At 46.1% G+C, this 57,671-nt stretch carries 43 protein-coding genes, 2 pseudogenes and 1 riboswitch (2 of these 46 running past the window's edge); of the genes and pseudogenes, 8 read left to right on the top strand and 37 right to left on the bottom strand.

All coding sequences use genetic code 11. The features are described from left to right. The 19 genes and pseudogenes from NSS94_RS05145 to NSS94_RS05055 all read right to left on the bottom strand — a co-directional run. Positions 1-678 carry the 5' end (the start) of an S-layer homology domain-containing protein gene (locus tag NSS94_RS05145; RefSeq protein ID WP_341038822.1) on the bottom strand. 3,375 nt of this gene lie to the left of the window's left edge, so 678 of the gene's 4,053 nt are visible here — the first part of the coding sequence; its start codon is at positions 676-678; its stop codon lies off the left edge, out of view. Beyond that, positions 675-3,611 carry an S-layer homology domain-containing protein gene (locus NSS94_RS05140; RefSeq protein WP_209950000.1) on the bottom strand — a complete coding sequence of 979 codons (2,937 nt, stop codon included), beginning with the start codon at positions 3,609-3,611 and terminating at the stop codon, positions 675-677. The genes NSS94_RS05145 and NSS94_RS05140 overlap by 4 nt, the downstream gene beginning before the upstream one ends. Positions 3,612-3,806: 195 nt before the next feature. Beyond that, entirely contained in the window at positions 3,807-5,333 is a 1,527-nt protein-coding gene (locus tag NSS94_RS05135) for a glycoside hydrolase family 30 protein (RefSeq protein ID WP_165150015.1), read from the bottom strand. 177 nt (positions 5,334-5,510) lie between these two features. Next, the gene (locus NSS94_RS05130; protein ID WP_341038821.1) at positions 5,511-8,240 is read right to left on the bottom strand and encodes a glycoside hydrolase family 3 C-terminal domain-containing protein; all 2,730 of its coding nucleotides are present in this window, start codon (positions 8,238-8,240) and stop codon (positions 5,511-5,513) included. Between the two features lie 490 nt (positions 8,241-8,730). Beyond that, positions 8,731-9,714: a Gfo/Idh/MocA family protein gene (locus NSS94_RS05125; RefSeq protein WP_029517581.1), complete on the bottom strand. Its 984-nt coding sequence runs from the start codon at positions 9,712-9,714 to the stop codon at positions 8,731-8,733. A 200-nt stretch (positions 9,715-9,914) separates the two neighbouring features. Continuing rightward, positions 9,915-10,409: pseudogene (locus NSS94_RS05120) on the bottom strand (GNAT family N-acetyltransferase). 230 nt (positions 10,410-10,639) lie between these two features. Continuing rightward, positions 10,640-15,607 carry a DUF4132 domain-containing protein gene (locus NSS94_RS05115; protein WP_341038819.1) on the bottom strand — a complete coding sequence of 1,656 codons (4,968 nt, stop codon included), beginning with the start codon at positions 15,605-15,607 and terminating at the stop codon, positions 10,640-10,642. A 15-nt stretch (positions 15,608-15,622) separates the two neighbouring features. After that, the gene (locus tag NSS94_RS05110) at positions 15,623-16,042 is read right to left on the bottom strand and encodes a hypothetical protein (RefSeq protein WP_165150009.1); all 420 of its coding nucleotides are present in this window, start codon (positions 16,040-16,042) and stop codon (positions 15,623-15,625) included. 345 nt (positions 16,043-16,387) lie between these two features. Next, complete coding sequence (locus NSS94_RS05105) at positions 16,388-17,245, bottom strand: MetQ/NlpA family ABC transporter substrate-binding protein (RefSeq protein ID WP_029517585.1); 858 nt, start codon at positions 17,243-17,245, stop codon at positions 16,388-16,390. Positions 17,246-17,447: 202 nt separating this feature from the next. After that, the gene (locus NSS94_RS05100; protein ID WP_039272472.1) at positions 17,448-18,119 is read right to left on the bottom strand and encodes a methionine ABC transporter permease; all 672 of its coding nucleotides are present in this window, start codon (positions 18,117-18,119) and stop codon (positions 17,448-17,450) included. After that, positions 18,112-18,837 (bottom strand): methionine ABC transporter ATP-binding protein, encoded by a 726-nt coding sequence (locus tag NSS94_RS05095; RefSeq protein ID WP_165150007.1) that lies wholly within the window; start codon positions 18,835-18,837, stop codon positions 18,112-18,114. The genes NSS94_RS05100 and NSS94_RS05095 overlap by 8 nt, the downstream gene beginning before the upstream one ends. Before the next feature lie 139 nt (positions 18,838-18,976). Further along, positions 18,977-19,768 carry an energy-coupling factor transporter transmembrane component T family protein gene (locus NSS94_RS05090; protein ID WP_039272469.1) on the bottom strand — a complete coding sequence of 264 codons (792 nt, stop codon included), beginning with the start codon at positions 19,766-19,768 and terminating at the stop codon, positions 18,977-18,979. Continuing rightward, positions 19,743-21,194 carry an ABC transporter ATP-binding protein gene (locus NSS94_RS05085; protein WP_165150005.1) on the bottom strand — a complete coding sequence of 484 codons (1,452 nt, stop codon included), beginning with the start codon at positions 21,192-21,194 and terminating at the stop codon, positions 19,743-19,745. Before NSS94_RS05085 ends, NSS94_RS05090 begins: the two co-directional genes overlap by 26 nt. Then, positions 21,194-21,790, bottom strand: a complete 597-nt coding sequence (locus NSS94_RS05080) for an ECF transporter S component (RefSeq protein ID WP_029517589.1) — start codon at positions 21,788-21,790, stop codon at positions 21,194-21,196. The genes NSS94_RS05085 and NSS94_RS05080 overlap by 1 nt, the downstream gene beginning before the upstream one ends. A 250-nt stretch (positions 21,791-22,040) precedes the next feature. Continuing rightward, positions 22,041-22,150: riboswitch (TPP riboswitch) on the bottom strand. Between the two features lie 43 nt (positions 22,151-22,193). Further along, on the bottom strand, positions 22,194-22,991 hold the full coding sequence (locus NSS94_RS05075; RefSeq protein ID WP_029517590.1) for a TatD family hydrolase: 798 nt from the start codon (positions 22,989-22,991) through the stop codon (positions 22,194-22,196). A gap of 20 nt (positions 22,992-23,011) precedes the next feature. Then, positions 23,012-25,621 carry a polynucleotide kinase-phosphatase gene (locus NSS94_RS05070; protein WP_341038817.1) on the bottom strand — a complete coding sequence of 870 codons (2,610 nt, stop codon included), beginning with the start codon at positions 25,619-25,621 and terminating at the stop codon, positions 23,012-23,014. Beyond that, positions 25,618-27,069, bottom strand: coding sequence for a 3' terminal RNA ribose 2'-O-methyltransferase Hen1 (locus tag NSS94_RS05065; RefSeq protein ID WP_341038816.1), 1,452 nt, complete (start codon positions 27,067-27,069; stop codon positions 25,618-25,620). The genes NSS94_RS05070 and NSS94_RS05065 overlap by 4 nt, the downstream gene beginning before the upstream one ends. A gap of 21 nt (positions 27,070-27,090) precedes the next feature. Beyond that, positions 27,091-27,909, bottom strand: coding sequence for a nucleotidyltransferase domain-containing protein (locus NSS94_RS05060; RefSeq protein WP_029517593.1), 819 nt, complete (start codon positions 27,907-27,909; stop codon positions 27,091-27,093). Between the two features lie 19 nt (positions 27,910-27,928). Next, positions 27,929-29,497 carry a hypothetical protein gene (locus tag NSS94_RS05055; RefSeq protein ID WP_029517594.1) on the bottom strand — a complete coding sequence of 523 codons (1,569 nt, stop codon included), beginning with the start codon at positions 29,495-29,497 and terminating at the stop codon, positions 27,929-27,931. Positions 29,498-29,696: 199 nt separating this feature from the next. On the opposite strand from NSS94_RS05055, the gene NSS94_RS05050 reads away from it, so the two are divergent. Both NSS94_RS05050 and NSS94_RS05045 read left to right on the top strand, forming a co-directional pair. Then, positions 29,697-31,022 carry a helix-turn-helix transcriptional regulator gene (locus NSS94_RS05050; protein WP_029517595.1) on the top strand — a complete coding sequence of 442 codons (1,326 nt, stop codon included), beginning with the start codon at positions 29,697-29,699 and terminating at the stop codon, positions 31,020-31,022. Then, the gene (locus NSS94_RS05045; protein ID WP_029517596.1) at positions 30,997-31,797 is read left to right on the top strand and encodes a WYL domain-containing protein; all 801 of its coding nucleotides are present in this window, start codon (positions 30,997-30,999) and stop codon (positions 31,795-31,797) included. The genes NSS94_RS05050 and NSS94_RS05045 overlap by 26 nt, the downstream gene beginning before the upstream one ends. Positions 31,798-31,883: 86 nt before the next feature. Here the strand turns inward: NSS94_RS05045 and NSS94_RS05040 are convergent, their stop codons facing one another. From NSS94_RS05040 to NSS94_RS04990, 11 genes are all read right to left on the bottom strand, one after another. Beyond that, the gene (locus NSS94_RS05040) at positions 31,884-32,861 is read right to left on the bottom strand and encodes an aldo/keto reductase (protein ID WP_341038815.1); all 978 of its coding nucleotides are present in this window, start codon (positions 32,859-32,861) and stop codon (positions 31,884-31,886) included. Positions 32,862-33,200: 339 nt separating this feature from the next. Beyond that, entirely contained in the window at positions 33,201-33,959 is a 759-nt protein-coding gene (locus NSS94_RS05035) for a TraX family protein (RefSeq protein ID WP_029517598.1), read from the bottom strand. A 46-nt stretch (positions 33,960-34,005) separates the two neighbouring features. After that, a complete protein-coding gene (locus NSS94_RS05030) occupies positions 34,006-34,785 on the bottom strand; it encodes a LytR/AlgR family response regulator transcription factor (RefSeq protein ID WP_029517599.1) in 780 nt (259 codons plus the stop codon). Beyond that, positions 34,782-36,128: a sensor histidine kinase gene (locus NSS94_RS05025; RefSeq protein WP_245231541.1), complete on the bottom strand. Its 1,347-nt coding sequence runs from the start codon at positions 36,126-36,128 to the stop codon at positions 34,782-34,784. The genes NSS94_RS05030 and NSS94_RS05025 overlap by 4 nt, the downstream gene beginning before the upstream one ends. A gap of 120 nt (positions 36,129-36,248) precedes the next feature. Then, positions 36,249-36,845, bottom strand: coding sequence for an accessory gene regulator AgrB (locus tag NSS94_RS05020; protein ID WP_230585093.1), 597 nt, complete (start codon positions 36,843-36,845; stop codon positions 36,249-36,251). Between the two features lie 9 nt (positions 36,846-36,854). Continuing rightward, positions 36,855-38,648, bottom strand: coding sequence for an ABC transporter ATP-binding protein (locus tag NSS94_RS05015; protein WP_081317629.1), 1,794 nt, complete (start codon positions 38,646-38,648; stop codon positions 36,855-36,857). 14 nt (positions 38,649-38,662) lie between these two features. Continuing rightward, complete coding sequence (locus NSS94_RS05010) at positions 38,663-39,220, bottom strand: DUF5823 family protein (RefSeq protein WP_016819877.1); 558 nt, start codon at positions 39,218-39,220, stop codon at positions 38,663-38,665. A 15-nt stretch (positions 39,221-39,235) separates the two neighbouring features. Beyond that, positions 39,236-40,507, bottom strand: a complete 1,272-nt coding sequence (locus NSS94_RS05005) for a lanthionine synthetase C family protein (protein WP_107735013.1) — start codon at positions 40,505-40,507, stop codon at positions 39,236-39,238. Between the two features lie 10 nt (positions 40,508-40,517). Beyond that, positions 40,518-43,601 (bottom strand): lantibiotic dehydratase, encoded by a 3,084-nt coding sequence (locus tag NSS94_RS05000; protein WP_341038814.1) that lies wholly within the window; start codon positions 43,599-43,601, stop codon positions 40,518-40,520. A gap of 4 nt (positions 43,602-43,605) precedes the next feature. Continuing rightward, positions 43,606-44,547, bottom strand: a complete 942-nt coding sequence (locus NSS94_RS04995; protein ID WP_209018268.1) for a S8 family serine peptidase — start codon at positions 44,545-44,547, stop codon at positions 43,606-43,608. A gap of 66 nt (positions 44,548-44,613) precedes the next feature. Then, a complete protein-coding gene (locus tag NSS94_RS04990) occupies positions 44,614-44,775 on the bottom strand; it encodes an epilancin family lantibiotic (RefSeq protein ID WP_080561132.1) in 162 nt (53 codons plus the stop codon). Positions 44,776-45,023: 248 nt separating this feature from the next. Here NSS94_RS04990 and NSS94_RS04985 point away from each other — a divergent pair, with 248 nt between their 5' ends. Continuing rightward, entirely contained in the window at positions 45,024-45,230 is a 207-nt protein-coding gene (locus tag NSS94_RS04985; protein WP_141695547.1) for a hypothetical protein, read from the top strand. A 944-nt stretch (positions 45,231-46,174) separates the two neighbouring features. Here NSS94_RS04985 and cysK read toward each other — a convergent pair. After that, on the bottom strand, positions 46,175-47,098 hold the full coding sequence (gene cysK / locus NSS94_RS04980) for a cysteine synthase A (RefSeq protein WP_029517608.1): 924 nt from the start codon (positions 47,096-47,098) through the stop codon (positions 46,175-46,177). A gap of 216 nt (positions 47,099-47,314) precedes the next feature. On the opposite strand from cysK, the gene NSS94_RS04975 reads away from it, so the two are divergent. The 3 genes and pseudogenes from NSS94_RS04975 to NSS94_RS04970 all read left to right on the top strand — a co-directional run bounded on the left by NSS94_RS04975 (position 47,315) and on the right by NSS94_RS04970 (position 48,977). Then, positions 47,315-48,523, top strand: a complete 1,209-nt coding sequence (locus tag NSS94_RS04975; RefSeq protein WP_029517609.1) for an MFS transporter — start codon at positions 47,315-47,317, stop codon at positions 48,521-48,523. 111 nt (positions 48,524-48,634) lie between these two features. Then, positions 48,635-48,805 (top strand): annotated as a pseudogene (locus NSS94_RS26195) (hypothetical protein); the annotation flags it as partial. Positions 48,806-48,827: 22 nt separating this feature from the next. Then, on the top strand, positions 48,828-48,977 hold the full coding sequence (locus NSS94_RS04970) for a hypothetical protein (RefSeq protein ID WP_341038812.1): 150 nt from the start codon (positions 48,828-48,830) through the stop codon (positions 48,975-48,977). Positions 48,978-49,267: 290 nt separating this feature from the next. Here NSS94_RS04970 and NSS94_RS04965 read toward each other — a convergent pair whose 3' ends face one another. The 3 genes from NSS94_RS04965 to NSS94_RS04955 form a co-directional block, all read right to left on the bottom strand. Continuing rightward, positions 49,268-50,266, bottom strand: a complete 999-nt coding sequence (locus NSS94_RS04965) for a glycosyltransferase (RefSeq protein WP_341038810.1) — start codon at positions 50,264-50,266, stop codon at positions 49,268-49,270. Between the two features lie 54 nt (positions 50,267-50,320). Then, on the bottom strand, positions 50,321-51,358 hold the full coding sequence (locus NSS94_RS04960) for an aminoglycoside phosphotransferase family protein (RefSeq protein WP_341038808.1): 1,038 nt from the start codon (positions 51,356-51,358) through the stop codon (positions 50,321-50,323). Between the two features lie 145 nt (positions 51,359-51,503). Then, positions 51,504-52,196 carry a pectate lyase gene (locus NSS94_RS04955; RefSeq protein WP_029517613.1) on the bottom strand — a complete coding sequence of 231 codons (693 nt, stop codon included), beginning with the start codon at positions 52,194-52,196 and terminating at the stop codon, positions 51,504-51,506. Positions 52,197-52,750: 554 nt separating this feature from the next. On the opposite strand from NSS94_RS04955, the gene NSS94_RS04950 reads away from it, so the two are divergent. Continuing rightward, complete coding sequence (locus NSS94_RS04950; RefSeq protein ID WP_029517614.1) at positions 52,751-53,323, top strand: shikimate kinase; 573 nt, start codon at positions 52,751-52,753, stop codon at positions 53,321-53,323. A gap of 104 nt (positions 53,324-53,427) precedes the next feature. On the opposite strand, the gene aroD is transcribed toward NSS94_RS04950, so the two are convergent. From aroD to NSS94_RS04935, 3 genes are all read right to left on the bottom strand, one after another. Then, the gene (aroD, locus tag NSS94_RS04945) at positions 53,428-54,192 is read right to left on the bottom strand and encodes a type I 3-dehydroquinate dehydratase (protein WP_341038806.1); all 765 of its coding nucleotides are present in this window, start codon (positions 54,190-54,192) and stop codon (positions 53,428-53,430) included. A 102-nt stretch (positions 54,193-54,294) separates the two neighbouring features. Beyond that, positions 54,295-55,551, bottom strand: a complete 1,257-nt coding sequence (locus NSS94_RS04940) for an MFS transporter (protein WP_341038804.1) — start codon at positions 55,549-55,551, stop codon at positions 54,295-54,297. Positions 55,552-55,680: 129 nt separating this feature from the next. Beyond that, a complete protein-coding gene (locus tag NSS94_RS04935) occupies positions 55,681-56,592 on the bottom strand; it encodes a LysR family transcriptional regulator (protein WP_341038802.1) in 912 nt (303 codons plus the stop codon). Positions 56,593-56,808: 216 nt separating this feature from the next. Here NSS94_RS04935 and NSS94_RS04930 point away from each other — a divergent pair, with 216 nt between their 5' ends. Further along, a protein-coding gene (locus NSS94_RS04930) for an MFS transporter (RefSeq protein WP_029517617.1) crosses the window boundary here: on the top strand, positions 56,809-57,671 show its 5' portion. Its footprint extends 328 nt past the window's final position; 863 of the gene's 1,191 nt are visible here — the first part of the coding sequence; the start codon lies at positions 56,809-56,811; its stop codon lies beyond the right edge, outside the window.

The raw sequence follows: 57,671 nt of genomic DNA, 5'->3' as shown, positions 1-57,671 counted from the left end.
TAGGCTGGCCGCATCTACGCGGCTTACCGAGTCTTTGGCGTGTAGATTTCCGCCAAATTCACTCATCAGCCCGTTATTCAGCGCCGCCCGAATCATCGGGGCCGCCCACGGGCTGGCGTCCTTCCACGCCGTCGGCAGCGTCTGTGCCGACGGCGAGTCGGTTGTGCTAGCGGGCGTGCCCGCAGACGTCCCCGTCCCAGCGGACCTGACCAACAGCGCGACCAGTTCCTGGGCGCTGATCAGGTCATTCGGACGGAAGCGTCCGTTGGCGTCGCCCTGCATCAGCCCGGCCTTACGGGCTGCCTCTATAGCCGGGCGCCCCCAACTATCGGCGGGCACGTCCGTGAAGGAGGCAGCGCCGTCCAGGTTGCCCGTCGGAAGCTGCAACGCTTTGACCAGCAGTGCGGCTAGCTCCTGACGTGTGAGCTTCTGCCCAGGTCGGAGCGTTCCGGCGGGGTCGCCTTGGATAATCCCGAGTTCACGGGCTTTTTGCAGTTGTTCCAATTGCTGTGTTGTAAGCTGCTGTACGTCCGTCCAGGTGGCAGTATTGTTCCCTGTCGGCCCATTGGCTACGGAAGCCGCATCTATCACGGTAGCTTGCTCTGCTCCGGCAGGAAGCGAGGGGCTCAGCAGCAGCAATGCAGCTGCCAGCTGAGCGGTTAACTTCTTATTTTTCATGGTGTCATTCTCTCCCTACCGATAAAGTCACCTAAATTAACAGGGGAGTTCGTCCCCTCAACATTCCATTCGCCAGCTTGATATGGATCTGTATTACCAATGACCGTACCACTGTTCCGTCCCAAGGCCTGCCCTTGACCAATAACTGCCATATCAATGAGCACGTTGTTGTAGTACAGCTTAAGCGTAACGGGTTCCGAATTGTTATGTTGTAACTGCAGGAAGGTATAATACCAATCTTCCGATCCGAACGAACTCAAATCATTCGCAATTACAAAGGTTTGCCCAGGCATAATGACATCTCCGTCATTGGCATTTATGATAATCGGGTCTGGTTGGTCGGATCGCTCAATCCAGATTTTATTTTTCTCCAACGGTCTGTTGGTCGGATTGTACAATTCAATCGCCTGGTCCAGATAATCCGGTTCGCCTTGCCACACGACTTCGGAAATGAACAAATCTCTTTTCTCAACAATCACTGGAATCGTAAAAGATGTCGTTTCACCACGATTATCATTTGCTGTCATCGTAAGGAACGTCACACCATTACGCAACGGTTGTATGAAAAGTGTATTCCCTTCTACCTGCCCCCCTGCCACCAATGGATCAGAAGACACCACAGTATAGGTCAACATGTCGCCATCCTCATCAGAGAACATATCATTCAGCTGCAATATTTGCTGACCATCTCCCGGGTCCAAATATTGAGGTTCAGGCACACGGGTCACTACCGGACGATGATTTACGGGTTGAGGAGCTTCAACTTGGAGCATAAATGAAGTGAAAGAAACGCCCCCACGGCCATCATTCGCCGAAATCTCAATCATCGTAATACCAGCGTTATGCAGTGCTACAAATGAATCTTCTCCATTCTCCACCACACTGCCTACTTGGGGATTGGAGGAAGTGAGGGTATACGTCAAGGTGTCGCCATCCTGGTCCATAAATAACGAACCTGGATACAGCATCAGCTTGTCCTGTAACACATTAGTAACTACGATAGGTAAATGAGGCAAAGCCACAGGTATGTGATTCTCAGGCTGCGGATCAGGCAAAGGCGCATTCACCATAGCAGCAAACTGAAGCGAGGCTGTGCCTCCCTTGCCGTCATGGGCTGTTATCGTCATTAGACTAGTGCCGGCTTGAAGCGGCGTAAGTATAAGCTGATCGCCTGTAACTTCTCCTGTGGCCACTTCTGGCGAAGCCGATTCCACCGTGTAGGTCAGTGCATCGCCATCCTCGTCATTAAACAAGTCAGACAGACTAATCTGCTTGCCACCTTCATTTAAGAGCAAAGGAATGTCATTTAGGCTGTTGCTCGCGACAGGACTATGATTAATGTCCTCCTCATAAGTAGAGCTGGTCACTGTATAGTTGAAAAACACGCTCGCTTTGCCGCCTTTTCCATCCTCTGCCGTAACAAATACCTGTGTGCTTCCTACTGATTTAGGTTTTAAAGTAAGCTGTTTATTTGCCACTTCTGCTTCTGCTACATATACATCCGAAGTGACCGCATGATACGACAACTCATCCTGATCGGCATCGTAAAACACATTTTTCAAATCCACTAGCGTATCTCCGGAACCCATAATGGCATATTGATCGGAAGGAACTATAGCTGAGACAGGTACATGATTAGGTGTTGGTATTGGTGTTGGCGTTGGATTCGTTGTAGAACTGCCACCGCCACCACCGGATGAACTTTTTTTAGTGCTTGTTGAGGATGTATCCGAAGATGCATCCAACGTGGTATCACGTATAATTTGAGTCTCTGTTCCCCGCTCCGCAAGACGGGTCTGTACAGTCTGTATCCCATTGGCGAGACGTACCTGTGTATCGGCAAAATTCAGTTTAAGCTGCTGCCATACACCACTTCCCTGGATCTGAATAGGCTCATGCGTATCTACGATCATTTCGTTTACGTCTGCATGAATCTCTACATTTTTGGCGCCCTGCATCAAGGTTACCTGAGGTAACGTAGCTCCTTGAATTCGCACAAAATCCGCTGCAATAGCTAACTTGCCTTTAAATTCTGACCCTTTGCTATATAAAGTCACCGGATGTTGGGCCGTACCACTTTGCACAATTTGAAGCGCCGACAGATCAGCTACGTTTCGGTTCGATGCCTGATAGGTCAGGGTAGCCCCTTGAAGCGCCGGCACATTGTCCGCTCCGAACAGTTGCTTCAATTGCTGGCCGATCAAATAGGGCTTTCCATCCATATAAGCGATATCCCCGTCGATACGAGAAAGGATTCCCGTCCGTTCACCCGATTGGAACACATTCACCAGAAAGGCTGCGATATCTTGACGTTTTACCTGTACTTTAGAGTCAAACCGATTATCCGGCGTATCCATTAACCCCAGTTTGAGAGCTGCTTCTACGTTGTTTTTGGCCCATGAACTCACCTGATCCCCATCAGAAATGTCTTGAACATCTCCGCCTTGAACATGGGTTCCTCCAATCGCTCTCACCAGAATTGCTGCCAATTCCTCACGGCTCACCGCAGCATTCGGGCGGAAAGCACCTGATTCATCTCCGGTCATTAGACCTGCCGCACGCACAGCTTCTATATAAGAAGCGGCCCAACTCCCCTGCGTATCCTTAAAAGTTACTGCTTGCTCCGTAGCGTCAAGCTTAAGTGCATTAGCCAGCAAAGCTGCCATTTCCTTGCGCGTTAACGGTTGATCTGGGCGGAAGGAACCATCTGGATAACCCGTGATTAGTCCTTGCTTCACAGCCTCCTGCACCGCCTGTAATGCCTGGGATGACATAGTGGATTGATCTGTAAAAGAGACTGTACTGGTTTTAGTCACAATCGCAGACGTCTCCCCTTTCGTTTCCGCATGAACAAGCTGGGGCCCCCATGCCATACCTGCCAGCAACGTCACCATCAGCACTTTTTGCCATTCTTTATTTGTTTCTTGATTCATCAGACTCTCCCCCGTAAACGGTTCATTCTTGTTATTAGTGAAAAGATCTTATCATCCGCCTCTGAACCAATTCTGAACAATATTAAAATTTTATTTTTTTCGCAGTCTGGATTTTGTAGCAAATGAAAAAAGAGCGCTCAGCCAGATGGGCTAAGCGCTCTAAAACTTCTATAAAACGTTGATGTACAGACCGTGTCAGAAAGCCGTAGGATTCCATTGAAAGGTAGCCGCGGACTTGGATGGAAGGGTAGATTTGAAAACCTTATTTCCCTGCCGAACCTTAAATGTCTTTGTGCTCTCTCCTGTATTGGCGGCAATCAGGACAAGCGTACCGTCCGGATTGCAGTAGGCGACCGTTTCGATACTTCCACTATAATGTGTAGAATCAATACGTACTGCACCTGGACGGACAAATTTGCTGGCGTGCCCAATCGCATAGTACTCCACATTTTTTGTAACTGCACCGCTTAACGGGTCGATGGTCACTACACCTCTACAGTTGGTGCACCCCCCATTGGTCGGACCCCCGGACGGGTCAAGTGCGATATTCCAAAAGAGGACATTTTGCGACCAATTTCGGGGTGCACCAATGATCAGCTTGGACATATCCCAGCTCAAATCATCTCCAAAGCCCGGACTCCACGCTCCCCCACTACATTCTGTCATATATACAGGCTTATCAGGAAAAGCATGATGCACATCTTTCATCGCCGTAGGTTCTCCTTTGTAGCAATGAAAGGCTGTTCCATGCGTATAGTTTCGAGCTTGTTCATCTCCTAACACGGTCTTGGCATATTCACTCCCTGTATCCCAGTTATGGTCAAAGGCAATAATCTGAGTAGATAAATGGTTTCGATTTAGGGTTGGGCCCAGATATTGTTTAATAAAATTCGCCTGTTCTGCTGCCCCCATACTCATGCTGGGATACTTGGACGTCGTGAATTCTGGCTCATTTTGAATGGAAATCGCCTGAATCGGAATCCCTTCGTTCGCATAAGCCTGTAGGTAACGAACAAAATAGTCAGCATAAGCCTGGTAGACGCGCGGATCGGTATAGTCCAAATACCAGCCGTTATAAATCTGCTCCCCATATTTCATCCAGGGTGGAGCTGTCCACGGGGTCCCCATAATCTTTAAATCCTGGTTTCTTCTCAAGATTTGCTTCAGCACGTCGATTACATCCCGATCCTTAGCGATGGAGAAATGATTCAGCTCATAGTCCTTGCCTGTTTCCACATCGTCATAGGTATAGCTGCCAGGCTGTCCCTGTTCATCTACGGAATAATCTGAGGCTCCAATGGTATGGCGAATATAACTCAGTTGAATGCCACCGGCTGTAAACAAATCATTTAGCAGCTGATCGCGCTGATTGGCAGACATGCCATGATTCATCAGGTAAGCGGACGAACCGGACACCGCTGCGCCAAACCCTTCCATCGTCTGGTAACGAATATCTGGCTTAATCTCAATCGTCAGTGTATCCGCATTCGCAGCCTTTTCTTTACTGCTATCCTTATCATTCTTATCCCAACGGATCGGGGCTTGTTGGGTTAGACGATTCGCCGGATCGGGTGTTGTTAGCCACATGTTGACGTTATTTTCTGCTTTCGGCCCCGAAACATTCCGTATAGCCATACTGGCCAGGACCGCACAGATCAAAATGGCTACTACAGCTATAAGCAGCCAGATGTCAGTACGTCGTTGCTTTTGGAGTTTCTTCATCTAATATCCTCCTCTCCCCATCACTAGCCTGTCCCCACTCTCTCTACTATTTCAGCTTTCACTTGGGTTTCCCTTTGCATACCTGTTAGACGTTTACATACCGATAGCAAAAAGAGAGCCGGTGCTTGTGCCCGTGCTCTCTTGAATATAACCATTTTAAAACAAATGTAACGGGATTTACTTTTTTGCCTTTGCTGTAGAGGTAGCCGGAATCGCAACACTTCCTGTCAGTCGTAAATCCTGTGAGGAGCTACCCACATACATGGGCACTTCACCCGCCGGCATAACCCATGCTTTGGACTTTTCATCCCAATAAGAGAAAGCTTTCGGGTCGAGCTCAATGCGAACCTTCTTCTCTTGACCCGGCTTTAATTCTACCTTGGACCAGCCTGCCAGTTGACGGGATGGAGTCTCTACGTTTGTCGGAAGCTTACCGCTGTACACTTGTACAACCTCAGCTCCGGCTGTTTTGCCAGTGTTCTTCAATTTGAACGAAACTTCGACGGAACTCATACGATCGGATTTTTTTCCACTCGCATGCTGTTTGGTTTTCAGATCGCTATATCCGAATGTTGTATAGGATAAACCGTGTCCAAAGGAGAACGCCGGTTGAATACCCGATTTCTCATACCCACGATAGCCTACAAAAATACCATCTGAATAGTCACCTATACCGTTCACACCCGGAAACTTCTCTGGTGAGGATACAGGTGTAGACTGCTCGTTAACTGGGAAGGTTACCGGCAACTTACCCGAAGGATTTACATCTCCAAATAAGACGCGCGCTATAGCATTCCCTTGCTCTTGTCCAGCAAACCATGCTTGTACGATGGAAGGGACTTTGTCCTGCCATGTATCCATTTGCACGGCTCTGCCGCTCATTTGTACGACAATGGTTTTCGGATTTACAGCCGCAACCGCACGGATCAGCCGATCCTGATTATTCGGGAGCTCCATATCGGAACGCTCAACATATCCCTCACTCTCATACGTGCGCGTAACAACAATCGCAACATCCGATTTTTTCGCCAATTTCACAGCGTTGTCAATCAGCTTATCTGACGTATCTGCCGGAGGTTCCCAGCCCAGACGAACCATACCACCGGAATCCCGACCATTGGTCGGATAATCAGCGCGGTATTCAATACGTATCTTGTGCTTTTCACCCGCTTTAAGGGAGATGTTTTTCTTCGTAGTGCCCAGCTTTTCACCTTGATTGTCCACGAAAAGCTTATCGTCGAGATACAGCTTGCTTGATCCCAAACTGGTTAATGACAATGCATAGTCACCATCCTTGGGAGCTGCAATTGCCCCTGTCCAGCGTGCAGATATCAAGCCGTTCAGTGTCGTTGGTGTATTTGGAACTTTAGGAGACTTCGCATTGAAGCCCTGATAATTATAAAATCCAAGGTTCATATTGACTTGGTCATCATTGCGTACAAGAATCGGATTGCCTTCCATCTTGTTATTCTTCCAGTATTCGCCTCGAAGTCCCTGTTCGCCATCTCCATAAGTCGCATATCCAACACTGATATCCTCTTTCTCATCAGATGTAGTCAACAGTGAAGACGGAACAGCAGATGGCCCTGGCATAATGTCTCCTGCAGAGATCGGGTCTGTGCCCGGTGCATATTGGACGGTAACTCCTTTGCCGACACGATTGCGGATGCCCTCTAACGGACTCACGGTATACGTCGGATTCACCAGCGAACTGCCTCCGCCTGCCACAGTGCCGTTATCTGCATCGGGGCCAATCACAGCAATAGACTTGAGTTTATCTTTAGACAATGGCAATGCATTGTTTTTATTTTGAAGCAGTACCATACTTTCCTCAGCCAATTGACGGGCTGTCTTGCCATGGTCATGGGCATCAATTTGGTTATTTTGAGCCGGGTGATCAAATAAACCTTTGCTGAACATTTGCATCAGAATGCGCCCAGCCTTATCATCAATCGTTTTTTCACTTACCTTACCATTCTTGACAGCAGCCAGCAGCTGATCTCCCCATTTTCCATAAGGAGTCCCCGGTGTTTCCAGATCCAAGCCACTATTTGCCGATTCGACTGTACTCAGGTTCGCGCCGTAATCACTCATCACGAAGCCCTTGAATTGCATTTCCTTTTTCAAGAGATCTGTCATGATGGTCTTGTTCTCACATGCCGATTCGCCATTGACCTTGTTAAAGGAGCACATAGCTCCGCCCAAGTCTGCCTTGGCAATAGCCTCCTGAAACGGACGTATGTAAATTTCATGCAGCGCACGGTCACTGACTTTGACATTTGTTGTGAAACGCTCTGTCTCCTGATTATTCATAAGGTAATGTTTGGCAGTCGCCAGAACAGGATGACTTTGTATACCTTTGACATAAGCGGTCGCCATTTGAGATTGCAGCAGCGGGTCCTCGCCCATAGATTCAAAGTTTCGCGATCCCCATGGAATTCGGGCAATATCCATCCCGGGTCCAAGCACCACATTATGAGTTGTATTAAAAGCCTCGTCTCCGAGCAAATCCCCATACTGTTTGGCAGCTTGGGTATCCCACGTTGCAGCCAGCGCAATTGGAGCAGGCAACGCAGTCGATTGCTTGTCCTGCACATCCGGATTAGCGATACGTACACCTGCAGGTCCATCTGCCATCGTCAGCGCCGGAATGCCCAACCGCTCCATCGAATTATTATAGAATCCATAGTAATTGTTGACCTTGCCAGTCACCAAATCTATTTTTTCTTCCAGCGTCATTTCCTGTAGCAGCAGCGCTGTCCGTTTCTCAGCCGACAGGCTCGTGTTCATCCAAGGCCGATCTGTCCGGGTTCCTGCCGCTCCTGCAATATTCATAGGTCCGATCACGACAGCCGCGATCACTGTCATCATCACCATACGGAACAACCATGTTGATTTCACTTTCACGTTTGTAATTCCTCCTTGATGTTAGATCATGAGGTGAATGCCTATTCAACGCTCACAGGCTTGCAAAGGCTCTCGATCCTGCGAGCTCCGACAAGAATCCAGAGCCACGGGATAAGCAAGCAAGTCAGCAAAAGCCGCAATGGCTCAAGTGACACGTTTACCACCCTACCGCACATTTTCGGAAATTTCATTGAAAGTTTTTGGAAATTCAATACTAGGACCTTCATTCTTTTTCATAAAAAGAGAGCGTTCACAATTCAGTTAACCGATGAATAAATTACACTTTTGTAACTTTTCAATGACGGTTTTTTAACTAATTTAAATCACAAAAAATGATTCATATGTCCCACTCTTGACTTACTCATATGGCGTTACCTAGCGTGCGACCAAAGTCGCTATTTGGGAATTGGAAAGACTTATGTATACAAAAATAACGCTCACAAACAAAAAAAATTCCAGAGAACCTGAAAGGTCCCTGGAATGAATATGATTATTCAAACGGATACCGAAGTCCCCACTGTGAACGAATCTGATCCATCAGTTTCATAATTCCTAATGATTCATCTAAAGAAATAGTAGAACTTTCGAGCAAACCTTCGTTCAAGCAACGCCCGACTTCTTCTGCTTCAAAGGCATAGCCTGTAGAGGATCGGTCATCCTGAAAGTGTTGTGCCTCTTCACCGTCCACAACTAAAGTAGCCGATGTGCTGTTTAGGAATGACGGAATGTGAATATAGCCCTTGGTTCCATGGATGTATGCCTCATTCGTCAATCCGAGACGGACTGCCCCGTTAAGCATAGCCGTGCGTCCTTGTCCATAATCCAGCAAGATCGAAAATGTCTCGTCAACGCCTGTCTCCCCGATATGAGCAGTGCTCCATACATGCTCAGGTTCAGGACCGAAGACCATTGAAGCAAAAGAAACCGGATAAATTCCTGCATCTAACAGAGCACCTCCGCCCAGCTCAAGGTTCAAAAGCCGGCCCTCCGGGTTCCAATCTACCCGAAAACCAAATTCTGCCTTAACCAGCTTTACCTCGCCAATGTGTCCCGCATGTATCCACTCCTGCACTTGGCGAATCGGAGGCAAAAAACGTGTCCACATTGCTTCCATCAGGAATAGCTTACGCTCACGTGCAAAGCCGATTAGTTCCTCCAATTCTTTACTATTGACGGTGAAGGGTTTCTCACACAAGACCGCTTTGCCCGCCCGAAGAGCCGTCAGAACATTTTCTTTATGAAAAGGATGAGGAGTCCCTACGTAAATAGCATCTACCTCGGGATCTTGTGCTAATTCCTCATAGCTCCCGTAAGCTCGTGATATTTGATGCTTAGCTGCAAATTCGGTAGCGCTTTCAATAGTACGTGATCCAACGGCATACCCTTCTCCATTCGTAACATGCGCCAAATCCGCCACAAATTGATCTGAGATCCAGCCTGTGCCGACAATTCCCCATTTAATCTTTTTGCTCATACTTGTGTCCCTCCCAGCAATTTGGTTAACGTTGACTTACAACATACCCTTTTATTCTAGCAAACGCCTGTCCTAAACAAAAGAAATTCCTGCTCAGCGATAGTTTATATTGCGGCTTGGCAGCAAGACGACACGGCGGCCACTAAGTCACACATTTTGAACTGGAATTTCCCTCAGCATCGTCTTGGTTCAGGATCATTTTATTGAATGATGTATCTGTAAAACTTTTTATCCACTTTCATGACTGGAAAACCAATCGGCAATTCTCCTGGATCTACACTAACAAATCCATTCTTCTCATAAAATCGATGAGCTGCTACGAATTGTGGTGTTGTTCCAAGATAGATTTCTTCAATAGACCTTTACTTAGCCCATCCTATGGCATGATGCAATAATTGATTCGAAACATTGAATGTTTTACCTCTATAGTTTTGTTTTACAAACATCTTTCTGAGTGCTGCCTTACGGTCCCCAGCATCTAACAAAGCTACAGTCCCCACTACGGTTCCTTCACGAAGAGCCACCCAGAAGTTGCCGTTGCCACGCTGATAAAAGTTTTCAATATCAAGCAAATCTGGCTGATCTTCTTTGGTTATGGCGATATTATATTCATCTTTTTGAATATGTAAAATTAAATCGACAACTTGTGATTGATACTCGGTTGAGTACTCTTTTAGAAAGATACTTTTAAACATCGTTATGTTCTCCTATGATTGTTAATTGATATACTGTTAGATTTCCATCAAACCACAGAACCTAAAATATTACCCATATCTCCTTATTCGTGCTTGATAAACGCTCAATATTAAATAACTCAACCTCCGCAACTAAACTAAGTTTCCACCTACACAGTCGAGGATTTGAAACCATTGTCTAGATGCGAACGTTGAGTTCATTATAAATCTATATACATCAGAATTCTATTCTACGCTTGAAGCTGTGTAAGAATTTGCGGGTCCTTGATCTTCTGATCCTCGGCCAACAACACTATTTTAGATAAAATCTCGGCTGTTCTTGGGTCTTCGTCCAGAAACGGCAGGAAGATGCGTCCACGATGCTGCGAATGCACCGGAATAATATGCAGCGCTCCCTTCGCTTGCTTATAGACACCCCCGCTTCCCAAATGCACAGCATATTCGCCAAGAGTCCCATCTACACGTGCATAATCCCCATCCACGCGTACATTGCTAATTTTCAGCAGGCGAAGTGATTCCTGCACAATGACCCTACGCATTTCAATCGTCGTCAGACTGGCCTCTGGATCAACGCCGCCTACATGGGCAACACTGACGACCAGATCCACGTCCCGCATAACTTCGGAGAACAGAACAGGAGGAACTTCGTCCAACGGTACGCTCTTATACGTTGTCCGATCAAAGAACTGCACGGTCTCCAGCGTAGGAGCCTCGGTATCTGCTGGTGAGAACCAGTCCGCCATGGCATACAGGTTGGCAATCAGATTCTCAGCATAGTACACCTTCTGGAGTCCATCCTCATAGCTGACCGTCCATTGGCGACCTTTCAATAGGGATACCGTCTTATTCGGCTGTACCTGGTGTCCCGCATATCGACGGGAAACGGTCGCGTTGGCACGTTCATCAGCATTCAGCAGGTACAGCTCACGGAACACCTGCTTAAATGGCTGGCGTATCTGACGGTCGAATAAGTCCTTCTGGAAGTCGCTCCAACGGCCACTTTCGAACAAGTGAAGGGGGTGAGCGATAATCAGCTTATCCTCTTCTCCTATAGAATGCTGTTCAGCAGAAGGATCAGTCAACACCAACGTATCCCCATTAAAATATCCGAGGTGCTCGCCAGCCTTGAAAACCAGTGTCCGCACCAACGGAGCAAGCACAGGATTACCCAGCAATCCTCTCAATTCCTTCACCATAAAGGTCGTGCCAGACTCCATAGAGCGCTCCAATTCCTTCCGAGCTCTGCGATACTGATCCACCAGATCTCCTTTAAGCTCCTTCAATGCCGTGATATACTCATCCTTCTTGAAACGAGCCGGAATGGATTTCAGCGTCTTGCCTTTGCTTACAATTTCAATATCTGCCGCTCCTTCATCATCAATGACGAGCTGCACCGTTGTAGCCTCGTCCAAAGCATGTGGCTCAAAATAAGACCGGAGATCATCCAGCTTGCGAGCCTCCATGTCCCAGACGAGACGGGTTACGTCATCATAACCTGCGTTACGCGCCAAATTCCCGAGCGCAATCCGCGAAACCAGTGCCTCACTGGCCTTACGCTGTGCCCCAAATTTTTTGCTTTGTTCCAGAAACCTTTGGATAAAATCATAACGTTCGCGTACATCTGGTTCAGGTGGCTGAGCAAGTGGAATCAAACTGTAGGTCAGCAAATGGTCTTTGTTTCGCTTGTCTTCCACTGATTTTTCCATTTCACTCCGTTTGAGCTTACCCAGCGTCGCATCCGCAAACAACTGGGATCGACGATGATTGGCTCCAGCCGAAATATACTTGGCACAATCGTACAGCAGATCAAAACGTTCCTCGCCCAACGTCTCGTAAGCCTCATGAAACCAGTGAATATCGAAGGCACCATCATTAAAATCTTGCGGAGCAATCGGCGAGTAATGAGCTACAATCGTTTCCTTCTCGGCCGAAAAACCTTCATTGATATGTGCATGGAAATACCATGCCGCACTGCGAAGTCCTTCCCATCCGAGATAACCCGCTACAATCTCAATCCACTGCGGGGCATACATTGCCGCCTCCAGCAGACGTTTATCTGTAATTTTAGTGTCCTTTAACTTTTCCTTGAGCAACGTGGCATCCTCGCCCTCACTCGGATAACATGCCTTGAGCAAGTGACTGAACGATTCCTTTTTGGTAATACGATCACCGTAACCGTACACATAACCACGCACGAATGTTTCCTTGTCGAGACCCTCCAGAATACGGATAAAATAATCCATGCCTTCAATTCGGTTCAAGCCCATAACCTTTGGCGTAGCCTCGGTAGGCAAATCGCCTCGAACCAATTCAACCTCTAACAGTCGATCAATAACCGTACGGCGTATCTCCAAAAATTCCGGGTTGCTAGAAATCCATGTATTGCGGGCATTGGTTAAGGTACTCATATGTCTTCTGCTTTCACTACCGGCCAGCAGTTCCCGATATACTTCCCCTACACCGATCAACCCTTTTTCATAGGCTTTGAAATAATCCTCCAGATCCAGCGGAGAATAAAAACGATTTTCCGCTCCTGGCAGTTCTGCGTAGTTCACAAAAGTATGGAAAAAGCGCTTAAAGGACTCATCGTCATGGACCTGCCCCTTCTCCAGTGCCACCCACGGGCCGGACAATAGATGGAGCATTCCCAAATCCTCTGCTGGTCTGTCCTTAGGCACGCACTGCATTAGTGAATTTAAAGCAAGGTCAATTACGTCAAATGTTTGCTCACCGGATGTGTCCATAAAATAAGCATTGATTAATGTGCTTACCTGATCGGAGTAGGTCAGCTCTGCCATCCATCTTTGAACCTCGTTAATCCGATCCACAGGATACATTTGCTCGGCGAAATCTTTACGCCATCCTTCCAGCAGCTTGTGCTTGCTTAGCTCTGAATAGTCCATTTTAAAAGAAAAGTAGCGATAGTAGCGATCCAGCGTTCGGTCCATAGGCTCCAATCGGTCATAAAAAACAAGCTCCAGCAGTTCACGTGCTTCTATGCCGCTTTCCTGCAAATAACGGTCCCACTCCTCGTAAAGAGGATATAAAGACAGCCTGGAATCTACTTCTTCATCGACCTGAACCAGCCGTAGAGGACGAAGGTTCGTCCCAATAAGCAATGTATCTTTGTAGCCTGAATAATATTCCGCTGTATATTCCACATCACGATGATGATGAACAAGCTCATCCAGTCCAGTCAAAAACTGCTTGAGCTTCTCCAATGGACTAACAAAAACATCGGCCAATCTAAAATCACCCAGATCCACTTTCTCTTCCAACCAAGCTTCCTTGACATTCGGATCGTACAGGCCAAAACCGTTAGCCCCTGTATAAGCATCCTCCTGTCCCAGCTTGGACAACAGTTGCTCCTCTTTAGCGGTAGGTTGCTGAATGATATCCGCCAAAGCCCGCAGGCTTTCATACTGTTCGGCACGATCCGGGTCTGCATATATCTTCGTCAATACCTCAAGTCCACCCAATCGTTGCAGCTCCGCCTTAGCACGCAGCAAGCGTTCCAATGAGCCAGCGAGCGGCTCTTCCGATTGTGAGAGCAACACACCAATGACACTTTGTCGCAATGAGCCCGTCTTGAGCTTTAGTAAGGCTTCCATTTGTTGCATTTCTGGTTCCGACAGCGTCAGCTTACGCGCCTTGGCCACAGCGAACTCACGGATACTCATACTTTTGTCCGACAAACTGGAAAAAATAAAATCACGCTGTACCGTATCCTCAGGATTTTGCACAAAATGGTTCAACAGTTCGCCACGCAGATTAGGGCTAATCTGTTCCTTTAAGGCTATGATTTCCCCAATCCAAGAAGCGTCCATATCATAGCCAGCGAGATATAGCATTTTTTGAATAGGTGCATCTGAGCGGTGATACAGATTTACAAAATCTAGCACCTTGGAGGGCTCGGTGGACTCACCCTTTTTTATATGTACAAACAGGTTATGAAGTCGTTCAAAATCCTTACGCCGCTCCTCTTTGCTCTCCAGCAAAGGAGTGCGCACCACTTTAACGATCCGATCCGCGACGGTCCCGCCTTCTATCCATTCATAAAAATAATTGCTTGTATAGTTCGTCAGAATCCAATATTGAAGCTCCGGATCTGTTTCATCCAGATATTCTCTCGCAATTCCGAGGCGCACATCCTTGTTGTCACTGTTAGACAGTACATACAGTGCTACGATCTTCTGGTAAGTTGCTCCCTGCTCCATGAGTTTCCGAACCTGTCCATACAGATCACGTTCCTCATGTACTGCGGTAGCCCACAAACTCATATACACTTCATTAGCATTTGAGCTGGTCAGCCATTCCTGGCGCAGTTCACTACGAGTCAATGCTTCATATGCCTGCTCGATCAGTTGGCGAACGACCCGTTGATTGGCGGATTCCAAGCCCATTCCCGTCCATACTGCAAGCGCCCGCACTACCGAGCTGTAACGAATGAAGCCTTGGTCGATGATCAACTTTAACAGATATATTAGAGCCTCCGGGGTTCCTTCATCCATTTGTTCCACAATACTTTGGCGCAATCCCTCTTGGAGTTTGGCAGCTGCCAGGAGCTCTCCGATCATGCGATAATTCTCCTCCTGATGACTCAGGAGCATGCCTTTAATCATATTGCGTGTAAGTAACGCCGCCTGATTATCCCCATAAATAATAGCTTTTAGCGCCTCAAGCACCTGTGAATTGCCGTTGTCTAGCTCGTAAGCAATCCAATCACCAATCGTTTCCTGAATCCGGTAATCCCTACCTGATTCATAATCTTTTTTCGTTAAATAATCCATTATAGAGAATCCGATACAGTCCATTCGGATCAACTGCACCATTCTTTTATAAATCCGGGAAGTATGGGCCGTAATATCCGAAGTACGAAACGGCTTTCGCGCATACCCGGTGCTGTATGGATATTCAGTAACATGCTCTGTTAGATGTGTGAATACATCGCCCGCTGTTTGTCCAATTAGAGCACGCAATACCTCTGTCAGTGGCTTAAACAGCGGTTCTCCGCTTTCTGTCGCCCGTTCTTTTAATATTCGCTGACATTCGTTAAATGGCTCCTCGTTCTCCTGTATGTAATGAAGCTTACTCAGTTCCACAACATACTGAGCCAACTCCTGTTGTTGTCCCTCCAGTTGCGCCGCGCGCTCCTTCAGTGTGGTGAAATATTCTTGCTCATTGTTCTCTCGATGCATATTTCATTTCCCCCTCTACCATAGGCCTCCAGCCAGCATTGTGAAGCGTATAAATACAATTTCATTCCCATCCTTAAGTGCCAAAGGAGCATCCAGTTCAATAGTTTCCTCGTCACACACAAAAACTCTGTATAAACCATCTTCAAAAGCCTGCATCGCTGTGTTCACAGCATCCTTAATATCCGGGACACCATCATTATATACGGAACCGAATCCTACTTTGCCTATCTCGCCTTGTGCCTCAACTTCCTCTCCCGTGAGGAATGGAATCAGCGCGACACTCTCCTGCTTATCCCGCAGCTTTTGAACATTCAAAGCAACGGTTGCAGTAATCAAATCTCGCAATGTTTTTGGAGCAGGACTCAGTTCTATTTCCTGTCGTGCGAGTGCGGGCTTGCGTTTTCCCAGACTTTTTACAGTTACAAGCAGCTTCATGTCGTTCCCCTTCCTTTTTATTCACGCTTTTGACCCGTTGTCAGCTGAATTTTTTGACCCATTTAAAACACCGTTAACGAAATCGAAAACGAATGTTTGTTCGTATATTTATTTTAATAGGTTCCTTATCATTACTCCATCACCCTTTATGACCAAAATTCATAATGCTGTAATACACTAAAATCTTAAAAAATAAGACTTTGTACCCTGATTTCGATGAAATTTATCCATATTAAGGATGAAAAAGAAAAAAACCTGCACAAGGGAGACCATCTGCTCTTCACAGACTTCACTCCATTATACAGGTCAAATATCATCATAAATAATGTTTCAATACTTATTTAATTAAAATGCTGGAACAACGCTATCCTTGTAATTGTCCTCAAAAAATTTACGCACTTCCGGTCCGGTCATTCGCTTTGCCAGCTTTTGAATGGCATCGGAATCTGCATTATCCTTACGCGCTACCAGATTAATGGCAAAGTGCGTATCGTCTTTTTCGGTAATCAGCGCGTCCTTCTTCGGTGTCAGACCGAGCGGCTTGGCATATGCGGGATACATGGCAGCCATGTCCACATCATCCAGTGAGCGCGCCAGCATCAACAAATCCACTTCTTTAAACACAAACTTTTTCTTATTCTCAATAATATCAGCCTGTGTAGCATTATAGCCTACGCCTTCTTTAAGCTTGATCAAACCGTTTTGCTCCATCATTACCAAAGAACGTCCTGTATTGGCCGGGTCATTGGCAATGGCAATAGTCGCACCTTCGGGCAGGTCTTTAACGTTCTTGTATTTTTTGGAGTACGCACCATAAATGGCGTTGTAAATTGGTTTTATCGCTACCAAATCAGACTTGTTGCTTTCATTATATTGTTGCATAAAAGGAGCATGCTGAAAGAAGTTAGCATCCACTTCATGGCTTGCCAATGCGTTGTTCGGTTGGATATTGTCTGAAAGCACGACGATTTCCAGATTGACTCCGTCCTGTTTAAGCAGCGGCTTCACGATATCCAGCACATCTGTCATCGGTGGGATGAGCGTCGCTATTTTCAGGGTCACTTCTTTTTGGGAAGTCGCTTCTTTGGACTGTGTTTCTTGTGCAGCCTGCTTTTGACCACCGCATCCGGCAACCAGTAGCATAACGACAGCAAATAGTGTAAGTAATTTCAAGTTCGTTTTCATGTTGTTTTTCCGACTCATTCGATGTGGAACCTCCAAAATTAGTTGTGATCGGGAAGATAAAAATGAGTTACAGCATAGCCGCTTCGCGTGCAGATTGTTCTTCCGATCGCTGACGCTTCTCCAGAACAATTCTGCCCGCTCCGCTTTGGAGGCACTGTAAAGTCATTTTTATTTCCCATAGTGGGCGGTGCAAGTGTTAATGAAGAGATTCATAAACCATTTACCGCTTGTCGATCCGGCGGGATATGGTGCTTCCAGTGAACTGGATCGTTTGTACGAAAATAATCATGACGACGATGGTGAACGCCATCAAGCCTGTTTCAAAACGCTGGTAACCGTAGCGGATGGCAAAATCGCCTACCCCGCCACCGCCCACAATGCCCATCACCGTGGAGTAGGAGATGAAGCTAATGGTGGACGTGGTCAAACCCAGTACAAGCCCAGAACGAGCTTCCACGTACAGAAATTTGAAGATAAGCTGAAGAGTGGATGCCCCCATAGAAGTAGCGGCTTCAATTACACCCTTCGGCACCTCAAGCAATGATTGCTCCACCAGCCTCGAATAATAGGCGATGGCCACCACTGACAAGGGAACCGTAGCAGCCATCGTACCCAGCGCCGTCCCTACGACCAGACGTGTAAATGGAATCATAAACACGACGAGCAGCAAAAACGGGAACGAGCGAATGACATTGACCACACTGTTCAATAGGGTGAACAGTAGTCGATTTTCATATTTTTGCCCTTTGCCGCACAAATACAAAATCGTTCCTGCCGGAAGCCCTAACAGTACAGCTGCTGCGATAGAAATCCCCACCATAATAAACGTCTCTCCGATGGCTTTCCATATCTCAGACTGATATTGCGCAATGATGTTCAGCATTTCATTCATCAGCTTCACCTGCTTTCGCTGTTGAACCTACCGCAGCGTCAGCTACACGTTGCGTGGAAAGCAGCTGTCCATCCCGCATTTCTGATACATGGGTACAAATGTTGCGTACCACGTCCATATCGTGCGTTACAATTACAATGGTAACTCCCAGTTCACGGTTGATCTCCCGTAACACGCCCAGAATATCCGCGGTCGTCTGCGGATCAAGCGCCGAGGTCGGCTCATCACACAGCAGCACCGCAGGTCGATTCGCCAGCGCTCTGGCTATCGCTACACGTTGCTTTTGGCCTCCGCTCAATTGTGCCGGATACTGTTCTGCTTTATCAGCTAAACCGACGAATTGCAGGCATTCGCGCACACGTTCTGCTCTCTCTTTTTTCGCGACACCTGCCAGCTCCAACGGCATTGCTACATTTCCACTGACCGTCCGATTGTGAACAAGATGATAATGCTGAAAAATCATCCCTATGGATCGCCGCGCTTCACGGAGACGTTTTTCCGGCATGCGAGTCAGATCTTCCCCGTTCACAACCACGTTTCCCTCATCCGGCCTTTCCAATACATTCATCAACCGGAGCAAGGTAGACTTACCGGCACCGCTGGCACCTATAATACCGTGGATTTCCCCCTCCTCCACTTGAAGGGACACGGATTGAACCGCATGAAATTGGCCGCTTGAGGTGGTATAATGCTTGTTTACCTGATGCAGCGTAATCATGAAACCTGGCCTCCTGATGATCCATTTCTCAGGGAAAATGTAATAAGCCCGCCAGCCCAGGCGGGTCTGTACGAGCCGTCAATTCCCATTGCATTAATATACCACAGAGCAGAAAACGGGCAAAGCCTTTTGACAACAATTAACGTACATCCCACACCCCTACATAAGGAAAGCAAATCCCAAGTCCCCAAGCCAGCGTAAGCATGACGACAAAATAGAATATGAATACAATATCTATAGCCGAATAGCCGATCGCATAATAATACGTTCGCTTGGTTTCATTGGTAAAACCCTTGGCTTCCATAGCAATAGCAATGCGCTGGGCACGCCGAATACTTTGAGCGAGTAGCGGAATCGCATACCTGCGAAGCGTGGCATACATATTCCATTTGGACACATGCTGATGTAAACCTCGAATACGGTGGGCTTGTCTCAATGCCTGGAATTCCTCCACCATCATAGGCATCAACCGCATGGCTGCCAAAAAGCTGTATGCATACTTCGGAGGGAGCTTCCATTGCTGCATCAGTGAATAAAAAAGGTCCACTGGACGAGTCGTTAAACCAAACAACAAACCTACCGCAGCCATACTCAGCGCACGAAAGCCCAGATGCATGCCTCGGTAAAAGCTTTCCTGCGTCACATGGATCAAGCCCCATGTCCACCAGGTCGTCACCCCTTTGCCGAACATCATCATGCCCGTTGAAGTTGAAATAAACACCAATATAAAGGGAGACCCGTATAGCAGCAGCCTCTTCCATGGATGGCCTGACCAGACAAGCAGCAACAGCATAGCACACGCAACATTAAACATGACATTCGGATCATGAATGACTATAACGACCACAAACAGGATGGAAAACATCACGAGCTTTAGGCCCGGATTCACGCGATGCAGCCATGTTTTATGATGGGGAAAGGACAGGTTCATACTGTAGTTCCCCTTTCTGAATCCGCCATGTATCGGTACAATATCGACGGACAATTTCCGGGTCATGGGTGACCATCACAATGGCCGTGCCCGCCGCTCTCAGCTGCTCCAACATATCCAGCATGACAAAGGTATTACGCGCATCCTGCCCAAAGGTCGGTTCATCGAGCAGCAGCACTTCCGGCTCACGAATCATAGCCGTAGCAATACTCAACCGCCTTTTTTGGCCTAACGAAAGCTGATACGGATGCCGCTCGTCCAGCCGCTCCAGTCCGAACTGTACGAGCATCCGATCGACCCGTTCCCGGCACTGTTCAACGGTATACAAGCTCTTGGGTAACGAATACTCTAGTTCCTTTCGTACGGTATGCGCTACAAATTGCAGCTCGGGATTTTGAAACGCGAACCCGATACGCTCTGCCAGTTGTTCTGTACTGCCTGCCTCAATTCCGCGCACGCTATAACGTCCCTGTGTGCGAAGTAAGCGCATCATGGAGAGCAGTAGCGAGCTTTTGCCAGCCCCGTTTTCACCAACCACGCCAATCCAGTCGCCAGGCTTCACCTGCGCATGCTCCACATAAATCACTGAACTTAAACCGCGGAGGCCGCTAAAATGTTCCAGCTCCAGCACATCAGTCCCCGCACCATTCTGTTGCGTCACTGCTTCACTCCAACGTGGCGAAGACGCTTCATTCCATACTCCCGGATACCACACGCCGTACTCGGACAATGCCTGCCGGTGCACATGAAATACTTCTTGGGCCCTTCCATCTGCAATGATCTCCCCTTGAGCAGAAAGCACCACAATCCGATCCACATCATGGACAATTTCATTAATTTTATGCTCCACAATCACCAGTGTCTGGTCTACCGAAATGTTGCGAATGGTATCCCACACCTGTGTAGTGCCTTCCTCGTCCAACAAAGCCGTGGGCTCATCCAGAAAAAGCACTTCTGGCTCCATAGCCAGCACAGACGCAATCGCCAGCCGCTGCTTCATTCCCTGTGACATGCTGCCAATGGGCATATGTATATCATCCGTCGATAGACCCACCTGTATCAGCAGCTCGCGAATACGGGATCGCATCTGCTCCCGGGGAACCTGATTATTTTCCAACACAAAAGCCAGTTCCTCATCTGCATATGACATACAGAACTGCGTATCAGGATCTTGAAATACAATACCTGAGACACTTGGGATTACAGCAGCATCGCATTTCATAGGCACTTCTATCGTGCGTGGAATCAGACCGCTTAACACTTGGAGCAGTGTTGATTTACCGCATCCACTCGGTCCCAGTAGCAGCAGCTTTTCCCCCTTGCGGACAGACAAAGACATATTGTGAAAAAGCAGCTCTTGCTCACCGGGGAATTTCAACCGTAGCCGGGTGATCGAAGCCACCACATCTTCGGTTGCCCGGCTCATCAATCCAGCCCCTTATAATCTTGTTCCGTTGCAGGCCTCAAACTTCGCGTGACTCCGGTTACCTCCAATGCCTTAGCCAGATAGAACGCGAATACCCCGGCAATCACAATACTGCCAATCATCCGAAATCCAATATACAAAACATAGTTCCAAGTCGATAGCTGATCAATATACCCGTAGCTGAAGTCTAAAATCAGAGAAGTGACAGCCGCCCCAGCCGCAGCTAGCGAAGCAACCCACAGGTTTGCGTTCCGATACAGAAAAGCCGCAAAAAACAGCTCCGCTCCCAAGCCTTGCAGCAGGCCATAGTACAAGGTGGACATACCCCATTCGCTTCCCAAAAAAGCACTGACCGTTGCCGCTGCCACCTCTGCCAAAATCGCAACACCCGGCTTGCGAATGATGAGATAAGCAAACGTACCTGCCATAAACCACATGCCATACATCAGTTGCTCGGCGTGTAGACCCAATGGTTTCATCAAATCATAGGCAGGTCCCCATATTTTGTAGATCAACCCGAACACAACAGCGATCACAATCGTGACCAAAATATCCGTCAGTTTCAACCCTTTGGACGCTCTTACAGCAGTATTCATTATTGCGTGCTCCCCTTTTTCCTTATAGTTGGCCTCTTGGCCATGAAAAAAAGCTTGTCTGGAGCTGAATCTCCAGGCAAGCTTTATGCGCAGTAAAAGGTGAAGCACCATACAAAACATCATTCGTCGATATGCCTTATATAACCAGTAGTCTAAACTACTACACTGATACCCAGCCAAGTCAGGATCAAGGTAAAATGCTAGGACATACATTGAATCTATCGACAACCGCAAAAAAAAGCGGCATTCCTGTATAGTGTTCTTGGTTTCTCTACGCTGGCATTACCCAGATCAGATTTCACGGTCAGTGGCAAGGGCCACCCTCTCAGCCTGACTTTCTCAAGCTCCCGACAATGCTTTTTAATTCACTATAATATATACCACATCTATGGCTTTGACAATCCTATAATCCGAAGAAACGTTTAGCCGTTTCCGTCGTCGCGATTTCGATCTCCATCATGCTTCGACCTGTACATTCGGCTATCGTAGCAGCAATGTGAGCGAGATACATGGGCTCATTACGCCCTTCTTTAGGCTTCACAGGCAAATTACGCGGGGTCAAAAATGGAGCATCCGTTTCAATCATCAGACGGTCCAAGGGAATATCTCTGACCAGTTCACGCAGATGCTTCCCCCGCCGTTCGTCGCAAATCCAGCCGGTGATTCCGATATACAGTCCCATTTCTACATACGTACGCAATTCCTGTTCCGTGCCGGTAAAACAATGCACTACCGCTTTATCGACAAGCCCTTGATACTCCCGAAGCATAGCGACAAAGTCCTCATGTGCATCTCGTTCATGCAGAAATAACGGCATTTTCAGCTCACCCGCCAGTTGGATTTGCTCGCCAAACCATCGGCGCTGCACATCACGTGGCGAAAAATCACGGTTATAGTCCAATCCGCATTCCCCTATGGATACGACCTGCGGCTGACCCGCCAACTGGCGGAGCTGCTGAATCGTGTCTGCACTGCAGTCTTTGGCATCATGGGGATGCACGCCAGCTGTCGCATACAGCTTGCCCGGATAACGCGCTGCATACTGAGAAGCTTCCCGACTGCTGCGGACACTGGTCCCAGTAATAATCAGCGGTGAAATCCCTACAGCCGCGGCTCTCTCTACCACCTGTTCCCGATCTGCATGAAACGAACGATGCATCAAGTTCACACCAATATCAATTAACGGTGTACCCCTTTCCATCTCAATCCCTCCCTCGCAAACTACAATCTTGGATCAATCGGCTCTGATTCCAGAGATAGTGCGGCAAGGACGCATTCATGAATACGATCTACCGTATCCTTGCGGACAAAACGTTCCACGCCTTCCATACCAAGCGCTCCTTCCATCAGGGCATGACGCTCCTTTTTGTTCGTTCGACGCTGCTTCAGACGCTTTAAATTCTCAGGGGCAAGATAATCCATACCGTAAATGATGTGCAAATACTTCCGGCCTCTCACCTTGATTGCAGGCTGAATCATCTTGTCCCGATTTTTCATCAAAAAGCGTTCCGGCTTGATCACAATCCCCTCATGACCATCCTCTGTCATCTCGTTCCACCAACGAATGACCTCTTCCTCGCTTGCTTCGTCCGTGATCACGCGATACTCTGTCTCCATAAACAGGGAAGACAGCCCAGCCAGCTCCCGGTTTTGCTCCATATGCCAAATATGAGAATGGTCGAAAAAAGTCTTTCCGCTGTGTGCCAGCGTATGAAACGGTGCGATACGAATCTCATCCAGACCGTCCACATCCCAGCAATATTTTTGAAAAGCCTTTTGAAACGTCACGGCATTCGCGTACTTCTGTTCCATTTCCTCCAACCAGTCTCCAACCTCTCGGCCCGCAACCTTCGCCTGCTTCAGCTTGTCTACCAGCTTACTGCGATCCAGCAGAGCTGCTTCACCCACATGCGCATACTGTGCAGCAATCAATTCCCGAGCCTTGAGATTCCACGGTACAATTTCCGCATCCAGCAACACAAAATCCGTCTGGTTCCGTTCAAAATATCCGGCAGTCCGTAGATCCACATTCAGCTTTTCCAGCACTTGCTTCCCAAGGCTTTGTTCAAAGAAAGCTCTCCCGCTCCGACTGTAGATCGTGCCCAATGTCGGGTAGCCTACATACTCGACAGCGGCCTGTTCGTTTTTGAATAATAGCAAAATAGCCCGGCTACCCATATGTTTTTTCTCGGCCACCATCGTTTGTACCCCTTGCCCGCGATAATAAGCCAGCGCTTCACGCGGATGCTCCAGATAACCTTCCTCTGCAGACACCGCTGGAGCAGGACTCATGGTCGGTGGAATATACACCAGTTCCTCTATCGGTACTGTCACATGTGACACGGCATCTATAGCGGTTTTGACCGATTCTCCTTGAACGCGCACTTCGCCATACGATTCCGTCAGTACACTGTAACCAGCGATGAGCTTGCGTAAATTCGGCGGGGAAAACCGTTTTCTCTGCCACCGGACAAGTGGGCTATCGGGATCATTCGCATAATTCTCATGTGCCGGAACGCTGACAAATTCCTTTTCTGGATAACGATAAGCGGTCAGCATACCGCCAAATACCACACCCTGATCAATATTCACCGTCTGATTCACAAGGGTAGGCTGCGGTCTAGGATCATGTCCCCATACTACTATTTCTCCCGATTCATGGTCTACGAACCAATCTTTGCGGATTGGTTTTCCGTCTGCATCCTGTCCTTCCGTATCTCCATAACGGCAATAATCAGAAATACGTGCCGACTGTTTGCCGATAAAATGATCCTTAATCCCGGCATGAGCCACGACCACGTGTCGCAATCCATTTCTGCCAAAAATAAGATGAGAGGGTGCATGTAGCAGAAAATCCCTCAGCTCCCCTCTAAACTGTTCCGCTGCTGCCTTGCCCGCTTTTTGTTCATATTGGGCCAGTTCCTGTGCAAATCGTTCATCCCCATGACTGAGAGTCACCTTTCTCCCATCGAGGTAACGGCCGATTTTCCAGCCATGATTGCTGTCAATCATATACGCTAGTCCGGCATCCACGTGCTTTTTCCAGAACTGCACCGCTTGTAACGATTCTGGGCCACGGCTCATCACATCTCCGACAGATACTAGTCTTCTGCCATCTGGATGTTGGTATAGTCCTTCCGTATCTTCCGTATATCCTAGCCGCTCTATCACTTCCAGCATCTCACGGTAGCACCCATGGATATCACCAATGATGTCAATACCTGAGCCAATCTCATGAAACAGTGGCTGCGCACGGCGAACAATGTTCATTTCTTCTACATCCTTGAGGACATAGCAAGCGTTAAAGCCTTCCTCACGGATACCACGCAGGTTCCGCTTTAACAGCTGTGTCTGCTGCTTGACCCGTTGGCGGCCACGCGGATGCTCCCTGCCTAAATCCCGTTCCAGCAGTACAGATTCGGGTACATCCAGTACCAAGGCCATCACAGGAACATGCGCCTTGGCTGCCAGCTGTACATATTTTTGACGGTCCTCAGCATACAAATGGGTGGCATCCACAACCGTTAGTTTATTCAAGCGACAGCGCATAGCCAAAATCGTATCCATCGCCTCAAAGGCCTTGGCTGACATCTGCTGATACTCATAGAACAGTACGTCCGATTCCAGCCTTGGAAGTCCACTCCAGTCTATAAATTCCGTATCTCCGACCAGCTTGCGAAAATGATCTGAGGATACCACTTCTGTCTCCAGTAGAACCCCTTCGCTCACCAGCCTGTCCAATAATGTGGTTTTGCCACTGTTGGAGGCCCCCACCAACACAACCAGTCCAGCATGCGGTAAATGAATCGTACGTTTAGATGAATTGCTCATGTTTCCTTCTGCTCCTTTCTGCGCGTAAATATAGCCATTTGGGTCGGTTGTCCAAAGCCGTCGGCCTCTTCTCCGATCCCCTTCAGCGCTACCGAATAAGGAGCTTCCGCAATCCACTGCTCACATCGTTCTTGAAACTCGCTTCTACTCCATTCAAAACGGTGATCGCCATGCCGCAGCTCTTGCTGATTCATACGATACACTTCATTATATTCACGATTGGGAGTCGTCACGATCAGCACGCCCGGCTGATACTCCGTCACAATCGTCTTCATCACCCGGTTCAGACGATGCTCATTCACATGCTCAATGACCTCACATAGGATCATCACATCTTTGCCCCGCAATTGTTCATCATAATAAAAGAGAGAGCCCATCATGGGTGTAGGACTGATCGCATCGGCATGCCTTTCCAGCTTGTTAAAACGCTCCACGGCTCTCAACTGTGCATACGCAGACGGCTCCACCGCCCAAATCTCTTCAACGCCCGTCATTCGGGCCATCCGAGCCGATAGCTTCCCTTCCCCTGAACCCAAATCTACGATTTTCTGTCTGCGAGGCAGCTTGCGAATTACGTCCATAATAGCTTGATACCGCAGCTCATTTAGCCGTACTGTAGGCTGTTGCTTCCCTTCCTCATGTGGCTGTTCTGGCTGTTGAATCTGTTCGTGCTTATCCTTTTGAGCTTGGACAGTATCCTTTTCAATATGTTTTTTAATACCTATTTCATCACAATCAGATTGCTCAAATTGCTCAATCAGATTGGTAAAACGAAGCGTGCGTCGAATGATAAGCTCGCGTAGCGGATGCGCTGACAGCCAGCCTTCACCGTAACGTCTCAGCTTGTCAAACTCTTCTTCACTGATATAGTAGTGCTTATAGTTATCCAACACCGGAATCAACAGCAATAACTGACGTAGCGCATACTGCACCGTCTGATGGCCACTTAACGTGACATATCTGACAGTGCTTCGATTTTTCAGCTGAAAAGAATAGTCTGCTTCCCCTCGTTCTATGTCCACTTGATAGCCCAGCGGAGCAAATAGTCCCTCCACCACAGAATCCGGTAAATCCGAAGCAACAGGCCCAAACGATAACTCCAGCGCGAAAGGATGCGTCACCCATTCTGCATACTCTTCTTTGGGTTTGCCGTTCAGTGCCGTACCAAGCGAGCCACGAATATAGGTGCAAAATAAGCTGCTGGTTACAAACTCCCGGTCATTAATATATTGTGTAATATCATAGCTATCTGGACTGTTTTTGACCAAATCTATCGAATCTGGCGAAGCCTGAATGACGATTTCTGCCTCTTCCTCGGTAAACACGGTGTACACCATGCGTACACGCGCACCCTTTTCCGTGCGATCATACGTATTGTAGGGATTTTTGGCAAGCAAGTGCGAAATCATCCCAGCATTGTTTCCGGTTGCTTTTAGCGTGATGTGCATACTCTACTTCTCCTTCCCAGCTTATACTTTCCATACTTCATTCACCGCAGCGCGGAACATATCATCCAACTGCTGATCACGTCCACTCTCCATATGCTGAAGCAAGGGCGCCTTTTGTTCAAAATAAGCAATTTGCTGCTGGATAAAATCATTCACCACCGAAAGCTGTGGCTCCACATCCAGCTCCTCGCCCGCTTTTTTACGATCAAGCAAATGTTCGATCACCTGATAAAGTTCGGTATGTGCCGGAATGAGTTCCTCTAGCAATTCTACGAATTCCATTGGAGGCATGCTGTTGTGACGTTCAATCCAGCTACAGGCCAGCAACGGGCGCAGCACGTAAAAATACTTTTTAATCTTCACCTGTTCTCCCTGCAAATAATCCCGATAATTTCCCCGCGCCATATTCAGATAATGGTACATGCAGGACTTCGGAGAGAAGGTTAACGGCGAGATCGCACGAATCTGATCAGCCACTGCATATTGCTCCAGATAGGAAATCGGAGATTGCAGCCATTCCAGCAAAGGCGGATTGGATTTGCGAAACAATTGGAGCGCCTTTTTTAAATCCCAGCCGTTTATATCCAGCAAATCGCTGATTGGCCGTTCAATCACATCCCGCTTATCAAAAATAGATAAATACCATTCTATGGGTCTTACATAGATAAATCGTACATCATAGTCACTGTCCTGTGAAGGAAACCCCCACGCCCGACTACCTGATTCACAGGCGTATACAATGCGCACCTGCTCCGCTTGCTCCAACGCGCGCAGCTCACGCAAAATCGTCTCACGCATTTCCGGTTGAATGAAACCCTGCCCATGCTTCATATCCGTCATGTTGTTCCCTCCCTTATCATTAAAGTATTTCCCGAATCTGTTCTCTAATCGACTCCTCCGTTTCATCTATCGATAAGCGGCGAAGACGCTCTGTCGTTTCCTCTCCCCACATCTCAGAAGGCCATTCCTTGAGTACATGAAGTGCTGCATGACGATTGGAGATCACCGGACTCCAAAGTCCGGCAGCAACTAGCTCTTGTCCCATTCCTTCGTAAGAAGACAATAGCTGAAGCAAAATACCCAGACATTGATGCGCTTCATACTCCGGTCCAAAGCCCGGCACATCAGCAGGACCAGAAGCAATTTCTTCCAGAGGCAAGTGCTTTTCTGCAAAAGCCACCAGCTTACGAGCCCGCTGTTCATCCTCTGTCTTGATGAGTTCAAAGTATAGATTAGGCTTGACTGGATATTTACTTAATTGATCAAATAGCACGGGCCATACATCTAGTGCTAGCATTCGAGCTACGCGAATGGCGCAGTGGAGATGCGGTGAATCTGCATACTGCAGTTCCTGCTCTACTGGCTTCACCCACTGCGGATCGTCCATCATCTGCTGGCATATTGACGCGTAACGTTTACGTAATTCCGGCGTCCATTCATGCTCATAACGTGCCTCCCATGAATCGTCTTCTTCATCGAGAAAATCCGCAATATCCATGATGATCGTAAAATGCTTCACAGTCGTACACATGGTCTTAGCATGGCGAAGGTAGTTGCCTATGACCATAGTGGCATGCTCATAATCGTCTATACTTTCCGCAGGTCCGCCTGCTGCCAGCAAAGCCGATAGAATATCACCCGCCCCGTCAAACAACTCCTGATCAATGTGCGGTACAGCGATGGCTGTATGCAGTTCGCCTTTATGAGCACACTCATAAGCAAGATACTCATACATGACATTGTTGCGGAATCCTTCCCTTAATAACCAGTCACGTATTTCCTGCCGCGCAGGCTCCAGCCGTTCTACTACGTGAATACGTCCCCAGCCATGTACCTGTGAGGCTAAATTATACAATTGTTCGTTGGCCTGCTCCGAAATATTACGGATAGCTACAGCTGCATATAGCGTGAATTCATCATGCTTGGCTAGTGTTAAAATAAGTTCGTGGTGCTGATCCGTCTCCAGTAATCCAAGCAGCGCAATACCGACCTTCACCACATTGCGATGTGCTCCGTGTTCAGCCAGCCAACGTGCTTCCTCATACAATCGATCCGGCTGAATTGCTGGATGCTCGCGCACCGCATCTAGCAGCGGATCAATCAGGCTGAGCGCATTTTCCTCCATCAAGCGTACATACGTCTCACGTCTCGTCTTCATCCCTGGCTTGCGGCATTGTCTGGACAACAACTGCGCCAGATCCTTAATTTTGTCAGTCTCTCCATCTCCGACAGCGCCATGATGCCCAAATGCTCCATCCAATCCTCCTGCCACCCAACGCATCGTGTGACCTGCCCAATATTCTTCATCATCTGGTAAATGATCATCCGTAAGCCTGCCCTGAGGGTCCAGTCCCTGCTTAATCGTTTCATAAATCGAAAGCTTACCTACCCATGGATATAACACTTCATTTTTGCGTCGTCCAAACATGTTGCATCACCCTTCTGTTATGTATTGCTTCTTATTTCATCGTGCTATCTTATACTCCTATGATGCTTTATTTTGGAAGTCATGAACATGGTGAAAGTATTACAAGGATGAATAATTTCCCTTTTTCCTACATCCCTTCCCTGTTAGAATAAAGGGATACTTGCTTTCGGAGAACGGCAACAGAAACGGGGAATGCATCATGGCGAGAGAAAGTTTTGATAAAGAAATTCAATTCCTGCGTATGCTCACATTAACAAGCGGCGCCTATAATCGGCAGCAATTCGCAGATAGACTGGGCATTTCGGTACATACCTTTGATAAAACAATCCGGCGTCTCAAGGAAATTGTCCAATCGGTACAACAGCAGTTGCCTGCGGAACACGGACATGATTTTAATGAGATGCTGCGCTTTAATTATTACGAATCGGCTGATCCATTATTGTTATTTCTGTTTCGGGCCAAATCGCTCAAGGAATCGGAAAGCGTCCGCTTATCCCTTCTGCTGACAGCGCTACAGTCACAGCCTATGACCACCATGGAACTATTGGATGCTTGCTGCAACGGGCTGCCTTCCGACAGTTCACTACCGGATGAGAAAACGATTCGTTCCGATCTGAAATATCTGGTTGAAGTCGGCGTCGTTCGCAAGGAACCCGGCGGCAGACCTTACCGCTATGCTGTCCGCAACGATCTGGTGACAGAACTGACGGACGAGGAGCTGCTGGACTTATATGATTTTGTAGACATTATGGCCAACACCCAGCTCCCCTCTGTACAGGGATATCTGCTGCGAGATCATCTTAAAAAAGCCATGCGCCGTCAGCTCGGAGATCGGGAGATGGCCGAACCTTTTTTATATAAATACCACTATTATTCACGCATTCTGGACGAAGCCCATATTCATCCGCTTCTACACGCCATTCGGCAACGCCGCTGTGTAACTTTTTTATATTTTTCGACGTCCAAACGAAGCATGTACGGGTCACAAAACACAAACCCGCTGTTTGAAAAAGAGACCGACGGCCGTGAACACACCATTCTGCCCCTACAAGTCATCTATGATCATCAATATGGACGTTGGTATATTCTGGGTCATGTAGGCGGTAAAGGAATCATGAAGTTTCGTATGGAGGGCATGACTCAATTGGTGGAGGGCAAGCCTGTACCAGAGCAGTTTCATGCCGATCTGCTAGCGGTGTTGGAAGAAAAAATGCGGTACAGCTGGCTTGTTGATACGGGTCGTCCTGTGAAGGTGCGGGTACGTTTTTTCAATCCTGAGGGCGCGAAGCGCAACTTTATTCGGGAACGTGTGCTGTCACAGGGACAATGGGGTACGATCGCGGAGGAGGAAAGTGAATCCTTTATCTATGAAATCACAGTGAATGGAATCACTGAGATTAAACCGTGGATTCGCAGCTTCGGATCAAGCTGTGAGGTATTGGAGCCTCAGCGGCTACGGAAGGAATTCAGACAGGAATGGAAGGAGCTGCAAGCCTATTATGAGCCTGTTCGAGAAAATATTTAACTACCAGATCGTCTCACGGCTGGATGAATCGGGCGCTTTTGCTACCACATCACAGGAAAGAATTTGGCTCAAATCTATGCTTGCAGACTCGGCAGCGACAGAGGGTTTTACCCCGGCTACACTTGATAAGCTTCGGCAATTACTTGCAGACGACGAGCCGCTGGAGGCCGATGGAAGTTTGCGGGAAAAGGCAGGTATCCCTGCTGTCTCGGTATACCATCCACTCTTGCGTGAATTGCGTTCCATTCTGCGATCCCGTTCTGGCATCTGTGTGACCTACAAACTGCGCAACGGACGCTTGCATGAGCGAATGTCCGGTTTTCCATATAAGCTGGAGTTTTCCATGGTCAAAAAAGAATGGAGCCTGCTGTGGTATAATCGCAGACACCGCGCGCTCATGTCTACCAAGCTATCTAATATCGTGAACATCACGGAAGATGAGCTTCTACCCGAAGAGGCCGATAAATTCACCCAACGTATACTCGGTATACTGGAGTCGCGCAAGGAACAGGGCATCATCGAAATTGTTCCTGTATATAACGGTGAAATGTCTCGTATTTTATATGCTTTTTCCTGCTTTGAAAAAGAGGTCGAATATGTTCAGGAAGCAGATACCTATCGTATTACACTCACTTTCCAGGCAGACGAATGTGAATATGTGTTATCCAAAATCCGTTTCCTGGGCAAACGTGTCAAGGTCGTCCAAGGCTCCCGGCTGATCTCACGAATGAAGGAGACAACAGCCAAGGCCCTTGCACGCTACGAAGAGGAATAGCTACTGAGGCAAATATGAGATACATCCATGTAAATAGCCCCTCCCTCCGTCTGTTAATGAGACGAGGGAAAGGGCTTTTAAACGAGTTATGGCAAGGCTTGTCCGCGCGCACTGACGTACAATTCATACCATTCCTCACGGGTCATCAGCTCGCTCTGGCGTTCCGCATCCTGACATGCTTTGATTCGTTCAGGATTGGCGCTGCCAATGACAGGCTGAATCCGTGCTGGATGCTTCATAAGCCAGCCAAGGACGATCGCTTCACGTGTCGTTTCCTTTTCAGAAGCCAGCTTCTGCACCAGCTCTGCCGTCTTAACGACATGCTCAGGCGCCCCTTCCAAAGAACCTCCGCTAAAACGTCCCTGCGCCAGCGGTCCCCAGGCTTGGAGCTGAATATCCTCGGTTTGGCAATATTCTAGCAACCCTTCACCAAAATGTACATTCGTCCCCGCCTGCTGGTTCACATGTACGGTCTGATCTACAAAATGCAGATGTGCCAGGCTCATCTCCAGTTGATTAGCGATCAGCGGATCCGTTAGGCTCCGCTCCAGAAAACGAATTTGGCTTACATTCATATTGGAAACGCCAAAATGCCTTACTTTGCCGGATGCCGTAAGCTCGCTGAACGCCTTCGCTACTTCGTCCGGCTCTACCAGCGGATCGGGGCGATGCAGTAGCAAGATGTCCAAATATTCCGTACCCAGGCGCTTCAGGATCCCATCCACGGACTCCATAATATGAGCATATGAGAAATCAAAACGGCCCGGAAGCGTACCATCTGGCAGAAAAATACCACATTTGGACTGAATTACGATTTGCTCACGCAAGCCCGGCTGTCCCTTTAAAATCTGACCGAAAATCTCTTCCGCTTTCCCCATACGATAAATATCCGCATGATCGAACATCGTAATCCCAATGGATCGTGCAGCTTCTACAGCTCTCTCCGCTTCAACGACATGCTCCTGCGTAAACGGTGCATGGCTCCATTCTCCACCAAAAGGCATACAACCAAGAGCCAGCCGACTATCGGAGATTCCACGTTTCTGTAAAGGCATAATCTTCATGCTGCTCCTCCTTCAACCTTCAAAATATTCCCTGCTTCATACACATATGAAGAGTCCGTGGGACCGCTATCACACACCTATTTTACCACTTACTTACGGTCGTGTTCGACAATGCTTGTATTGAGTTCAGTCCTTCCACAGCATACTGAAGAAAGAACTGATTCACCTTAATCGTTATGAAATCCGGGACGAGGCCAAGCAAGGTATTTTTGCGTATATTGACGGACTTTCACCGCCAAGTTATCATTCATACCGATCGCACTATATAAAAAAATAGACGGAAAACATGTCGTTTCCCGTCCAATTTTTTTATTTTAGTTACTTATTAGACAGCCCTTCTTATATGTAATAATCAATAGCCAACTTCAGCAGATAAAGCGCGAGCAAATGCAGCGGATAAAACAAATAGAAAAAGGTTCGTGGGCCTTTTCCCCTCTCTCCATTATATCGGGATAGCAGAGGGAGTGCAAAAATACAGGCCCCGCCGATCGCAAACGGATAAAGATATTCGTTCATTGTGCTGGCGTTGATGCCCATGATGCTGAGCGAATCGGGAACAGCCCATATAATGATGACTCCGAAAATGAACATAAGCGCAATTATTGCAATAATCCATCCGTTGTAAATCTTCTGTTGTTTGCGAGCGACATAGAAAGCTAGAACCAGTAACACTCCAATTACACTCCAGTCTCCCAAAAAAGAGACTACGCAAAGAGCCGAAATCGCCAAGTATTTAAGTACAGGATTGGTCGTGTTGTCATAGAACCATATTGCCAGTAGGCCCATCAACAACGTTAGCATGATGTTTCCCGAAGTATACCAATCTTTAAATACCAATCCGTAAGGCACCACACTGGCTAGCCCGGTTAGAGCAAGGCGTATTGTATATTTTTTGAAGCTTCTGGTATGGATATATCCTTCGGCTACAAAAAAAGCCATGATAGGCAATGTAATTCTGCCTACCACCTGAAAGCCCAAAAAATCGGCAAAAAATAGCCCTCCAATATGATCAATTAGCATTGCTAATACTGCAATTAATTTTAAACTGGTGGCATCAATGCCCTTCACCTCTGCTTGAACGGATAATCTTTGTTCCATATTCCTCCCCTTTTCTTCCCGAAGGACTATGCCCTCCATATCTATTCTATTCGTAAACAGGTCTGTTCAGGAGGCTCCGGTCTCCCATCTTATCTAAGAGGTGCTTCAACAATTGGCGGGAAACGGGAATAATGCGCCTTGCTTCTCCGGAATTCTGATTGGTTTGAAAAATGATCTCCTTCTTGCTCTTATCTATAGATTCCACCTTCATCAGGTTTACGATAAATGCCCGATGACACCGGAACAACCTGGGGTCCTTAGCCTCAATATCTTTCAGATCGCCGTAAAACTCAAGAGTTCTGTTTTCGGAAACCAGACGGATTTTGTGGGGAACACCGGTTGTTTCAAAGTAATAAATGCTGGAGAAGGAAATTTGAAATTTCGTAAATTTATTGTCGAGTATAAACCAATCATCGACATCCAACACAGGCTTTCTTTGATGGGCAACAGCAAGAACGTCTCTTACCTTTTTTTCCATTTCATCCTGAGTAGCATCCTTGATAATGAAATCAAGAGCTGCTACCTTGTATTGGAAGGTAAGCGGAGACAGATGACCGTGGGTAGTTACAAAGACAATATGCCCATACATATCATATTTTCTGATTTCTTGGGCAACTTCCAGTCCCTTCATCTGGCAACCCGAGATTTCAATATCAAGGAAATACAAGTTATTCGCACAAGCTTTAGATTCAAAAAGCAGGAGATCCGGCTTACTGGTGACAATGAGATTGCTGCAGCAGATGCCAAGTTCCTCGCAGCTTTTACGGACCATCTTTTCCATTATGCGCTGCTGGATAAACTGATCTTCCAGGATAAAAATATTCATGATGTCGCTCTCTTTATAATTAATGTTTGCGTGAAAAAATCCGGTTCCTTTTTGGTATCCAAAGTTACATACTTGTTGCTGCGCAGCACCTTTGCTATATTGTACAAGCCAAGACCCCGATTGTCCGCTTTCGTTGAAAAGTTCCGTTTGTAGAGATCATTCACCTTAATCCCGTCAAGTGCAGAATGATTATAAGAGTTTCGTATCGTCACCGTCTGAATATCGTCTTCATGGATCAGTACAATATTTATGGACGGATTGCAGGTCTCTAATGCCGCATCGATTGCATTGTCCAGGAAACAAGAGATTACTCTGCAAAGGTCTATAATATCCATATACATTTCACTGATACCGCTATCAATTTCCAGTTTTACGTCAACTCCACGCTTCTTTGCCACCAGCACCTTGGATGTAATAATACTCTTGAGCTCACTCACGTCCAGATTAATCAGGTTATCCAGACTATAGGAATATCCGTTCAACTGTGAAGCAGTAGGTTGGATAGAACTCTCATATATCCGCTTGATCATCGACAAATCCCCAGTTCTGATCCCCTCGTCCAGCATTAACAGGATATTGGTATAGTCATGTCTGAAGCCGCGGATGTCTTCGTACATTTTTTCAATCTCCATAATATAAGCCTCCAGCTGCAGGTATTGTTCCGTCTTGTTCTTCTCTAGCTCACGTTCACGCAGGAAGCGATACAGCCAATTGATCGTCATCAGGAAGATGGAGGTCAAGCCGATCAGCATCAACACAATCTTTAATCTGCTTGGATACGGATTGTTGCTTTCACACTCCGAATAGATAATGAGTCCGAGTCCGATGATCCCCAAGACTAAGATTAAAGAAGCTCCGACGATAAGCTTAATCCGATATAGCTTCAAAAGCCTGACCGCCGGAGTAGGAAACAAATAAGACACAAGCTTTCGGAGCGCCAAGTAGATCAGCGGAGGTGAACAAGCGGTTAGGAAGGGCGCCGTCCATTTGTTTTTATATTCATAAGGAACCGCATAGCTGATTACCGTTATGAAATAACCCAGCAGTGTCGTAATAAAGATGGTAAGGATGGCGTAGAAGCCTATGACCCACAAGGATTCATATTTGTCGGTCAACCACCCGTATAATGCCAGTAGCACAAATAGAAATAGGTAAACAATCAGTCCGAAGTTATTCAGAGCTGTTATTCCGATAAAATAATACATGACTAAAAACAGCAGCAGCTTATAATTCATACGGAAAACGCTTAGACCATTGCCGCTGACCATATGATATATTACAAGATAGCTGGTGTATTGCAAAAAATAAATGCCGGATGTAATCATTTTTTGTTCAATTTCCAAACTTTTGGGTTGACTGGTTCATAGAACAACCCGAAACAAATCCCTCCTCCTTCACCTCTTTTACTCATATGCTCCAGTAGCTTAGCCTTGAGTCTCTGGGTATGGTTGTTTCTGTGTTCTTTAATATTCTTGATATTGTTCATAATTAGCATAACTCCTTCTCATTATGGAATAGAATACTGGTGTGATGACGACTGCTTCAAGAAACAGCCCGAATATTAACCAAGGATAAAAATCTAGTGCGATGGCCACGAAAACAAACACTATACTTAAAAAGATAGCTTGTAATCTGCATGCTCTTCTTAACTTCGGATCTACCAATGGATTGCACTCCGTATCGGCCGGAGCGTATCTGGCAATCAGAATGATAGAAAGCAGACAGAGCGTCGCCAAAAAAAAGCGGTTCCATTCTACTTCCTTTAAGAGCCAGGGAACAAACACAAAGGTCAGTAGACTGACCCAGGTGCAATGATGCGACTTGCGAGCATGCCAGCCAAAGGACTTTCGCCGGACCACTGTATAGGAAAGCAGCATCGCAGCCGTTTCGGCTAATACACCGAGCAAACAGGCACTGACCAATACAAGAAGTATTTTTTCTGTGCCAGCCAGTATGTTCTCTAGATAATAAAGCACATAAGCACGCTTCTCCGCTTCCAATTCTTCGTCTTGAAAGTATTTATCAATGATCCACGTTGACAATTGATGATACAACGCCACCGCCCCTCCCTAACTTAATTGTGTAGGAAGCTGGAATTGAACATAATCACGATATTTATCATGCCAACTCATTAATTCGTGATGCGTGCCTACCCCCGTTACTTCTCCTTTATCCAAAAAGATTATCTGGTCCGCTTTGTAGATGGTTGACAAACGATGAGCGATAACAATGGTCATTTTATTCTTGGAGAGAAGCTTGATTACATCATGTACAAGCTGCTCTGACTCGCTATCCAGATTGGCGGTAGCTTCATCAAACAGCAGAATCTCATGGTCTGAAAGCAAGCATCTGGCAATCTGGATTCGCTGCTTCTGTCCCCCCGATAATTTGACTCCCCTTTCTCCAACAAAGGTATCCAAACCATCCGGTAATTGATAAATTACCTCCTTCAAGCCTACTGTATCAAGAGCCGCATAAATCTCATGGTCATCCGCGTCTCTGTTTAGGCCATATACCAGATTGTCTCTCACTGATCCTACCAGTAAGTCACTATCCTGCATAACATAGGATATTTTGCGACGCCATTCTTCCGTCCTAATCTTATCCAAATATACATTATTGTAATAGATTTCTCCATTATATTCTGAGTAAAATTTCTCTATTAAAGAAAATATTGTTGTTTTTCCCGAGCCGGAAGGCCCTACGATCGCTGTAGTGGTACCGCCTCTGAAGGTTAACTCCACGTTGGATAATACCGGTTGGCCCTGGTTGTACGAGAAAGAAACATTGGCAAAATGCAGGATATCCGAATTCTGATCATGACTTTTCATGTCCGGCACACTGCCTAACTTTTCTTGCTTCTCATCCTGCTGGTTATATATAGTATAAATTTCCTTACTTGCTCCCTTGGCCTTCTGATACTGCGAGAAAAAACTGCTGAGCTGGGTCAGAGGCGAAACCATTGTAAACAAATAAAAGATCATGGATACCAAAGTACCTGTAGTGATATGTCCAGCGGCAATGCCGGCGCTTCCATACCAAAACATTCCTACCAAAGCTAGCATGATGATAATTGTTACAATCGGCTCAATGACAGCTGACAATATTCCCTCTTTGATGTTCAAGCGAAAGATACGTCCAAGTATCTCCCGAGTATATTTCATTTCAAGCTTTTCCGACGTCGTCGCTTTAATGAATCTGATGTTATAGAGAATTTTTGATAACTCACCGGAAAAATCTGCGGCTGCATCCTGTGCCTCAATCGCTACTCTATTCATCCTTCTTCCAATGGGATAGATTAGTAGCGCCGTTATAGGAATCAGAGCAACGAGTACACTCATTAATCTCCAATCCAACACAAATAACATGATGATGCAACCAGTGACCATCAGGACATCAGCCAGAATAGAAGGCAGAGTGATAGCCAGAAAATTACTTACAATAGCAAGGTCGTTCGTCATTCTGCTGATGATTTTGCCGTTCTCGTTGTTATCAAAATAATTAACCGGCAAATGGATAATTTTTTCCCAAATTTTCAGTCGCAGTTCCTGAAAAAACTTGCTCCCCACATATCTGAGGAGCAGAGAAGACACGGCGTTTAAAATCCCTCCGGCCAGAAACAGCGAAATAAGCACAGCTGCGGTCTGGATCGTCAGCTCCATAGCTGAGATCTTATCGACAAGCTTGCCTGTAATGATCGGCAATACTAATGAAAAAGCGGCGGAAATCAGTGTAAATACGATGCTCCAAGCAAGCGCAAGCTTGGGCCATCTCGCAATTTTGATTAACTCCAGCAAGGAATGGGCCGTTTGTTTTTCTTCACCAATCTTTTTATATGCCGTGCTCTCCATATTCAATTCCATTATGGCTTAATCACCTATTTCTCTTTGTGATTTTCGTATTCTAGCAAAAACTTCATTGCCATTGTATAGACACCTGCGGCTATCGCTACCATGACAATATAGGAGAGCGACAGCTTGGTTCCTATCCAGTCCGTTTGGTTGCTTAATTGGAACAGTAAGAAGCACACGGCGCTTCCGGCAAGAAACTCCAAAGAGTAGGAGAATTTCCGCCCTCTCTTCAACCTATCTAGTATAATATCCACTATAATTACAGCGGATGTAAGCATAAAAGAAATTTTATACAGCATAATCTTATCTCCAGCAACAATCTGCTGATCCTCAAAACTTGCAAAGTATCTGGCCAAAATTGTACCGATTACTAGGTATAATACGACAACTAGCACATTTATTCCGACACATTCGGCTGTGCTGTAGGTAATAGTCCCTTCGCTTCGTTGAACCAGGGTCGCTGCCAAGCTTGAAATAAACAGGACCAGAAACCAAATATAAAAATATGCATCCAGTTGAAAAGAGAGAAAATCGGTAATCAGTCCCACCATGACTGTAATAATTTCTTTTAATAAAATGAACATTACCGTCTCCTCCTTTTAGCTAAATACCAGCATCTGCTTCCATGTACTCAAGTTCTCATTATCACAGGTCAGCAGTGTCAGCAATACACCTGCACATCCATCGAGCAGCCCTACTTTATCGAGAGATAACGGATCATCAACGCTTCCCTCAAGGTCTGTAAAGGGTACTGCCTCTTGAGTATTCCGGTATGATAACATACGATGCAAAAAATCATTCTTGAACGGTATGGCTGCCGTACGGCTGAAATGGTGCTGAATCAGGAGCAAGCCTGCATAGCCGTGACAGATCGTCGGTGAAATTACCTTTCTTAGCGAATCTGGTCTGGAGTAGACGGTATTGAACAATTGCAGAGCCTGCTGCTGCAGCGCTTTGTCCTCCAGGGCCAATCCCAGCCGGAACATAGCCACAGAAGCTCCCGGTGTGCCGTAACACCATGCATCTCTGTGATAACCTGGATTCCGACTAGTCTCTGCGGATTCATCCGGTGTGAACATATTAGGTATGACAAGGGTGCCGTTCCACTCTCTGATATTTCCGAGTAGAAAAGTCTTGGCAACTTCCAGTACTTCTCTCAATCCTGTTAACGGGTAGCGGCGGAGATGTGCAACAGCCAGCAAATTAATGGCTCCTGTAATTCCGTGCGCCATGCCAAGATTATAGTAAATGGTCTGTTCGGGGAGTTCCCCGAAATGTCTCAGCTTGCCTACAGCATCCGTAATCAGTTGAAGGATCTTAAGGAGCACCGCATCCAGCTTCCCAGCGTATCTGTCTTGGCGTTCCTTAACCTCCATTAATGCAGCTGCAATCCCCGTCCATCCTGAAATCAAATCCAAGTCGCTATCCTCAATCAAGGAGTCTTCCAATTTCCCCCTTGTCTCCTCATAGAATTCCCCATAGCTGCTAAGAAACATATCCAGCGTCTGTGAGAGCACATTCGTATATCTTGTTGAACCTCTTGAACACTCGTTGAACAGATAAATAACACCTGCCAATCCGGTATACAGTGACAATGAATGGAACGGTATATTGCCGATTAAGCGCACAATCTCCTGATTGTACTTGAAAGCAAGCGCATCCCACCCTTCCCCCGGGTAGACTTCATCTAGTTTATCCAGAAGAAGGCTGATCCCGGGATATCCTGAAGCCAATGATATCAGCTCCATTTCAGGGTAATCATGCATGGCGTGCTTCTTGATTAGCAGGGTTACAGTATCTATATCTTTGTAAATTTCTGCGCTTTGTCTGACTATTTCAGATAAATTTCCCGGGACTTGTTTGACCGCCATAAGCTCCTCCTCAATAAGCAACATGGTATTTGCTTACCTGTAAATAATCTTCCAAACTGTAGTAGCACAGGTGTAGGGCAAGCTCTTCCTTTTCCCGGTCCAGGCCGAACACTCTGTTGCAGAACATGTGCATGATGCTGAACATAATATCATCGTAATAATTGGTTCTGTCGTCAGCTTCCCGGATAGCCGTGAAATATGCAGCGTATTGCCGCAACCTGTCGCCTGTATCGCTTGCTGGCAAGGATATGGAACGGGTCTGTTGAATTCTTTGGAATAGCGCTTCTTTGTGTTCCCGATACTCCTGTCTGAATTTCTTTGGATCAATAATCGCAGCCATAGCCTTCAATTGATCTTCTGCCAGCGGATACGCGCAGTTCACAACCTCAAAAAGTCCGGTACAGCAAAATAACATCTGATCGGTTGCATTAATTGACCTCTTGCCTGCATAATAGCCTGAAACTAGATAAGAATCGATAGCAAATAACCTCTCCGCTTGTTCAATGAAGGCTGCGCCGCCATACCGCAAAATTTCAGGCCGGTAAGGAACAACCGAATAGGAACTAACCAATCCGGACGAGGTTACAGTATTCAGGAAATCAAAAACATAGTTCAAGGCCGTGAAACGCTGATGCTCTACGCTTCCCGACATTTTGCACCTTAGCCTGATATGCGGCTCCTTATCTGCATACTGGACAAAAAAAACCTGGTCAATGAAGTACTCGGCGCTATTGTCCATGAATGTCTTAAATGCACTGCCCAGCAAATCGGTTAGCATTTCCTGATTGTAATATACCTGCAGGGATATCCAATCTGAACCTGGATAATAAACGGCATTCACCGAAGAACTCAGCACTTTATTTAAGCTTTTATCGGTAGCCTGTGCAGACAATCTGTCTATCGGCAAGTACTGAAACATCGGGCTTTTGCAAAAAAATACGCACTCCTCCATATATCGGTTAGCGGAAGCGAACAATTCTTTCTCCGTTTCCATAATAACGGCCGCCTTGCCTTCCGGATTCCGGGTATATTCTTTGTGCAAAAGCTTTCGATGATGATGGCGATCCAAATCCAGCAACAGCTTATTGTCCAGCTCCACCAAATATACATATCGCGGAATGTTATACTTTATGATCCAATCCTCCAGAAAGGACAGAAACTGTTCTTCGCTCTGGAGCTGTTTATCCGCATATAATGTCCATTTTTTGGGGCAGATGATGATATTTTTATAGGTTACTCTCGGTGTAAAAGAAGAATCATAGAGATACTCCTCCAGATGGGACCATCCGGTCTGATACTGCAGATTAATATCATTCAGAAACCGGATCAGATAAGGCGCCAGCTCTGTATTGTACATGCTGCTGAGTTTGGGAAATACCAGTTCGCCTGTTTCCCTGTGCTTCAGATAAAAGTATCCCGAATCCTCCACCCCTACCAGCAGCTGGGAAACATCTAATTTCCGATTCTCGGGAAACGTGGCCATATCCATAGATTGGTCTGGTGTCGGGCCTGCCGTCATAATATTAGTTATTTTGGGACTGAATGGGTAAAATGAGATTTCAGCGGCGCTCTCCCCTGCTTTCTGATCCTTCGGGTTCCTGACAAAATTGAAGATTTCATCACGGCTATCCTTGTCAAACATGTAGGCAAATCTTCCGAAGCTCTGACACGCTTCCAATGATCCGGCTCTGTTGTTTAAATAAAACGTAACTTCACCTTGCTCATTCTCCATGCAGGAATAATACAAATCGAACGAGACATGGACATTCTCCAGACTCAATTCAGACAGCTGTTGGATTTTGACCTCGTCAAGCACGATATCCGAATGATTGACAAGCGCTTCGGTCTGCCACTCCGCAATTAGCGCCTTAAGCTGTCGGAACCTGCCTTCATCCTTGTGCCTGTACTTATCTCCGTTCTGGTAGTGGCTCTTGTACTCTTCAGGTTTGCCGAGCCCCAAGGTTTTACTGAACAACTGCAATAAGGGCACTTCTTCATATACTCCGTACTTCTCAGTAAATTGCTGACGATAGTCGGAAAGTGTATCCTCTTTCCTGTACGTAGAAAGCATGCTCAATATTGAAGCTATTTGGGCCAACGATTGCCTATCGCTGTCCGACAATAGAATTTCATTTACCTGATTCAGTCTTACGTCTATTTTGACCAAGTCGCCCTGATAATCGGGAAGGATAAGCTGGACTAGTTTTCGGACAGCCTCAATGCCTTCGCGTTTGACCGCAGCAACTGTAATGTCCTGAATGGCTTGTCCAACTCTCTCCAAAATATCTGAGTAATATGCTGCCTTGGGAGTAGCAAGCAGCTTTAGTGTACGTATCAGATGCGCCAGAGGAGCGCTATCCCGAGGATTGGGAATCATCTCACTTACCAAAAAGCCTTGTTCTATCAATTGCTGCAAAAAATCTGTGCTGATCGTGTCATCCACGCCGAAGGCGTCTTTTATAGCTTGCATAAGCTGCAGAAAAGTCTGCTGCTCTTTATCAAGGATCTTCATGATGAAATCTATGACCGGGGTTTTGAGAATAGATATATTTTCAGTGCTTCGTTCCTCCTGATCTGCTGCAAACAGAGTCTGATAAGAGATGACGAGCCTGTGATGGTCAATGTAAGAGGTGTTATTTACACTCAGTCTCAATTCATTGCGGACATCCGCATCCCCATGGAAAAGCCCTATTAAGCGGTAAATTAGGCTATAATCCGGAGTTGCCCAGACGACATGTTCCCCGGCGCCTCCCGTTTTTCCAAATCGGGAAATGCCTACTCCCGCGAACAGTCCAAACGGTGTTGGTCTACAAATTGCCCGCGAAATGAACTTGCTTAGACTTAGGATAAGATTCCGCTTTTTTTTGGACTTCAATGTTCTGCCTTGTTCCAGGCTTTGCAGTGCAGCGTAGGTCGAGGGGCTGGAGACATAAATGGAATCTATCAACCCCTGCTGCTGAACGAACCGTACAAGTCTGTCAAGGTATTCATCATCATCTAGTTGTTCATGATCAAATATCTGCGTATAATGCTCCATGCCAAGCAACGTTTTCCGGTACATGTAATTTTCCGAGATTTCAAAGTTCTCCAACATGCAATCAACCTCTCATCTGTCTTAAAGCACGAATTGAACCGGCAAGGCTTACTTCATAATAATTCCGCTGAACATCAATCAGTCTCGCGCCTTGACGGAGCAGACACTCCATTTCTGTGCGTCCGGCATTCATCCCCTGCGCGATAAGCTCTCCGCTAAGAGAGGCAACAACTCCGCTGAATAAGGCGCTGGCAATACTCGTACCGATACCCACTGTGTATGCTTTGTCAAATCCCAGCACTTCATATAAGTAATCCTCTGTGTCGAAGCTCGATTTGGCAACCATTACCCAATCATTGTTGTAATTGATTTCATACTCATCACCACTCGGCGCAAAAAATTGATCGTTGAGCGTATTGCTGAACCCGGAGATATCCCCGTTCTTATTAGTTGATCCAATTGGGTATACTCCCTTTAAATTCGCAGGTACTCTGTACTCCTGCGTAATATCGCGTCCATCGTTTCCTGCGGAACAGACTACCCATATGCCTTGCGCATTGGCGCAGTCAACCAAAGCCTGAAACCTATTGAACTCGAATAAGTCGACCTCATATTCTGTACGATAGCTGACGTTGATAATTGGATATCCTTTAGCAATACCCTCTTCCAGCGCTCTATACAACCATTCAAGCTTGCTTATTCCTTTTTTGTCCGTAATTTTGTAGACAACAACCCGAGCGAAAGGGCATATCCCCTTCAATATATATTTGCCGGTAACAGAGCTAACCATTTGTGTACCATGCCCGACGTAATCGCTTAGACAAGGCTCATAAGGTACAAATGACTTGCATTCTGCCTCAACTAGATTACCTTGGATCTCTGAGTGGGATTTATCGACGCCTGTATCAATAAACAGGATAGTAAGCGGCTGACCAACAGTTGCACCACAACTAAAATGATCGGTCAGCCGGGCTACATGCCAATTGTATATATTAGGTTTTATCATGCAATCTCCATAATGTAAGTAGGGGTAGCCTATTTCACTACCCCTGACTTACGAATCGCTTATGAATTATTTACAATTGGAACAAGAACCGGTACAGATACAGGTAAGAGTTTTACATACTGCTTTGGATACCTTAATGGTTGTTTTGATGATTGAAGCTTGTGGGCTAAGCTCACTGGCCTCATAGCTCTTTCTTAAATCAAGGTCAAACATTTGATCTACTTTCATTTTCCTCTTCCTCTCTGAATTAGATTATAATAAACATGATTTCAGTGGTACCCCTAAATCACGTTTATTGTGAGTGACCGTATGTCATATCTTGCTGTCGATGAATAAAGAATATATCTAATTCTCCCGTTTTTTATACTTTATTCCTGAAAGGTATTCCAAACCTCCTAAATTGCAGTCATTTTGCTGCCCATGCGGCATGGCATAAAAAAATACCGACACAGAGCGAAACGATTGACGCTTAGAGCATGGCGTATGCTTGCAAGAATCCGATATGTTCTTATACAGGTGTCTCGTATAAATCGGCTGAAGAAGAGATGCTTAGCATGAAGCGCTCGTCCTATGGCTACGATGTGCTGGCTCTTGTGGACGAACTGCGATTCAAACAGGACATGACTGTAAAGGAACTGACTGACGCACTACAGGCATCCCAACAAGTACCCAAAATCTGTTGAGCGATATCAAGCTCTTTTTGCTGCATCTCGATGACCATATTCGTACGATACTGGCCGAAACGACGGAACAAAACGGTGACGTTCTCTTGTCTATGGGTGGAGTCCAGCCGGAAAAAGGCAATGAAAAATTGTACGTCTTGCGCGAAGTCTTTAGTGGAAACGTACTAGCCGCCAAAAATATGAAAAGTGAGGCAGCGAGCGATCGTTTGCTGTTCAGTCCATTTAACCTCTATAGGTGCGTTCGGAAGAGTTGTGGCCTGATGGTGTGCGAGTGGTCACAATCGATACGTGGACAACCGATCAACCCACTTGCGTAGCCGCTGCATATTTTTGATAAATAGCTTGAATTGGGTATAATCGCTGCACGAATATTAGAGAAGCCAAAAAATGTCAGCGTACATTATACTATTTTCCACAACCATTTAAGCAGTCAACTAATAAGTTGACCCGTTTGAGGCAGCTCTTGCTGAAATGGATAATAGGCTCGGTGTTTCCTTCTCTGATTATTTGGGTTTTTCAAGAGGATCCTGAAGAGACAAATAACATCGAAGAACGGAGCATGAACCGTGAGACTTTTAAAATTCTCACGAATATAAGCTATAATCGACAATTAATAAGCCACAACCTTATGGATTGTGGCTTATTAATTGTCAGGAGTGAAATTAACCTATGAATTATGAAAAGGATGTATTCAATGTCTATGTTCCTCCATTGAAAAAGAATCTACTATATCGCTCCCAGCATCCTTTATTCTTTCAAAGATAATATTTCAAGGTCGAGCTATAATAGGCTAGTGAAGAAGTAGGCGCTCCAGGAGTCATCTTGTTATACTTGTGTATTCTTGATTGCCATATCGCCAATTCACTTTTGTTACTTCACTTAATGAGGCTGGATCATACTACATATAAATGAGTCGAATCACTTTGGTCCCAATCCACATCTTTTTATCCGAATATCCCCATGCTCAGATATCGCTCTCCGGTATCCGGGGCAATGCAAAGTACCCGTTTGCCTGCTCCCAAACGCCGAGCTTCCTGAATCGCCGTCCATATCGTAGCTCCGCTAGAGGGGCCCACCAGAATCCCTTCCTGGGCAGCAATCGCCCGTGTCGTAGCAATCGCATCCTCATCCGAAACCTGCACGATTTCGTCATACACTTCCGTATTCAGCACGGTGGGAACAAAGCCTGGACTGGTGCCAACCAGCTTATGTGGACCGGGTTTTCCCCCAGATAGTACTGGCGAGCCCTTCGGCTCAACTACAACAATCCGCAGATCTGGCAAATGCTGACGCAGCACTTCACCCGTTCCCGTAATGGTACCGCCCGTTCCCGAAGAAGCGACGAACACATCCAGTTTCCCTTCCGTCTGTTCCAAAATTTCAAGTGCTGTGGTCGTACGGTGGATATCGGGGTTTGCCTCATTTTCAAATTGATGCGGGATAAAGCTCCCTTCAATTTCAGCCCCCAGTTCAAGTGCCTTGCGAATTGCTCCTGGCATCCGTTCTTCTGCTGGTGTCAGTACGACCTCAGCCCCGTAGGCTTTTAAAATGTTGACCCGTTCCTTCGTCATATTCGAGGGCATCACCAAAATCGCACGGTAACCTCGGGCTGCCGCATTCATCGCAAGGCCAATTCCCGTGTTGCCACTCGTCGGTTCAATAATGGTGCCTCCCGGCTTTAGATGTCCTGCCTTTTCCGCTTCGGCAATCAGGTTGCCCGCCGCCCGGTCTTTAACACTGCCGCTTGGATTAAAATACTCCAGCTTCACATACACTTCCGCATCCTGCGGCCCTGTGAGCCGTTGGAGCCTTACACAAGGTGTATCTCCTATTAAATCTGTAATACTATATACCACTTTAGGTGCCATCGTTGTATCCTCCTTGGATCGTTCCTTACAACGTTATTTACGATCTTCATATCATACTACCAAAATAACACACTTGGCTCCTTCCTACCTGTCGCTTTTGTAAATTACATAAAACTTATCAACTTAGTATGTAAAATTCTTGCAAAATGGGTCGCCAGATATCGCCTGTAGTGATATACTCGCATTACTATTTTTTCAGGAGGATACAAGACACTTATGAGTACTCAAGAAAATATGACAGCAAACCGCTTCCCTCCCTCCTTGCTATGGTTGACCCTTGGTGCCTTCGCCATTGGCATGACCGAATTCGTCATTATGGGACTACTGCCCAATGTAGCCCATGATCTTCATGTTACAATTCCGCAAGCCGGGCAGTTAATTACCAGTTACGCACTTGGTGTGGCTATTGGTGCACCTGTGCTTACCGTATTAACCCATAAGGTACCACAGAAAAAGCTGCTATGTCTGCTAATGATCATATTCATTTTAGGCAATCTTTTTTCCGTCATTGCTCCCAATTACGAGTTTCTGATTGCGGCCCGTATGGCTACTGCATTATCGCACGGAACCTTTTTGGGAGCTGGTTCCCTGATCGCTGCCCGACTGGTTCGTCCTGACAAGCGTGCGGGTGCTATTTCTATGGTGCTGACCGGTTTGACCGTGGCGAACATTATAGGCGTACCCTTTGGTACCTTTATCGGACAACAACTCGGCTGGCGTGCTTCCTTTGGAGCCATTGTGGTCATCGGCTTGATTTCTCTGTTTGGTATCATTCGTTATATTCCGGTGATTCATCAGGACAAGCCTTCCAGTCTCAAACAAGAAGTCCGAAGCCTGTTTAATCCAAAAGTGCTGCTGATGTTGCTCACAGGTGCAGTCGGTTGTGGCAGTCTGTTCACTGTCTTTACGTACATTACGCCTTTGCTTACGGATATTAGTGGCTTTGCCGAGCATAGCATTACCTGGATTCTCGTCCTGTTTGGCCTAGGGGTAACGATCGGCAACATCGTTGGCGGCAAGCTTGCGGATTGGAAACTGCTGCCATCCCTGATCGCAAACTATGCTGTACTGGCTATTATTTTGGCCATTCTGACGTTTACGCTTCAAAACAAGGTACTGGCGGTTATTACTGTCTTTATCTGGGGCATTGCTGCGTTCGGCATCATGCCGGGTATTCAGGTTCGCATCATGAATCTGGCCTATGAGGCTCCTTTGCTTGCCTCTACCTCCAGCCATTCCGCATTGAATCTGGGCAACGCAGGCGGCGCTTTTATCGGGGGAGTTGTTATTAATCAAATGGGGCTAGCCGCTATTCCATGGGTTGCATCGCTAATTACTGTCGGCGGTCTGCTACTCATGGTAGTTAGCTACATTGTGGATCGCAAGACAGCTCATACTGAAGCGATAGCGGAGATACAATCATAGAATCGTTTAGCAAGTTGGACGTAAACGAATGGTTCATTTTTCATAGATTGAGAGATATTGTCCACTCTCTTCTTCTACATTCCTCATAGTATGACATTGTAATACCAATTTATGAGGAAAGAAGTGTGCATGATGAGCCTTTTTTTTACAAACAACACGAGTAACACCATCTATGCTGCCTATGCTTATCCTGATTCCGACTGTCATCCCATGAATTATTCTAAAATGGGCTGGTATCGGCTAGAGCCTGGTGATACGAGAGAAGTATGGAGCGGGTCTGTAGGGGGAACCACATTCTATTATTATGCTGAGAATCACTCCAATAGGTGGCGTGGTACGTACCGCACACGGCTTCCGAGAAGTACTGACCATGATTTTCATTGGTGTTGGAACGATAGCAGTGGATCATCCAGACGAGTGGGGATGCGCCGACTTGCCATTGATTCATCTGTAGACAATTACACTGTTGAGTTCAGCAGAACCAATCAAAGCTTACTGTCAACAAAGAAAACTCGTAGAGCATTACCTTCCAAATCGGAGGACTCCGGCATTAACAGAATTCCGAGAAGACCGGTTCGCTTTAAAAAAGGAACCCCGGTTCCAGTAAAGTCCAAACGATAAGTCAATGATGAACCGTAACCCACAAGATGGACATTTTGAAAAAAGTGACCCCCTTGCGGGTTATTTTTGTTTTCATATGGACGCGCAGATGCGTGTTACAACCACAGTATTTTGCCTCGCTGCTCAGCTTAACCAATGATCAAAAAAGTCTCGGTATCCCCGCTTCATCACCTGACTTGAAAACTGTTCCATGGCGTATGCCTGATTTTCTGTAGAAACCCGACGGGGTGAGGCGGCAGCCATATTGACCAGCTCAAACCAGTTTTTCTCATTCCCTGAAAAAGAATGCGTAGAGCTGATATGTCCATAGCAAGGGTGCTCTGGCTTAACGACGATTTTACCCATAGCGAGCGCTTCGGTCAGCGGCATGGCGAACGTATCAAATTTGGAGCAGCTCCAGTACACCTTCGCCGTGTTCATCAGCGCAAACACCTCATCTTGCGTCAACGCAAATTGAAGTTTAACATTGTCCGGGATATCATATTTCTTCATACTTTCCTTGTAGCGTTCACCGCCAAATACCATATAGACATCCTTGTCAGGATTATGCCTCGCATACTCCAGTACCAAATCCGGACGTCGGTTCTCCTCATCTCTACCAATCCACATCACCCGGTTCTCTACCACTTGCGAGGGATCAAAATGCTTTTCCACCAGCCGCTCATTAAATCCGATCGGGATGACTGTCACATCGGTTACGCCAAACTTCGAAGCCATCTCCTGCTTGAGAAAGGCAGTCTGTACGATAGCCTTGTCCACGATCTGATAAAAAGGCTTCATCATTTCATAGCCTGTCAGTGCCGGATCAGGAAAACTATGCGGAAAAAGCACGCTGTTTTTAAAAAACATGTTCAAATAGGTAAAGCCAGATACCGTATAAATAACGTGCTCAATCTGCTGCTCATGGAGTTGGTCCAGTACGACGTCATAATTGACCAGGTCGCCTTTTTCGTGTTCATAACCCGGAAGCCAGTCATGACTGCTCACATGGCGCTCCGGTGATACAAATACGATGTCCACCCCCAATTCCAACCCGATTTGCTTCAGACGTTCTGCGAAAATACGCGGACCCTGTGCTTCAGCAAATTGTATTTTTCTCATGACCAAACCAACTTTTTTCATGGATATATTCCCTACCTTCTTTGGCTAACTAAATACAGTCTATGTCTTAAGCTACTATCTACATCGCTGGGCTTGTCCCCAATCCATCATCGCAGCACACTGGTTCAAACAGGCTAACGTTTCGTCCAACTGGGACTCTAATTGCTCTTTTGACCATTTGTCGCCGTTTCTATGCAGGTGCGTTCCAATCCTTTGCAAATCACTTGTGATTAACAACAGCATCCAGAGCGAAAATACCACAGCAAACATGCCATATTCCAGCATAAAAGCCGTTCGATCCACTCTTATCCCCAACAGCTCCAGCTGCTCCACGTAGGTGTCCAGTATACGAATACGCAATTCGGACGTCATGCGTCGGAGAAACAACGGATGGGACATGTCGATCAGGTGATATACATCCCACAGCGGTGTGTTCAGATGAGTATGCTCCCAATCCAGCACCATAAGCCGTTCCCCGCTCAGCGCATAGTTCCCCGGATGAAGATCACCATGAGACAGTACAAGCTGCTGTGAAAAAGATACATGCTCCAGCTGTACATACATACGCTGCATCTGTTGCTTAGATAATCCTAGTGAGCTGCAAAGCTGTAACACATCCGGCTTGCGCGTGTACAGCTCGGACACCATCTCCTGAATGAGTGGCTTTGGTCCCCGCAGCGGCATCCCAGCAAAACGATCCGTCGGCAAAGCATGCCACCATGCTACAAGTCCAATAGCTCGCAATAAAGTTTCGTCTGCGTGTAGATGATGTAACGGACCAAGGTCCTCAAAAACCATCCATTCTCCTCCGCCATCCGCATCTGCATCAGACCAGGCTAGCAATCGGGGATAGATCGGGGATAACGCAGGAAGCACATGCTCATACACCCATCTCTCCCGCCCCTCCTGATCATCGTTGGTTAGCGGTTTAAATATATAACTTTCAGAGGATGACACGTAAAAACGTTCCACATGCCGGCCATTCGTACCTGTATATAAAACCTCACGATTCCGCACCAGCGTATCATTTAAGGTACCGTCAACATTCACATATTTATGAAAAGGATTCATAGCCACCCAACTTTTTTGTATAAAATGTAATAGCACGATCATATCACAGTCCTCGTTCCGAACGAAGCCCAATCATTTTGGGGTAACTCGCTGCACCCAAAAAGGGGCTTGCCCAAGCAGATCATACGACCTGTTGGGCAGCCCCTTATCACATCCGTACTCCTATCCTTACTCTCTTCTATACCAATTAATATTGAGTATTGCCGGATTCACTCGTATTACTGGATTTAAAACCTTTGAACAATTGTTTTACATTATGATAACGAGTATTCGTAATTTTAGCTTTGCTGTTAGGACCGTCCGATCTCAGGATCGAGTCCTTTACATTGGAAATATCCGAGTTATCCAAAGTCATATTCACTCTGAATGTAGAGCCCCCAAGTTGGCGAACCAGCTTACCGATATCATCGGCTCTAAAGTTTTTAATGTTAATCGTACCTTCGGCATTAATTTGGAATACTTTATCATATGCGTGGAACGCTCCACCACCCGTAATGTTTACCGTGCCTGGTTCTTTAAGCGTCAAGGCATCTTCACCGACATCCTCCCACGTTACGTTGGAGATTGTGCCGTTGCCATATACATGCACCCCATCCGCAGCAGGGGCAGCGATGATCACATTTTTCAGTGTTGCATTATTTTCAAGCTTGAAAATAGGCTTTTGGGCCTCTTTCTGGCTTCCATCTCCCAAGGTATCGGGATCAGCCACTACAGTCTTGCCTTTACCATCGTAAACTTCTCCAGCTTTAACAAGTATGGTCTTATGAACGACTTCTGGAGCTGCATGTGCAGAATAATTGCCGACAAATAAGGCGACCAACATTCCTGATAAAGCGATACTGATTCCCTTTTTCAATACGTTAGCTGTGTTTGTTTTCATGTCAATTCATCCCTCTCGTAGATATTTTTCATTGTTCCAACTCTTCGTTGACTAGAACGTGTAGACCGTATCACCACCTTCGCACAATGAACCCAATGACCGATACACGTCTATAAAGCATCATTCAACTATTTGCATATGTATACTTGGTTTTTGGTTCAAAGTAATTTTGTCTCATAAATTATATAAAGCACAAATTGTAAATAGAGCGATTACATTTACAATTTGTATAATTCTATTATAATCACACTTCCAGTAATTTCAATATATTTCTCGGCAAAATATGTCCTTTTTTTCAATTTAGTACATAAAATTGCCTCTTTTATACTTGTACAAGTTTGTTTTTCTTCAATTTACACATTAAACAATACTTGAATACCTTGTTTCGTTTGCCTGCTGTTTATCACTTAATTGGTATTCAGAGTCCCTTTTATCGTATACCTCATTGCTGATGTGCTCTATACTATTGAATGACACGGTTGATGAACGTATAATGTATTTAGTGCTTTGAAGCGTTACATCTCAACATTACTGGTGAGAAAAGAGTGGTTATCGTGCAAAACAATAGTGAGATTCCATTAAAAGAACAAAATATTGTGCTCATCGGCTTTATGGGTGTAGGCAAAACAACGATCGGTTCCCATCTAGCGCGCAAGCTGTATCGCGATTTCGTGGATATTGACCAGGAGATTGAACAAGAATACAACATGCCAACAACAGAGATTTTCAAGACTTATGGAGAGAAGCGTTTCCGTGAGATTGAAAAAGAGCATATTTTGAAGCTGTGCAGCAACACACGCCTTAAAATCATTTCCGTTGGCGGTGGTGCATTTTTACAGGAAGAGGTGAAGCAAGCTTGTTTGGCTTCATCGATTGTTTTCTTCTTGGATTTAAATTGGGATTCCTGGAAAGATCGGCTCAAGATGCTGATTGACACCCGTCCTAATCTACAAAACAAGACTTTAGGGGAAATTGAGGATTTATTCCGTTCCAGACAGGACATCTACGCGGTGAATCACTCCAAGATCGATACAGATCAGTTGGATGCGGAAGAAGTCGCAGATTATATTATTCAAACGCTGAATCTAGGTTGGGAGTTATATGAACCTACTCGGGGATTGAATTAAGAGTACACCAAAAAGGAAGGCTCCAGCATGCTTAACGCATGGGGGCCTTCCTTTTTGGCTCACTGCGGATATATTACTGACTGGGGAGTAATACCATCCATCTTTTAAGAATGGCTATGCAGCACCGTCAATATCTCTCTCAGTTCAGTCACAGGGATCTGCCCCGGTGCGGAAGCTTTCTTAGCGGCACCAAAGGTCAGAGCCGAACCAAACAATTCTCCGGTCAGACGGCTCACGACACCTTTCCCCGCCATCGACATCGTAATAATCGGCCGATCTGCATGCTCTTCTGCCATAGTACGCGTGGCATCCAGCAAAGTGAGCACATCGGCTGTATTGGTCGGCATCACTGCTATCTTAGGCAGATCGCCTCCCAATTCCTGCGCCTTACATAACCGGGAAACAATCTCCTCCTTCGACGGCGTCTTATGAAAGTCATGATTAGATATAATCACATACACGTTATGCTTGTGTGCTGCTTCTACCAGCGTCTTCACATCGCCTTCCTCATTAAAAAGCTCTATATCAATAAGTTCGACTTGCCCCGTTGCGGCTATTGTACGATTCAATTCCACATAACTCGCCGCACTGATTTCCTTTTCTCCGCCTTCCCGAGCGCTACGGAACGTAAATACGAGCGGAACATTGGCTAAAATAGACCGAATTTCATGTAAGGCAGATTTTACCTTTTCCAAATCCTCCACATGCTCGAAAAAATCGACTCTCCACTCCACGATATCCAGGTCGAGCGTACGTAAATAAGTAGCTTCTTCCTTCAACTGCTCCAACGTTTCTCCCACCATGGGCACACAAATTTTTGGCGCTCCTTCACCAATCAGGACATCTTTCACCTTTACGATTTTAGCCATCTCTATCTCACTCCCAAATTACAGTTTCAAGTCGAACATGTACAATAATTCATAGTATAACGCATTCTGAATAAGCATGCAGATGATATGATCCAGTCGTCGTTATTTGGGTTCAAGTGCGATTTTAGGCGACAATTTGCGACTTGCTGGAAAAACTAAACTGTACCGAAAATTAACAAACCCCGCCAGTACGATCCCTAGCACATTCACAATAATAGCTAGCACAAAAACACTGGATATCTGAGAATGTTTCAACAGAAAGCCTGTAAACACAGGAATGATCGTGTATGAAAGCGAGGTTGCTGTATAAACAAACCCGGTAATCTGTCCTTTTCGTTGACTAAAAAATTCACTCATTACGGTTAATGTTAACTGAAGTACACCTGATATTGAAAACCCGATAACACTCGCACAAATAATGGACGCAGCCCCTGACTTGAAAAGGAGAAGCGCTCCAAAAGCCAACAGGGAAATACATGGATAAATAAGAATAATGTGAACTGGTTTAACCCATTTTCTTAACACAATGACCAATACAAACACGGAAACCAGCGAACCCATATTGTAATAAACTAATAATCTGAGAGACTCTGATTCGGTCATACCGATAAACTGTTGTCCAAAAGTAGGCAACCATAACTGCACAATATAAAGCAAGGTAGGTCCCGTAAATCCGAGCAAGATAAGGCATAGCCCTTCCTGCCAAAACCGCGGCTTACTCCGGTCATTTGCCTCCAATTTTCCCGCTAGGCTTGATACAGAATTACCGCCACTTTGCCCCTTGGCGGGCTGCACGCGCATGTCTGGGAACTTCATTTTGAACAAGTACATTGCATTCAAAGCAAATATGAGGGCAGGTAAAAAGAAAGAGAACCCGTAGAAAATATCGTGATTCATAAAAAAGATAATCATTAACGGTAAAAATGCCGCCCCAACGGATATAAAACCTCTCACCAATACTGTAGCCGAACCAGAGGATTGGGGGAAAGCTTCGATCAGCGCTGGATAAGTACCTGAATCAAGAAAAGAATTCGCTACGCCTGCCAGCACAGCCAGTACGATCGCCATCTCAAAGCTGGAACTCAGCGGTATACCGACCAAGAATACAGCCATCAGTAGCCCGGCTGCCACAATAAACGGTTTGCGACCATAACGGTCGGAGAGCACCCCGGATATGTACAGGGTAAACAACCTGCCAAATCCCATCGCAGAAACCAAGAGACTGATGCCCGCCTGATCTGTATGCAAATGCTCTGTTAAAAAGGACATGTGCGATGCCAGCATAATATTAAACATGCCGAACAAAAGATAGTTTACATAAAGTCCTGTCGCCACTGGAAAAGAAGTACGTTTCATCATGAATTCACCTGCTTTTGTAAGTAAGTCTTGTAGTATCAAAACGTGAATCATTTCACATTGCTTGCGTCGATGATGAAGTATAGAACACAATTTAAAATTTATCAAGTTTAAATATTGCGAGACTCCGGCTTAGACACGCTGATGTGTTTTCAAATAAAACTCCTTGCCATAACTTAGGGCAAAGTTCCGAAACTCTACTACTGCCGGGGATAAATATCTATTTTTAATGCTGGCTAGGTAGATAAAACGCTCGTATTCTGGATTAATAATAGGCAATGTTTTGACGTTAAAATAATCTAACGATGAAATGCGGGGCATAACTCCGATCCCGTAATTGATAGACACCAGTCCTGCCATTGCCGTATCTTCTTCAATCTCGCAAATAATCTGTGGCGTAACGCCCGCCTTGGCAAACAAATTCTCAATAATGGGCCGAACCCCACTCTTTTTGTTGAAGAAGATCACCGGGTAATCTGCTGTATCCTTGAGATCAATTTGGTCCAGAGAAGCCAGTGGATGATCAGGCGAAACAATGACCACCAGTTCCTGCTGAGCCAACGGAATAAACTCCACATCCGGTTCATTTTCCACGTGAGAGCAGAACGCCACGTCATAGTGTTCCTGCTTCAGGCCTTGAATAATATCGTTCGTATTCCCTTGGTGAAACGAAAAGGAAATGTCTTTACAGGCATCCAGAGCTGAAAAGGCTTGGATTATTGCTGGAATGAAGTGTGAACCTAGTGTGTAAATGAACGCCAAATCTATATTACCATGACTTGGACTCACTAATTCCCGTAAGTTATGCTCCCCCTTTTCCAATTCATCCATCGCGTGCTCCACATACTTCAGAAAAAATCGTCCGTATTTGTTTAACCGAATATTTCTCCCCTGCTTCTCAAACAGATGAACGCCCAAATCCTTTTCTAATTCTGAAATCGCATGACTTAAACTGGGTTGAGTGATACATAGCCGCATAGCTGCCTGAGTAAAATGCTCCATCTCCGCAAGTACACGAAAATATTGTAAGTGCTTCAGGTTCATAATTATGTAATTCCCTTCTTTAATTCATATTTTAAATTATAGACCCAAACTATGAAAAACGATAAAAATATGCATTGGATTTATAATATCACCCCTTATATAATTAAGACATAGACATTATGTGAATATTTTCACTTGTTTGTGGGCGTACTTTAATACACCTGGACGATGCCTACCTAGGCCATTGATCTAAAATTTATGTTGGGAGTTACACTTATGAAAAATCCTTATATCAGAATGGCAACAGGGCTTTATATCAACTATTTTCTTCTGGGTATGATTAATGTTATTCTCTCGTCGAATATGAGCTTTCTGACCGTGCAATTGAACACGGATAAAGCAGCCATCGGCTATCTGGTGTCAGCGATTGGAATCGGTAAACTGCTCGCTCTCGGAGTAGCCGGAAAAATGTCAGATAAATACGGAAGGAAACCACTCATTGTTATTGCATCATTTGCTTATTTAATCTTCCTAATCGGTATTCCGCTTGCACCTAACTACACCTTGGCATTCGTGTTTGCCATTATCGCAGGGCTCTGCAACTCGATGATGGATGCGGGGACTTATCCCGCACTCATTGAAGGGTTCGGAAAAAAAGCCGGGTCTGCAACCGTCCTAGTCAAAGCATCCATCTCGATCGGTGCCATTGTTATTCCTTTCATGATTGCATTTTTTATTAATCACGATATGTTCTATGGATATTCCTTCTTTATTCCAGCAGGAATTTATCTGCTGAACGGGATTTTCTTGTCAATGACCGCTTTCCCCAACCACAAAGCCGAGGAACAAAAGGCTCCAGCCGAGACTGGTCAATCAACGGATTCGTTCCACAGCGAGCCTAAGTTTTGGCAAGAAGGTTTGTCTCTGATTATTATCGGTTTTACTTCAACTGTATTGTTCATGATCGTGCAGCTATGGCTTCCTACCTTTGGACAAGAGGCTCTTGGCATGGACAAAGCCAGCGCTATTAAGCTGCTGAGCTACTATAGTATAGGTTCATTAGTTTCCGTTATTTTGTTGGCTATGGTACTTGGTAGATTCATTAAGCCCATTACCGTCATGATTGTGTATCCGCTTAT

The sequence above is a fragment of the Paenibacillus sp. FSL L8-0644 genome (assembly GCF_038008165.1).
In the GTDB taxonomy this organism is placed as follows: domain Bacteria; phylum Bacillota; class Bacilli; order Paenibacillales; family Paenibacillaceae; genus Paenibacillus; species Paenibacillus polymyxa_D.
The sequence above is the reverse complement of the archived record's forward strand: the minus strand, read 5'-3'. Positions and strand labels throughout refer to the sequence as shown.

Coding starts and splice junctions, on each gene's coding strand:
- NSS94_RS05045 (WP_029517596.1), top strand. CDS start 30,997: ATGAGCCTGTTCGAGAAAATATTTAACTACCAGATCGTCTCACGGCTG.
- NSS94_RS05065 (WP_341038816.1), bottom strand. CDS start 27,069: ATGCACATCACGCTAAAAGCAACCGGAAACAATGCTGGGATGATTTCG.
- NSS94_RS04985 (WP_141695547.1), top strand. CDS start 45,024: ATGGCGTATGCTTGCAAGAATCCGATATGTTCTTATACAGGTGTCTCG.
- NSS94_RS05030 (WP_029517599.1), bottom strand. CDS start 34,785: ATGAATATTTTTATCCTGGAAGATCAGTTTATCCAGCAGCGCATAATG.
- NSS94_RS05135 (WP_165150015.1), bottom strand. CDS start 5,333: ATGAAGAAACTCCAAAAGCAACGACGTACTGACATCTGGCTGCTTATA.
- NSS94_RS05015 (WP_081317629.1), bottom strand. CDS start 38,648: ATGGAATTGAATATGGAGAGCACGGCATATAAAAAGATTGGTGAAGAA.
- NSS94_RS05060 (WP_029517593.1), bottom strand. CDS start 27,909: ATGACGGATATGAAGCATGGGCAGGGTTTCATTCAACCGGAAATGCGT.
- NSS94_RS05105 (WP_029517585.1), bottom strand. CDS start 17,245: ATGAGTCGGAAAAACAACATGAAAACGAACTTGAAATTACTTACACTA.
- NSS94_RS05115 (WP_341038819.1), bottom strand. CDS start 15,607: ATGCATCGAGAGAACAATGAGCAAGAATATTTCACCACACTGAAGGAG.
- NSS94_RS05050 (WP_029517595.1), top strand. CDS start 29,697: ATGGCGAGAGAAAGTTTTGATAAAGAAATTCAATTCCTGCGTATGCTC.
- NSS94_RS05080 (WP_029517589.1), bottom strand. CDS start 21,790: ATGAATACTGCTGTAAGAGCGTCCAAAGGGTTGAAACTGACGGATATT.
- NSS94_RS05075 (WP_029517590.1), bottom strand. CDS start 22,991: ATGGAAAGGGGTACACCGTTAATTGATATTGGTGTGAACTTGATGCAT.
- NSS94_RS05085 (WP_165150005.1), bottom strand. CDS start 21,194: ATGAGCCGGGCAACCGAAGATGTGGTGGCTTCGATCACCCGGCTACGG.
- NSS94_RS05010 (WP_016819877.1), bottom strand. CDS start 39,220: ATGTTCATTTTATTAAAAGAAATTATTACAGTCATGGTGGGACTGATT.
- NSS94_RS04940 (WP_341038804.1), bottom strand. CDS start 55,551: ATGATGAAACGTACTTCTTTTCCAGTGGCGACAGGACTTTATGTAAAC.
- NSS94_RS05000 (WP_341038814.1), bottom strand. CDS start 43,601: ATGTTGGAGAACTTTGAAATCTCGGAAAATTACATGTACCGGAAAACG.
- NSS94_RS05110 (WP_165150009.1), bottom strand. CDS start 16,042: ATGAAGCTGCTTGTAACTGTAAAAAGTCTGGGAAAACGCAAGCCCGCA.
- NSS94_RS04990 (WP_080561132.1), bottom strand. CDS start 44,775: ATGAAAGTAGATCAAATGTTTGACCTTGATTTAAGAAAGAGCTATGAG.
- NSS94_RS05125 (WP_029517581.1), bottom strand. CDS start 9,714: ATGAGCAAAAAGATTAAATGGGGAATTGTCGGCACAGGCTGGATCTCA.
- NSS94_RS05095 (WP_165150007.1), bottom strand. CDS start 18,837: ATGATTACGCTGCATCAGGTAAACAAGCATTATACCACCTCAAGCGGC.
- NSS94_RS04965 (WP_341038810.1), bottom strand. CDS start 50,266: ATGAAAAAAGTTGGTTTGGTCATGAGAAAAATACAATTTGCTGAAGCA.
- NSS94_RS04960 (WP_341038808.1), bottom strand. CDS start 51,358: ATGATCGTGCTATTACATTTTATACAAAAAAGTTGGGTGGCTATGAAT.
- aroD (WP_341038806.1), bottom strand. CDS start 54,192: ATGGCTAAAATCGTAAAGGTGAAAGATGTCCTGATTGGTGAAGGAGCG.
- NSS94_RS05005 (WP_107735013.1), bottom strand. CDS start 40,507: ATGGCGGTCAAACAAGTCCCGGGAAATTTATCTGAAATAGTCAGACAA.
- NSS94_RS05070 (WP_341038817.1), bottom strand. CDS start 25,621: ATGAGCAATTCATCTAAACGTACGATTCATTTACCGCATGCTGGACTG.
- NSS94_RS05100 (WP_039272472.1), bottom strand. CDS start 18,119: ATGAATGAAATGCTGAACATCATTGCGCAATATCAGTCTGAGATATGG.
- NSS94_RS05140 (WP_209950000.1), bottom strand. CDS start 3,611: ATGAATCAAGAAACAAATAAAGAATGGCAAAAAGTGCTGATGGTGACG.
- NSS94_RS04955 (WP_029517613.1), bottom strand. CDS start 52,196: ATGAAAACAAACACAGCTAACGTATTGAAAAAGGGAATCAGTATCGCT.
- NSS94_RS04935 (WP_341038802.1), bottom strand. CDS start 56,592: ATGAACCTGAAGCACTTACAATATTTTCGTGTACTTGCGGAGATGGAG.
- NSS94_RS05040 (WP_341038815.1), bottom strand. CDS start 32,861: ATGAAGATTATGCCTTTACAGAAACGTGGAATCTCCGATAGTCGGCTG.
- NSS94_RS05055 (WP_029517594.1), bottom strand. CDS start 29,497: ATGTTTGGACGACGCAAAAATGAAGTGTTATATCCATGGGTAGGTAAG.
- NSS94_RS04970 (WP_341038812.1), top strand. CDS start 48,828: ATGCTGAGAATCACTCCAATAGGTGGCGTGGTACGTACCGCACACGGC.
- cysK (WP_029517608.1), bottom strand. CDS start 47,098: ATGGCACCTAAAGTGGTATATAGTATTACAGATTTAATAGGAGATACA.
- NSS94_RS04975 (WP_029517609.1), top strand. CDS start 47,315: ATGAGTACTCAAGAAAATATGACAGCAAACCGCTTCCCTCCCTCCTTG.
- NSS94_RS05035 (WP_029517598.1), bottom strand. CDS start 33,959: ATGGAACAAAGATTATCCGTTCAAGCAGAGGTGAAGGGCATTGATGCC.
- NSS94_RS04995 (WP_209018268.1), bottom strand. CDS start 44,547: ATGATAAAACCTAATATATACAATTGGCATGTAGCCCGGCTGACCGAT.
- NSS94_RS05090 (WP_039272469.1), bottom strand. CDS start 19,768: ATGAACCTGTCCTTTCCCCATCATAAAACATGGCTGCATCGCGTGAAT.